Source organism: Aeromicrobium phoceense (assembly GCF_013868155.1).
Classification (GTDB): domain Bacteria; phylum Actinomycetota; class Actinomycetes; order Propionibacteriales; family Nocardioidaceae; genus Aeromicrobium; species Aeromicrobium phoceense.
The window spans coordinates 165,207-218,098 of record NZ_JACEOG010000002.1; the positions used below are offsets into that span (position 1 = coordinate 165,207).

Below are 52,892 nucleotides of genomic sequence, written 5' to 3' on the forward strand. Positions count from 1 at the left end.
CGGTGATTCGGCGCGGTCGCTGGCGGCTGACTTGGAAGCGAGTGGGGTGCCGACCGCGACACCGGGGCAGTGGCGGTCGACGTCAGCGCGTCACTTCTGTGGGCGCCGCGCATCGCTGGTCTGCGAGGTTTCACCCCAGCCGGGGAGGGGTGGCGCATCTAAGTGCATGCGTTAGGTATGCGGCTGCCGTCGGTCACACCATGGAACACGCGACGGACAAAAACCACGGAACCCACCCAGGGGTCCGGCTTCGGCGAATCCGGCCGCAAGCGGCCGGTTTCTTGTCCTCGAAGGGCTTGGCTTGCGTCCCGAGTTACGTTGCTGATTCAAGTCAAGAACGTGGGTCCTAGCCGGCAATGACCGCAGCGAGTGCACCGGCCACCGCACCCAATGTTGTCGAGGCGGCGATCACGGCGACTTCGAAGTCCCGGGACCTGCCGGACTCAAGGAATTTGACCATTGCGAGCGCACTATCTACGGCGTCCGTTTCGGCGTATGTCGACGCTTGTTTGATCTCTTCCAACGCGATACCCAACGTCCGCGTCTCACGGGGAAGAGCCGTAAGACGTTCCTGGGCGAACTCGTCATCCGAGATGGTCATCAGTTGTGCCTGCATCGCTAGCAATCCGAGGCCCCTCGATCGCGCGGCCGTCTTGAAGACGCGCGTAAACCATCCTTTGAAGCCGCCAGCCGTACTCGCAGCGACGAGCTCTTCTGTCTGCTGGAAGACGAGTGAGTTGTTCTTCATTCGACGGAGGCGTCGCTGCATCACTGCGTAGAACGCAGAGAACTCGTCAGCCAACACCCATTGAAGTTCCTTCCAAACGTCAATCGAGCTCGCGTCCGGCAGATCCGAGTAGTGGATTGCCGCGGAGCGGTAACCCGCGCGGGGTCCTTCTTCCCACGTGAAGCGCGAGATAGTCTCTTCGCCGTCGACCTGGGCAGGAAGCGCGTAGAACGAGGCATGAAACGGGCTTGGACCAAGCACGCTGAGGCGGATATTTCCGTCTGACTTCTCTAGAGCGTCAGCAAGGAACTTCCGCACAAGCACGACTGCTGCCGACCCCGCGCCTCGCGCCGCCTTTGGCTCGAGGCATGCGATGAATGCGACCGGCCCGTAGTACGCGTAGTGAACGTCAACGCGGAACCTCTCAGCACGCAGTTTCCGCGCTCCGATGAACTGCTCGTGGAGACGGGAGGTGATGCTGATTTCGAAGCTGATCCGCTGGCCGACGACTTGTGGAATGAACCGCTGGGTAAGGAACGCACCGGCGCTACTCGTCGCGACCTCGCCTTCGGCAAGCGACGCCTTCTGCTTGTATCGCGCCTGAGAGTTCTCGACCGCTATATCGATCTCGTCAATTGTGGAAATCTTTTCAAGCGACGCTCGAACTTCTGCGGCCCATTCTCCGAGTGTGAACTCGATAGGCCGTTCCTTGTACTCGAACGCGAGGCATCCGACACCGAAACACCAAGACTTTGGGAACGTCGTCACCGCTCGATGATATGCGTCCAGGAGCTAGTTCCCGTCCCGTTCTGAATGATGTATTTCGAACTTGTCAGGTTCGATCCGGTGGTCGCGCCACCGCCGTCGTAGGCCTTGGCGTGGTCGAGGTCGGTCTCGTGGACCGGGGCGCGGCAGCCGACCACCCTGCAGGTTCCGTCCCGCCAGCGGAGTGCCTGGCGGAGTGATTCGGGCGGCCGGTACTTCAGGACGGTGGTGTCGAGGACCTCGCCGACCGGGTCGAGGACCAGCCTGCGGAACACGGCGTGCTCGGACTGGGCCAGCTCGCGGACCCACTCGGCCCCGACCGGTTCGCCGTCGAGGGTGAGGCCCGGACCGTTCGTGAGGCCGATGAGGTCGGTCGCGTGGATGCTCACGGCGATCTCGGCCCGGATGTCGCCGGGGCCGGTGCAGGAGGTCAGCCAGTCGGCGACGAGGTCCGCCTGCTTCTGGTCGCGGGTGCGACGGTCTCGCTCGCCCGACTCCGGATCGACCGTCGGGAGGGCCTTCGCGGCCCGACGGAGCCGCTCGCCGACCGCGATGGCCAGGCCCGTGGGCAGCAGCGCGTTCAGCCAGGAGGTGCCGTCGTCGTTGTGGGTGATGGAAACGCGGCGCTGCTCGACGGCCCGTGCCCGCTCCGCCTCGGCCTCGTCGGGCTCGAGGCGCGCGCGGAGCCGGCGCAGCCACGCGCGCAGCTCGGCGATCGTGTGGGTGGCTGCGTACTCGGGCGCCGAGGCCTCCAGCACGGCCCAAGCCTGCGGGGTCTCGAGGCGTTCGGCGGTGTCGGCGATCGCGGTGACCCGCACCGCGTCGAGGTCGCCGTCGCGGAACGACTGCCACACGCCGGGGACCCGTGCGGCGACCGTGGCGGACTCGCTGACCATCGCCCAGACCTGGTGCTCGGTGACATGGAGGGCTCGGGCCAGCTCGAGGATGACCTCGCGGCGCGCGAGGTCCTTCGACAGCGGGATCTCGTCCGTCCGGTCGATCTCGGCGGTGCGCTTGGCGTGGAACGAGGCGACGAACTCCCACTCCTCGAACTCCGCGACCGCCCGCGCGCGACGCACTGCGTCACCCGTGACCACCGCTCGGCTCCAGCTCATGAACCCAACGTAGTGGGCCCCACTGACAGAATCGGATGCGCCGACAGCGCGGTCGCGGGTCGGACTTGACCCTGACGCGACGTCACGGTCTGGACTGGAGCCATGCGGACACCAGCGCTCTACCTCGGCTCCTACGTCGTCTCGGTCCTCGGCAACTCGATCGCGGCCATCGCGCTGCCGCTCATCGTGCTCCAGGCGACGGGCAGCGCGATGTCGGCGGGCTGGGTGGCCGCGGCGACCGCGGTGCCCGCGGTACTGGCCGGGCTGTTCATGGGCGTCGTCATCGACCGGATCAACCGCGTGACGTCCTCGGTGGTCACGGACCTCGTCTCGGCCGCCGCGGTCGCGGCGCTGCCGATCGTCGACGGGCTGGTGGGGCTCGAGGTCGCGTGGTTCGTCCTGTTCGGGATCATCGGCTCGCTCGGCGACGTCCCGGGCATGACGGCCCGCGAGGCGCTGCTGCCGGGGATCGCGCGGGAGTCGCGGCTCTCCCTGGAGCGGCTCATCGGGCTGCGCGAGTCGCTCGGCAGCATCTCGCTGCTGATCGGGCCGGCCGTCGCGGGCCTGCTCATGACCCTGTTCGAGGGGTCGACGGTCCTGTGGATCACCGCCGGCACCTCACTGCTCGCCGCGTTGCTGACCCTCGGCCTTCCCCGGGGCGTCGGGACCATCGAGGACGTGCCCACCACGGCCCCGCGGGGCGCCTGGGAGGAGTTCGTCGAGGGCTGGCGACTCCTGACCCGGACCCGCCTCATCGCGATGGTCACCGGACTGATGCTGTTCTCGGTCATGGTGCTGTCGGCGTTCCAGGCGCTCATCCTGCCGGTGCACTTCACCCTCATCGACCGGCCGGGACTGCTGGGCTTCGTGCTCACCTCGATCGCGGCGGGCCTGCTCGTCGGCAGTGCGGTCTACATCGTGCTGGCCCGGCGGTTCACCCGGCGCGCCTGGCTCGTCAGCGGTCTGGCCGTGTCGTCGCTCGGCTTCGCCGTGATCGGCCTGCTCCCGCCGACCTGGCTGCTCTTCACCGCAGGCTTCGTCCTGGGACTCGGCAGCGGACTGTGCGGGGCACTGCTCGGCCTGCTGACGGTCAGCGGCGTCCCGGAGACTGCGCTCGGCCGGGTGATGGGCACCCAGAATGCACTCGTCACCGCGGCGGCCCCCGCCGCGATCCTGCTCGCCGCGGTCGTGATCGAGCACGTCAGCCTCACCGCGGCCGCGCTCGGCTTCGTGGCACTGTGGGTCGTGACATCGGTCGTCGCGGTCGCGGGCCCCGCGCTGCGCGACCTCGAGCCGACCGAACCGGAGTCCATCGATGCGTAGCGGGGAGCTCGCCGAGCTCGCGGGCGTGACGGTGCGGACGATCAGGCACTACCACCAGATCGGCATCCTCGAGGAGCCCTCGCGCAGCCCCAACGGCTACCGCGAGTACGACGTCGGTCATCTCGTACGCGTCCTGCGCATCAAGCGGCTGGCCGACCTCGGATTCGCGCTGCAGGACCTGCCGCTGGACGACGACGCCGACCACGACGCGAGGCTGGAGTCCCTCGACGAGGAGCTCGCGGCGCAGATCGACCGGCTGACGGCACAGCGGTCGGTGGTCGCCGCGCTGCGCGCTGGAGGCGTCGCGCCCGACCTGCCGCCCGAGCTGGGCGTCCGCATGGCGCTCGCGTCCGCGGTCGGCGTGCCGCCGCGCATGGCGAGGCTGGAGCGGGAGCAGATGCTGCTGCTCGCGCACCTCGGTGGAGAGGAGGCGTCTCGGCTGATCGAGGACCTCTACGACCGGTTCGCCGAGCCCGCGGCGGTGGCGGCGTTCGGCACGCTCTACGAGCAGTTCGACGTGATCGACGCGTCGACGCCGACGGCCGAGCTCGAGCGGCTGGTGAGCGAGTCCATCGAGGCGGTGGTCGCCACGGTGGGCGACCTCGACCTCACGACGCCTCTCGACCTCGGGACGGCCGAGAGCCTGCTCGACGAGCACGGGGCCAGCCACCTCAATCCCACCCAGCTGCGGGTGCTGGACGAGATCGGCGAGCGGCTGTCGCAGCGGCTCGTCTGAGGCGCGTGGCAGGCTCGAGCGAACGACCGGAGGAGGCGCGGATGCATGTCATCGCCCAGGAGTGGACGTCGCTCGACGGCTACGCGGCAGGGCCGTCGGGGGAAGGGCGAGATCTTCGCCGCCGTTCCGCCGGAGGCCGACGCCGCGAGTCAGCGCTGGAACCTCGAGCTGCTCGACCGGGTGGACCACGTCCTGCTCGGACGCCGGACCTACGACCTGTTCGTCCAGTACTGGCCCGGGGCCGACGACCCGATCGCCGAGCGGGTCAACGCGATCCCGAAGGTCGTGTGCTCGCGGTCGCTCGACGCGGCACCGTGGGGAGGGTTCGCACCCGCCCGCGTCGTGCCGGACGCCTCGGCGCACCTGCGCTCGTTCCACGACGGCACGGACGGCGTCGTCCTGGTCTGGGGATCGCTGTCGATCGTGCACGAGCTGGTCGAGGCCGGGCAGCTCGACGAGCTGGACCTCTTCGTCGCGCCGGTCGTCCTCGGTGGTGGCACTCCGCTGCTGCCTGCTCCGGTCGGTCTGCGGCAGCGCGCGGTCGAGGACCTCGGCGGTGCCACGCACCTCCGCCTCGCCCTCGCGCCGCGCTGAGGGCGCTCGGTTGGGCGGTCGAACCTACGCTGAGCACACAGTTGTCCGTGCCGAGGAGGATCCCGATGAAGTGCCCCAATGACTCGACGACCCTGGTGATGAGCGAGCGCTCCGGCGTGGAGATCGACTACTGCCCCGAGTGCCGGGGCGTGTGGCTCGACCGCGGCGAGCTCGACAAGATCATCGATCGCGCGGAGTCCGAGGCGTCGCGCTCGGTCCCGCCCGCTCCCGCGGCCGCTCCGCCGCGCGACGACCGCTACGCGTCGCGCCCGAGCTACGACGACCGCGACCGTCGCTACGACGACCGTCGCTACAGCGGCAAGAAGAAGAGCCACTGGCTGGGCGAGCTGTTCGACTGAGCCCCGCCCCTCAGCCGGCAGGCTTGAGCTCCTGCGCGAGCATCACGATGATTCCGCTGGGCCCCCGGACGTACGTGAGCCGGTAGATGTCCTCGTAGGTCGCCACGCCGCGCAGCGGGTGGCAGCCGTGCCGTGCGGCGATCTCGAGGGCCTCGTCGAGGTCGTCGACCGAGAAGGCCACCCGGTGCATGCCGATCTCGTTCGGGAGGGTCGGCTCGGTCTCGATCGCGTCGGGGTGAATGTATTCGAAGAGCTCCAGCCGGCCGTGGCCGTCGGGCGTCTGCAGCATGGCGATCTTCGCGTGGTTCCCGTCGAGCCCGACCGCGGTGTCGGTCCATTCCCCGCTCACCGTGTCGCGCCCCAGGACGGTGAGCCCCAGGTCGGTGAAGAAGGCGATCGTGGCGTCGAGGTCGCGGACCGCGATGGCGACGTTCTCGAGTTTGATGGGCATGCTCCGCACGCTAGCCGTCCGGGCCGACGGTGGCGACGGTGTTCGCGCCGCCGGTGGCAGGGTGGGAGCGTGAGCGACGAGTACGAGCTGCTGGCCGAGGTGCCGGCGGAGGCCGACTACCTGCACCTGCGTCGGGCCTCGGGCCTGAGCCCCAAGTCGCCGGAGCAGGCGCGTCCTGCCCTGGCGGGCGGCTGGGCGGCCTGCCATGTGAGGCACGTCCCCAGCGGCCGCACCGTGGCGATGGGACGGGTCATCGGCGACGGTGGCTGGTACTTCCACGTCGTCGACATGGCGGTGCTCCCCGAGCACCAGCGACGCGGCCTCGGCGACCGCGTCCTCACCCACCTGCTGGAGGTGATCCGCCGTGACGCCCCACCGGGTGCCTACGTGTCGCTCATGGCCGATCCACCGGGCCGGCGGCTCTACGAGCGCCACGGCTTCGTCGACAGCGCCCCGCACTCCGTGGGCATGGTCCTGCGGGCCGGCGCCTGAGCCCTGTTCCCGGCACCGATCCGTGACTAGGCTGCGGGTGTCCGTGCAGGAGCAGAGGAGGTGGTCCCCGTGAACGAATCGACGTGGGTGCTCTCCTCCGGAGTCACGGTCGGGCGATAGGTCGTCCCGGGAGCGCCGTCAGGTGCACTCCCGAAAGGCACGACCATGCACTTCCACTCCGAACGCCGTCTCGACGGCGACATCCTCGAACGCCACTTCACGCTCGGCGAGATCCCGGGCATCCTCTGGACGCCCGGGTCCACGCCGGCACCACTGATCCTCGCCGGCCATCCGGGCGGCCTGGACGGCATGTATCCCCGGCTGCTGAGCCGGTCCGTCCACGCGGCGCAGCACGGCTTCGCCTCCCTCTCCATCGAGCTGCCCGGAGGCGGTGACCGGGCTCGGGTACCGGCTCTCGAGCGAGCGCGCGCCGACCTGCGTGCGGCCCTCGCAGCCGGGGATCCCGTTGACGGCATCGTCGACGCTCTCGTCCTGCCACTGGTGGAGCTGGCGGTGCCGGAATGGCAGGCGGCGCTGGACGCCGCGCTGTCCCTGCCCGAGATCGACGACGGCCCAGTGGGATTCTCCGGTGGAGTGATCGCCATCGGCATCCGCCTCGCGGTGGTCGAGCCGCGCATCGCGGCCGCCCTGCTGTTCGCCGGCAGCTACGTGCCCCACTCGATGTTCGAGGAGGCCAGGCGGGTCAGCATCCCGTTGCACGTCCTGCTGCAGTGGGACGACGCCGGCAACGACCGCCAGCTGGCCCTGGACCTCTTCGACGCCTTCGGCTCGGCCGAGAAGACGCTGCACGCCAACCTCGGCGGGCACACCGGCGTCCCGGCGTTCGAGGCGGACGCCTCGATCCGGTTCTTCCTGCGGCACCTACGAGGCCGTGGCGACCACTAGGAGGAAGAGGGCCGCGGGGTGACGGTGGTTCCGCCCCACTCCGCAGGGTCGACGTCGCGCAGGGTCTGGTTGAGCACCCACTGGTGACCGAAGGGGTCCTCGATGGCGGCCTGGCGCTCGCCGTACTCCCAGTCGTGCATCTCATCGACCAGGCGGGCGCCGCGCGCCAGGGCTCTCTCGACGACCTCTGCCACGTCGGCGACCTTGAACATCACCTGGTGGGAGGTCTGGGGCAGCGGCGTCCGCCGCCCAGGACGCACCTCGGCGACGACGAGCTCTGCGGCGGGCCCGTCGGGCAGGCCCAGCTGCGCGCGGTGCCCCTCGCCGATGCGGACGTGCTCGACGAAACCGAGCACCTCCCCGTACCAGGCCACGGCCGCGCGGACGTCGGCCACGATCAGGACAGGGGTCACCCGGGCGTGCGGTGCCGACCGGTTCGTGAGCACGTCGTCAGCGTAAGTCGCGGTCGGCTCACGAACGCCGTCACGAGTGGGGGCGGGCGACCGCGACGTCCTCGATGAGCTCCTGCGCTGGGTCCCACCAGCGGAGCCGGTCGGCGATGAGTTCGCGCGGGGTCTCGGTGGACTGGAGCACCTCGAGCGCCTCGGCGAGCAGGCGGCGGGGCACGCGCCGGGCCAGCGTGACGTGCGGGGTCCAGACCGGGTGCCGCACGGCCGGGACCAGCGCGCGGATCCGCGCCGTGGCGGCCGCCAGGGACGCGTCCGGCTCGACGAGGTGGGCGATGGTCACACGAGGTCCCTGGCCGAACAGGACCAGCCCTCGCACCTCGATCCGCGCGGGCAGGAGGGGAGCGATCGCCTCGCGCGCCGTCGACACGGCGGCGGCCTCGACCTCGACCGCCGCCACGAGGGTGAGGTGCGGCGCGTTGGTCATCGAGCGGTGGTCGGCCTGCGAGGGGATCCCCGCGGCCCTGAGCGCCTCCCACTGCGCCACGACGGCGCCCGCGGAGGAGGGCTCGAAGCTGAGCTCGAGGGCTTGGTCCGGCACACGTGGAGGATAGGCCAGCCGGCCTGCGATCGAATCTTGAGCCGGTTTGGCCCCGATATGGGCCGAACCGGTACAACTTTCGGCCGGAAGCGGCTTGCCTGAACCGCTCCCGCTGTGGGTACCTGTCGGCATGAGCGCGTATCCCCGGATCCTGCAGACGGTCATCGATGCCACCGACGTGCGGCGGACGGCCGAGTTCTACCGCGAGCTCTTCGGGCTCGAGTACCGGCCAGGTGACGAGCCGCCGGCCGAGGGAGACGAGGACCACGTGGACTGGCTCGTCCTCCGCGGCACCGACGGTGGGCACGGCCTGGCGTTCCAGCAGGCCGAGGAGCTCAAGCGGACCACGTGGCCGGATCCCGAGGTGCCGATGCAGCTGCACCTCGACACTTCGGTGCCCGACGTGGAGGAGCTCGAGCGTCAGCGCGCCCGCGCCGAGGCGCTGGGCGCCACGATCATCCTCGATCGCACCGACGACACCGAGGAGCCGCTCTACGTCTTCGCCGACCCCGAGGGGCACCCGTTCTGCATCTTCGTCGGCGACTGATCAGAGGCGCACGAGGCGCCGCACCGCTCGCGTCGCCACCCAGGTGCCCACGATCGCCGGCAGTGCGAGGACGACCGGGTCCAGGACCTGGTGCTTGTCCACGCGGCCGCGTCCCCAGCGCGAGGCGAAGCCGTGGTGCGAGCGCTCGGCCCGCACGCCCGTCTCCTCGACGAAGCGGTCGGGGCGCTCGGTGGAGTACGACCGCCAGAGCTCCTGCTTCGACTCGATCCGGTCGGCCGCGAGCAGCAGCAGCCAGTGGGCCGCTCGGGCCTCGCTGAACCGCGCGTAGGCGAGGCGCCGGACCGCACCGGGGAAGCCCTGCAGGGGAGCGACGGTGCCGAACACGGGGGTGAGGCGCGCGTGCTCGATCGACCGCTCGCGCGGGTACGTCTCCGGCTGCTCGGCGGGGAAGTCCCACAGCACTCCCTCGGGAACGCCGTTCACCAGTTCGCGCGGCACGGAGGGCCGGTCGGCCGGGTCGAGGTCGGCGCCCCACCCGGGGATGCGCTCGCGCAGCTCGTCAGAGGACGGGACTCCCTCACGGAGTCCGCGGATGTACGGAACCTTGGCCATCTCGACTCCTCAGGTCGCGGGGACGACGACGGGCTTGATGCAGCCGTCGAGCTTGCTGGAGAACAGGTGGTAGCCCTCGGCGATGTGGTCGAGGGGGATGCGGTGCGTGATGATCTCGCGCGGGCTGATGTGGCCGTTGCGGATGTGCTCGAACAGTCGGGGCCACTGGCGCTTCACCGGGCACTGGTTCATCCGCAGGGTCAGTCCCTTGTTCATGGCGTCGCCGAACTTCACCGCGCTGAACATCGGGCCGTAGGCGCCCACCACGGCCACGGTGCCGCCCTTGCGCACCGAGTCGATCGCCCAGTTCAGTGCGATCGGCGATCCACCCTGCAGCTTGAGCTTGGCGGAGGTGACGTGCTGGAGGAGGTTGCCGTCGGCCTCGGCGCCCACCGCGTCGATCACCACGTCGGCGCCGATGTCGTCGGTGATCTTCTTCAGGTGCACGACGACGTCGTTCACGTGGCCGAAGTGCACGGTCTCGGCGCGGGCGAACCGCTGGGCGAACTCCAGCCGGTCGGACAGGTGGTCGACCACGATCACGCGGCCCGCACCCATCAGCCAGGCCGACTTCGCGGCGAACAGCCCCACCGGGCCGGCGCCGAAGACGACCACCACGTCGCCCTCGTGGATCCCGCCGAGCTGCGCCCCGAAGTAGCCGGTCGGGAGCGCGTCGGTGCACATCAGCGCGTCCTCCTCGTGCATCCACCCGGGGATCACCGTGGGACCGACGTCGGCGAACGGCACGCGGACGTACTCCGCCTGGCCGCCGTCGTAGCCGCCGCTGGTGTGCGAGTAGCCGTAGATGCCGCCGACCGCCGTGGCGTTCGGGTTCACGTTGTGGCAGTTCGAGTACAGGCCCTTGGCGCAGAAGTAGCAGGTCCCGCAGAAGACGTTGAACGGCACCATGACGCGGTCGCCGGGCTTGACGTTCCGCACCGAGGGACCGACCTCGTCCACGACGCCGATGAACTCGTGCCCGAACGTGGTGCCGACGCGCGTGTCCGGCATCATCCCGTGGAACAGGTGCAGGTCCGAGCCGCAGATGGCGGCGCGGGTGACGCGCACGATCGCGTCGTTCGGGTGCTCGATCCTCGGACGGTCCTTCTCCTCGACCCGGACCCGGTAGGGGCCTCGGTACACCATCGCCTTCATGCGGTTCCTCCCATCGGCTCGACTGGCGGCAGCGAGCCGGCGCCCGGTGCCCTGCTGGTGGTGCTGCTCTCGCCCATCCGCAGCGGCGGCAGCATCTCGATGCGTCCGGCGAGGCGCGCGAGCGCGGCGCTCGCCCGGGTGGCCGGATCGCGCAGGCGCTCGGACCGGCGGGCGACGCGGTCGAGGTTGTCGCGTGCGCGATCCGTGAGGGTCAGGGGCAGCGCGGCGATCGCGTTGCCCGGGGGCCGGCGGGCCACGACGGGATGCGGGCGCGTCGGCGCGATCCTGCGGACCACCTCCCAGGCCACCCCGAGGAGCCGGAGCCGTCCGACGGACACGCGCTCCTGCAGCCGCGGGAACAGCTCGTCCTCCTCGTCGCGGACGTCGTCCTGCAGCACCCGCGTGAGGCGGTCGAGCAGCGGCTCACGACGCGGGTCGTCCTGTCCCAGCTCCTCGAGCGACGTCCAGATCTCGTTCACCTCCTGGTGCTCCTCCTCGACCTGGAGCGTCAGCGCCTCACCGTCGGGCAGGACGCGACGCATCACGGGCCAGAGCACGGACTCCTCGGCGAAGGCGTGGGGAAAGACCAGCCGGGCGATCCGCCGCAGCACGCGCTCCTCCTGGTCACCGGGCGGGGTGACGGCGAGCTCCTGCAGCAGCCGGTCGAGCCGGACGTGGTCCTTCTTCTGGCGCGCCAGGACGCTGAGCGGGCCACCCAGCTGCGCGCGACTCTGGTGGGCGAGTGAGGTCATGGCCGGGGTGTACCCACGGTCGCGCGAGCGACACCCCCTTGCCGAGGGTGATCTCGGCGCCGGCCCAGCCACGTCGCGAACAGCGCGACGGCGAGCAGGATCTCGGCGACGTCACCGCCGTAGTACATCCACTGCGCGGCCCGCTGCATGTCAGCGACGGTGAAGTCGCTCCCGGGCGGGAGCTCGCCCGCGCGGGCGTAGAGCAGCTTCGCGAGGAACGCGTGGGCCGCCCCGGCGAGGACCAGCACCACGACCCGCAGGGTCATCGAGGGCCGTCGGGGCGCGGGGTCGGGCCCGGCGATCGACCACGCGAACAGGTAGCCGGCCACGAGGAAGTGCGCGTGCACCAGGTGGTGGACGGCAGGGCTCTGCGCCGACAGCGCGAACAGGGGCGTCAGGTAGAGCACGAACATTCCGCCGACGTTCAGCAAGGCCGTGGTCACCGGATGGGAGAGCACGTGGAAGGCCCGGGTCCGCAGCAGCGCGGTGACCCGGCGCGCGGCCGGCGGCGCCAGCACCGTCAGCAGGAGGGTCACGGGCGCCCCGAGCACGAGGCCGATCGGCGCCAGCATGCCGAGCAGCAGGTGCTGCACCATGTGGGCCTGCGCGGTGTGCGCGTCGGCGAGCGGCGGCGCGAGCGCGAGGGCGATCCCCACGGCGCCGGCGGTCCACGAGGCCGCCCGCCACGCGCTCCACGCCCGGCCCCGACGCTTCCGGTGCAGGAGGGCGGCGCCCAGGTAGGCGCCCACCAGCACGAGCAGCACCAGGAGCGGCGGGAGCCACGAGGACGAGCGCTCCGCCGCGTGCGCCGCGGGGGGCCTCACCGACGCGGCCTCGACCGCCGGCGCCACAGCAGCAGGCCACCGGCGGCCAGCAGCAGCACGGCGATCGCCCGCCAGGGGGGGGCGTACGGGAGGATCTCGACGCCGTAGCGGATCTGGTGCAGCCCGAGCAGCTTGTGGTTGACCAACCCGTCCCACAGCTGGAAGGCGCCCATCCCGAGCAGCAGCCCGGCCCACGCCGCTCCCGGCCGCAGGGTGCGGCCGCGCCGCTGGTCCACCAGCACGAAGAAGCCGGCCACCATCGCCACGACCGAGCCGGCATGCAGCAGGCCGTCGGACACGAGCCCCGCGGCCGTCGTCGACTTGTCGTAGAAGTGGTGCCAGCGCAGCAGCTGGTGCAGGACGATCTCGTCGATCGCCGCCACCAGACCCAGCCCGATGAGCACACCGCCCCAGACGGAGCGCCCGGGTGCGGCGGGCCGGGACGTGCGGATGTCGTCGTTCACGGTTCCTCCTCTGCGGGGCGGGTACCCGCTCGCCCGGCGACCTACGCGGCGAGCGTGAATGCGACGTCGCCGAACGGGTACCGAACAGGTGTCCGCAACACCGAAAGGAACTCATCATGGCCACGCGATCGTCCATGACAGCGACCCCGATGCAGACCGCCGCCGCGGTGGTCGGTGGGGTCTTCCTGCTGGTCGGCATCCTCGGTTTCATCCCGGGCATCACGACCGACTACGACACGATGCAGTTCGCCGGGCACGAGTCCGAGGCGATGCTGCTCGGCATCTTCCAGGTGTCGATCCTGCACAACATCGTGCACCTGCTCTTCGGCGTCGCCGGCCTCGCGCTGGCCCGCGCGTGGAACACCGCACGGCTCTACCTGATCGGTGGCGGCGTCATCTACGGCGTCCTGTGGTTGTACGGCCTGCTCATCGACAAGCAGCACCAGGCGAACTTCGTGCCGCTCAACACGGCCGACGACTGGCTGCACCTCGTGCTCGCGGTCGGCATGATCGCGCTCGGCCTGCTGCTCGGCCGCAACGTCGGTCGTCCCGACACCGACGGCCGTGGCGTGGGTCGCGGGGACGCGGGCCGCAACCGCGGTCGGGGCCCGAAGCTCTGATGGTCGGCTCGAAGCAGTCCGCACCGCTCGCGGTCCGGGTGACCCAGCGGATCGAGGGTGCCCGTGTGCTCGACCCCGCCGTCCGGGCGCTCGGCCCGGCGGCGGGGCGGCTCATCGGCACCGAGGGGCGCCGTCGCCTGCTCCAGGGCGACTGGCTCGGTCACGCGATCCATCCGCTGCTGACTGACCTGCCGCTGGGCTTCTGGACGTCGGCGTCGGTCCTGGACCTCGTCGGCGGAGACGAGGCGCGTCCGGCCGCGCGACGGCTGGTGGGCCTCGGCGTCCTGTCCGCGATCCCCACGGCGATCACCGGGTGGGCCGAGTGGGGCGGGATTTCGCGCCGGCCCGAGCGGCGGGTGGGCGTGGTCCATGCGGTGGCGAACGTCGCCGCCGTGGTGGCCTACACGGCGTCCTGGCGTGCCCGACGCCGCGGGCAGCACGCGAAGGGCCGGAACCTCGCGCTCGCCGGAGCGGCGGTCGCGGCCGGGGGCGGGTACCTCGGCGCCCACCTGAACGAGGTGCGCGAGGTCGCCACCAAGCACCCGGCGTTCGAGTGACCGGGGCGGCCGCGCCGCGGCTGCTGACGATCGGCCACGGCACGTCGGACCGGGCCGACCTCACGCGACGGCTCCACGACGCCGGCATCGAGGTGCTGGTGGACGTGCGGCGCTTCCCCGGCAGTCGGCGCAACCCCGACGTCTCCCGTGTCGCGCTCGCGGACTGGCTGCCCGGGGAGGGAGTCGCGTACGTCTGGGAGGAGCGGCTCGGCGGCCGCCGCCGCGTGCCTGCGGAGGCTGGTGACGCCGATGCGTGGTGGCGCGTCGAGGCGTTCCGCGCCTACGCCGCGCACACGCGTACGCCGGAGTTCGACGCGGGCCTGCGCGACGCGCTCGCCCGTGCCGAGAGCGCCGTCACGGCCGTCATGTGCTCGGAGTTCGTGTGGTGGCGGTGCCACCGCCGGCTGGTCTCCGACGCCGCGATGCTCGTCCACGGCGTGCCCGTCCACCACGTCATGCCGGACGGCCGGGTCCAGGCCCACGAGCCGAGCGAGGGCGCGCGGCGCAGCGGCACGGGTCTCGCATACCCGAGGGCTCCGGAGGCGGTGGAACCCCTTCGGGGCTAGCGTGACGGGCGAATCGACCCGGGAGGTGGATCGTGGCCGACGCGCCCGAGATGCAGGTTCCGACGCTGGAGGGGGTGGCCGGACCGCGTGAGGCACGCGGGGCCCGGCGGTGGCGGCGACTCGGCCTCGTCCTGCTGACGCTCGTCGTCGCGATGAGCTGCCTGGGCTGGCTCGGCCCGCGCGAGTCCACCGTCACCGACGGGACCGGCCGGCTGACCGTCACCTACCCCCAGCTCGCTAGGTCCGGGACGGAGTCGGGGCTGATGGTGGAGGTCGAGGACGTGGAGCCCGGGACCGCGGTGGTGATCGAGGTCCCGGTGGCGGTCATCGACCGGCTGGGCCTCGAAGGCATGACGCCCGAGCCGCTCGTCCAGACCTCGGCCGGCGACGCGGTGCGCCTGCGGTTCGCGGCGCCGCCGGGCGGAGACTTCTCGGTCCAGTTCGCCGGCCGCCTGCCCACCCGGGCCGACCTCGGCCCGCTCTCGTTCGACGTGCGCGTCACCAGTGGCGCCGACGAGCTGACGGTCGACACACGGACGTGGGTGCTGCCGTGAACATCGTCCTGAGTGCCGCGGTCGTCTTCCTACTGATCTGGATCGTGATGCGGGTCGTCGGCAAGCGCGAGCTGAGCGAGCTGTCCGCGTTCGACTTCGTGATCCTCGTCGTGATGGGCGATCTCGTCGCGGAGGCCGTGATCGCCGAGGACACCTCGATCACGGGTGCCGTCGTGGCGGTCTCGACCTTCGCGCTGCTGACCGTCGTCGTCTCGTGGATCTCGTGGCGGCTGCCGTCGAGACGGAAGGTCTTCGAGGGTGTGCCCGTGCTGCTGATCCGCGACGGCGAGCTCATCGAGGAGACCCTGCGGATCGAGCGGCTCAACACCGCCGACGTGCTGGCGGCCGCCCGCCAGGAGGGCATCGAGCGCCTCGACGACGTGAAGTGGGCCGTGCTGGAGCAGGACGGCAAGTTCTCGTTCTTCGTCGAGACCTCCGACCGCTGAGCGGCGCGGGACGTGTAGCACCGCAGGAGGCGGGTACGTCTCCCACGGACCACGACATCGACAGTGAGGTGGGGACATGAAGGCTGTGACCTGGCAGGGCAAGCGCGACGTGCGAGTCGAGACGGTGCCGGATCCGACGATCCAGGACGACACCGACGCGATCATCGAGGTGACCACCACCGGCCTGTGCGGCTCCGACCTGCACCTGTACGAGGTGCTCGGACCGTTCATGACGCCCGGCGACATCCTCGGTCACGAGCCGATGGGCCGGGTCGTCGCCGTCGGCAGCGGCATCACGAACCTCGAGGTGGGCGACCGCGTCGTCGTGCCGTTCCAGATCGCGTGCGGATCGTGCTGGATGTGCACCCGCGACCTGCAGACCCAGTGCGAGGTCACGCAGAACCGCGACACCGGGATGGGCGCGTCGCTGTTCGGCTACTCCAGCCTCTACGGCGCGGTGCCCGGCGGTCAGGCCGAGCTGCTGCGCGTCCCGCACGCCGACTACGGGCCGATCAAGATCGAGTCCGACCTCGACGACGAGCACTTCGTGTACCTCTCGGACGTGCTGCCGACGGCGTTCCAGGCGCTCGAGTACTCGGCCGTGGGGGAGGGCGACACGCTGCTCGTGATCGGCCTCGGTCCCATCGGCGACATGGCCGCGCGTCTCGCGCTGCACCGCGGCGCACGCGTCATCGGCGCCGACCTCGTGCCCGAGCGGCTCGCCCGCACGGCCGCCCGGGGTGCCGAGACGTACGACGTGACGAAGGTCGACGTGGCCGAGGTCGTGCGTGAGGCCACCGGAGGACGTGGCGCCGACGGCGTGATCGACGCCGTGGGCATGGAGGCGCACGGCTCGCCCGTGGCGCAGGCCGGCCAGACCGCCGTCGGCTTCCTGCCCGACTTCCTCGCGCGCAAGGCGATGACCACCGTGGCCGTCGACCGGCTCGGTGCGCTGCACCTCGCGATCGACGCCGTGCGCCGGGGCGGAATCATCTCGCTGAGCGGCGTCTACGCCGGCACGATCGACCCGATCCCGATGCAGACGCTGTTCGACAAGCAGGTCCAGCTGCACATGGGCCAGGCGAACGTGCGGCGCTGGGTGAACCAGGTGAAGCCGCTGGCCGAGGACTCCTCGGATCCGCTCGGCCTGGCCGACTTCGCCACCCATCGCGTCCCGCTCGACGAGGCGCCGGCGGCCTACAAGAACTTCCAGGACAAGACCGACTCGACGATCAAGGTGCTCTTCAAGCCCTGATCCGCGCCTGCGGGGTCACCGCAGGACGCAGAACTCGTTGCCCTCGGGGTCGCGCAGCACGACGAAGGGGTCGTCGGGGGACTGGCCCACGTCGGCGTGGCTGGCCCCGAGGGAGACGAGGCGGTCGACCTCGGCGTCCACCTCGCCGTGGTTGACGCGCAGGTCGGGGTGGGCGCGGTTCTTCGTGGTCTTCGGGTCACCGGCGTGCTGGATCCACACGGTCGGGGCTCCGCGCGGGGCCGCGGCCGGGGGCAGCAGGTGGCACGTCCCCTCGCCGTTGTCGTCGGTCTCGATGTGGTAGCCCAGCGCCTCGGACCAGAAGTCGGCCATCAGCTCGATGTCGTGGGCGTCGATCGTCCACTGGGTGACGGAGCACGTCATGACGCTTCCTCCTCGTGGTGGGGGTCGGTGCGGCGGATCAGGTCGGCCATCACGGCCGCGAGGTCGAGGGAGTCACCGGCCACGGCGCGCTGGCGGTCGGCGCCGGTGCCCCGGGTGAGGAGCCGGTGGATCCCGTCGGTGACCCGGTCGCGGGTGCCGGCCTCGTCGAGGGAGGCCCCGATGGTCTTCACGAGGGAGTCGAGGGCCTGCTCGGCCGGGACGAACGCGCGCGTGACGGGGTCGAAGAGAGTGCCGCCGAGGCCGTCGTGGCGTGCGCGCCAGCGGGCCGCCTTCAGCGTCTCGAGGCGCCACGGCGCCGGCTCCGTCGGCTCCTTGGCCAGGGTCGTGACGAGGCCGCGTGTCACCTCCGCGACGAGCAGCGCGTCCTCCACGTCGGTGCACGCGTCGGCCACGCGCACCTCCACGGTCGGGAACCGCTCGGCGATGCGCGCGTCGAGGTAGAGCATGTGCTCGTCGAGGGCGGCCCCCGACTCGATCAGCTGCGCCACGACCGCACGGTAGGTCTCGAGGTCGCCGAAGGTCTCGACCGGTCCGGCGGTGGGCCACGTGTCCCACAGGTGCCCGCGCCAGCTGGCGTGGTGCGTGTCGCGGCCGTGGAAGAACGGGGCGTTCGCCGAGAGCGCGGTCAGCAGGGGCGTCCAGGGCCGGAGCGCGTCGACGACGTGGATCGCGTCCTCGTCCGCGACCTCCACGTGGACGTGCATGCCGCACGTCATGCCGTTGCGGCCGATCTCCCCGTAGCGGGCCATCATCCGGGCGTAGCGCGACTCGGGCGTGGGGCGCGGCTCGCTGCCGCCGAGCACGTCCACCGGCACCGCGACGGCGTTCAGTCCCACGGCCCTGGCGGCCGCGACCGCCGACGAGCGCTGGGCGACGAGGTCCTCCCGGAGCCCGTCGGGGTCCTCGTGCGGGCCCGTCTGCAGCTCGATCTGCTGGAGGAACAGCTCATGGTCGAGCTGCTCGTCCGGACCGAGTCGGCGGTGTGCCCGGACCACCGCCTCGGACTCGGGAACGACGTGCCCCCGGTCGTCGACGACGAACAGCTCCTCCTCGATGCCCACGCGATTCACGCCGGGCACGTACCCCGTGGGGACCGGCGCGAAACCGCGAGGGAGGTCACACGGCGCCGTCCTGCGCCTCGACCGCGTCCGCGAACTCGCAGAACGCCTCGTAGGCGCGGGCCCCGTGGACGGTCCCCGGACCTCCGCGCATGGCGATCGCCACGCCGATGGCCTCGGCGGCCTGCTGGCGGGTGGCGCCAGCCCCGGCCGCGGCCTGGCTGTGCGTGGCGATGCACCCGTCGCAGCCCTCGGCCACGCCGATCGCCAGGGCGATGAGCTCCTTGGCCGCACGATCGAGCTCGCCGTCGGCGAAGGCCGCCTTCGAGAGCTCGCCGTACCCGCGGTAGACGTCGGGGATGGCGCGGTACAGCCGACGGTGCTGGGGAGCGAGCTCGTGCAGGACGGCCTCCCCGTGAGCGGATTCCGTGGGGTGGTCGTGGCTCATGGTGTCCTCTCGACGGGCCGCACGTCCTCGCCCTCGGGAACGTGGTCGTGACGGTAGCCCAGTCCGGGGACGGGCACGAGAGGAGAGCCGCGGTAACCCACGTCACCTCAGTCGGGAGCGCCGTCCTGCTCGGCCACGTCGGGCCGCGTGGGGCTCTGGGGCATGTCGTGGACGTCCTCGGAGGTCGTCGTGTCGGTGTCAGGAGGCGTCGGGTTGGCCGCCGTCTCGCTCACCGTCCCGCCGTCGTCCTGGCCCTCGTCCGGGCGTTCGGAGTCCTGGTGCGATTCGCGCGGATCAGTCGTCATGGCGCTGAGGTACCCGGCGTCGAGGTCTTCACTCGCGCGCGCGGGGGATTGGTCCGGGCGCAGGCGGGTACCTCACGGGCACCCGCCGACTTCTAGGAGACTGCATGGACCCCAGCAAGGCTGCGAAGAACATCAAGGATGCCGTCGAGACCACGGCCGAGAAGGCGCTGGACAAGGCCGCCGAGCTCGCGACGCCCGACATCCCCGGTCGCCCCGGCCCCCACCCCACCAGCTTCGACGAGCCCACCGAGCCGCGCGAGCCGCTGCCGCCCAAGGGCGACCAGAGCGCCCCGGACACCCGGTCGGCCACCGGCGCCCACTCCGGTGCTCCCGAGGACGTGCGCACCCAGCAGGGTGCCTTCCTGACCACGTCGCAGGGCGCGCGACTGCGCGACAGCGACCACTCGCTCAAGGCCGGCCCGCGTGGCCCGATCCTCATGCAGGACCACCACTTCCGCGAGAAGATCACGCACTTTGACCACGAGCGCATCCCCGAGCGAGTCGTCCATGCCCGCGGCGCGGGCGCCCACGGCATCTTCGAGGGCTACGGCACCGCGGCCGACGTCACCCACGCGGCCTTCCTCCAGGAGGGCGTCACGACGCCGGTGTTCACACGCTTCTCGACGGTGCTGGGCTCGCGAGGCTCGGCCGACACCGTCCGCGACACCCGAGGGTTCGCCACGAAGTTCTACATCGAGGAGGGCACGTTCGACCTCGTCGCGAACAACATCCCGGTCTTCTTCATCCAGGACGGCATCAAGTTCCCCGACGTCATCCACGCCGGCAAGCCGCACCCGGATCGTGAGATCCCGCAGGCCCAGAGCGCGCACGACACCTTCTGGGACTTCGTCTCGCTGCACACCGAGGCGCAGCACCACACGATCTGGAACATGTCCGATCGCGGCATCCCGCGCTCCTACCGGATGATGGAGGGCTTCGGCGTCCACACGTTCCGGATGGTCAACGCCGAGGGCGGCACCTCGCTGGTGAAGTTCCACTGGAAGCCGAAGCTGGGCGTGCACTCCCTCACGTGGGAGGAGGCCCAGTTCATCAACGGCATCGACCCGGACTTCCACCGCCGCGACCTCGCCGACGCGATCGAGGCCGGCGCCTTCCCCGAGTGGGAGCTGGGGATCCAAGTGTTCGAGGACAACCCCGAGCAGGAGTTCGCCGGCATCGACCTGCTCGACCCGACGAAGATCGTCCCCGAGGAGCTCGCGCCCGTGCAGCCGATCGGCCGGCTGACGTTGAACGCGAACCCGACGAACTTCTTCGCCGAGACCGAGCAGGTCGCGTTCCACCCCGGCCACCTGCCGCCGGGCATCGACGTGACCGACGACCCGCTGCTGCAGGCGCGCCTGTTCTCGTACATCGACACGCAGATCACGCGCCTCGGCGGACCGAACTTCTCGCAGATCCCGGTCAACCGGCCGCACGCGCCGGTGAACGACATGTTCCGCGACGGCTTCCACCAGCACGCGGTCCACGCCGGCGTCGCCCCGTACAAGCCGAACTCGCTCGACGGCGGCTGCCCGTTCTTCGCCGGGGCCGACGACCGCGCGTTCGAGGACACGCCCGTGAAGGTCACCGAGTCGACGAAGGTGCGCGCCAACCCGGCCACGTTCGACGACCACTTCAGCCAGGTGCGGCTGTTCTGGGCGAGCATGAGCCCGGTCGAGAAGGAGCACATCATCCGTGCCTACTCGTTCGAGCTGGGCAAGTGCTACGAGGACGCGATCAAGGCCCGCCAGCTGCAGCACCTGGCCAACATCGACCCGGTGCTGTGCCAGGAGGTCGCCACGGCGCTCGGCATGCCGGCCCCCGAGCCGACGGTCGAGCTGACGCCGGAGACGCCCAGTCCCGCCCTCTCGCAGGTGGGCGGCACGTGGCCGGCCGACGGCCGGATGATCGGCATCGTGGTCGATCCCGACGGTGAGCTCGGTGGTGTCGAGGCGCTGCGCGCGGCGATCTTCTCCGCCGGTGCCGTCCCGCTCGTGGTCGGTCCGCACGGTGGCAAGGTCGGCCCGCTCACGGTGCAGCGCACCTTCGCGACCGGCCGCTCGGTCGAGTTCGACGCGCTGCTGCTCGCGGGTCACCCGAAGCCGGCACCCGATGCCGTGCCGTCGCGCGACGCCAAGTCGGGCGCGCCCGCCGGTCCCACGCTGGATCCGCGGGTGCAGCTGATGCTCGACGAGATGTGGCGTCACGCGAAGGTGATCGGCGCCTGGGGCGACGGCGTGGCCGCGCTCGAGGCGGCGGGCTACACGGGCGGACTCCCCGGCGTGGTGACCGGCGACGAGGCCGGTCCCGTGTTCGCCGAGGTGCAGGACCTCATGGCCTCCCACCGCGTGTGGGAGCGCTTCCCCGTGACCGTCGCGTGAACGGGGGACTGGCTTGAGTACCCGGTTCACCGCGCCCACCCGGCCCTCGGACGACCGTCCGGGGGCCGGGCGGGCGCGCACCGCAGCCGAGCCGCTGCGGATCGCGTCCGTCCCCTCGACCCACGTCTACGTGCGGCACCTGCGCCCGCCGGAGGGGCCGAGCCCGTTCGTGCACCTGCCCGATCCCGATCCCGACCACCCGTCGCGGTCGACCACGAGCAAGTGGTGGCCGCCGGTCATGCTGCGTCCCGAGTGGGCCGCGACCGCCGAGTTCGACGTGTTCCACGTCCAGTTCGGCTTCGACGCCTGCTCGCCGCAGGACCTGGAGCGGCTCGTGGAGGTGCTGCGGGAGCGAGGCAAGCCGCTCGTGTTGACCGCCCACGACCTGCGCAACCCCCATCACCCGACGCGGGAGCTGCACGACCAGCAGCTGGGCGTCCTCCTCACGGCGGCCGACGCGGTCGTGACCCTCACCAAGGGTGCGGCCGCCGAGATCCGGCGGCGGTGGGGCCGTGAGGCGCTCGTGATCCCACACCCGCACGTCGTCGAGCTGGACACGATGGCGCGGCTGCGGCGCGAGCGCGAGCAGCGGCGGACGGACGAGTTCCGCGTGGGCGTCCACATCAAGAGCCTGCGCGAGAGCATGGATCCGTTCCCGGTGCTGCGGGTGCTCGACGAGACGCTCGCCGAGCTGCCCGGCGCGGTGCTGCAGGTCAACGGACACCACGACGTGCTCGATGCCGACGGAGCCCGGCGCGAGCCGGTGCTGGCGGCGTGGCTGGAGGAGAAAGCCGCCGCCGGTCGCATCGACCTGCGCGTGCACGACTTCCTGCCCGACGCCCAGCTGTGGGAGTACCTCGCGAGCCTCGACGTGGCGGTGCTGCCCTACCGGTTCGGCACGCACTCCGGCTGGCTCGAGGCGTGCCGCGACCTCGGGACCACCGTGGTGGCCCCGAGCTGCGGGTACTACGCCGACCAGGGCCCGGTGCTCAGCTACGGCTTCGACGAGTCGCACTTCGACGCGGACTCGCTGCGGGAGGCGATCCGCTTCGCGCACGCCGCCCGGCCCGACCACGGTGCGGACGTCGAGGAGCGCCGCGCCCAGCGGCGCGAGGTCACGCTCGCGCACGCCCGCCTGTACCGGGAGCTGCTGACGTGAGGGGGCTGCGGATCTGCCTCATCGCGTCGAGTCGTTTCCCCATCAGGGAGCCGTTCGCCGGCGGGCTCGAGGCCCACACGCACGCGCTCGCGCGTCAGCTCACTGAGCGGGGCCACGAGGTCTCGCTCTTCGCGGCGCCTGGGTCGGACCCCGCCCTGCGGACGCGCGAACTGCCCGTGGCGTCGCTCAGTCACGACGACGTGAACCGCCCGGACCTGGACGTCACACCGGGGGCCTGGATGGACGAGCACCATGCCTACCTCGGGCTGATGCTCGACCTGGCCCGGAACCCGCACCACTTCGACGTGGTGCACAACAACAGCCTGCACCACCTGCCCGTGGCGATGTCCTCGATGCTGGCCGTCCCCATGGTCACGACCTTGCACACCCCGCCGGTGCCCTGGCTGGAGTCCGCGCTGCAGTACGCCGCCTCCGACAGCACGTTCGTGGCGGTCAGCCGGTTCACCGCACGGGCGTGGGAGCACGTCGCCCCGACCACGACGATCGCGAACGGCGTCGACGTGGACCGGTGGCGGCCCGGCCCGGGTGGAGGCGCGCCGATCTGGTTCGGCCGGCTGGTGCCCGAGAAGGGCCCGCACCTCGCGATCGACGCGGCCCGGGCCGCCGGGATGCCGCTGGACCTCGCCGGTCCGGCGATGGACGCCGACTACTACCGCGCCGAGATCGCCCCGCGGCTGGGCGGCGACGTCCGGTACCTCGGGCACCTCACCCACGAGCAGCTCCGCGCGAGCGTGGGGGCGGCCAGCGTGACGGTCGTGACGCCGACCTGGGACGAGCCCTACGGACTCGTCGTCGCCGAGGCGATGGCGTGCGGCACCCCGGTGGCCGCGTTCGCGCGCGGCGCACTGCCCGAGTTCGTCGACGACTCCGTCGGTGCCCTGGCCGCCCCGGGCGACGTGGCATCGCTGGCCGACGCGATCCGCGAGGCGGTCGGGCGTGACCGCCAGGTCGTGCGCCGGGTCGCGGTGGAGCGCTGCTCGATCTCGGCGATGGTCGACCGGTACGAGGACCTCTACCGCCGGCTCGCGGGTCCGATGGCCGCATGATCGGCTACTACGTCCACCACCAGGGCAGCGGCCACCTGCACCGGGCGACCGCGCTGGCCGCGGCGCTCGACGTGCCGGTGACGGGGCTCTCCTCGCTGCCGCGACCGGCGGCGTGGGCGGGGGAGTGGATCGAGCTCGACCGTGACGACCGGTGGGCCGACGAGCCGGGCGACACCGCCGGCGGCCACCTGCACTGGGCGCCGCTGGGCGAGCCGGGGCTCCGCTCGCGCATGGCGGCGATCTCGGCGTGGATCGCCGACGCGCAGCCGGCGGCCCTCGTGAGCGACGTCTCCGTGGAGGTGGCGCTGCTGGCGCGCCTGCACGGCGTGCCCGTGATCTCCGTGGTCCTCCCGGGAGACCGCGGCGACCGGGCGCACCGGCTCGGCCAGGCCGCGTCGAGCGCCCTCGTCGCCTTCTGGCCCGAGGAGGTCGAGGGCATGGTGCGGGGCGGCGTCGACCAGCGGCTGCACCGAATCGGGGCCGTCTCGCGATTCCCCGTCCGCGCGTCAGGGGTGGCGCGCAGCGGTGGGGTGCGACGCGTCGTGGTGCTCGGCGGACGCGGTGGCGGGGGCGTCACGGACGCGGACCTCGCCGCGGCGCGGGCGCAGACGCCCGGCTGGGAGTGGGAGGTGCTGGGCGGGGACGGCCCGTGGCTCGCCGACCCCTTCACGTCGATCTGCGACGCCGACGTCGTGGTGACGCACGCGGGTCAGAACGCGATCGCCGAGGTGGCCGCCGCGCGCCGGCCCGCCGTCGTGATCCCGGCCGACCGACCCCACGACGAGCAGCGCACCACCGCGCGCGCCCTGGCCGCCGGACCGTGGCCCGTGGTGGTGGAGCCCGAGTTCCCGGCGACCGGATGGGCCGACCGGCTGGAGCGAGCCTCGGCCCTCGACGGCTCCCGCTGGTCGCGGTGGTGCGACGGACGCGCGCCCGAGCGCTTCGCGGCGCTCGTCGGCGAGGTCGTCGGCGCGCAGGCGGCGCGATGACGTCGGTCGCGGTCATCACGGTCGTGCACGGCCGGCACGACCACCTGCGCCTGCAGGACGACTCCCTCGCGCTCAGCACCCGCCGGCCCGACGACCGGGTGCTCGTCGCGATGGACGACCCCGAGGTGCTGGCGTGGACGACCACCACCCCGCCGGAGCCGCTCACCGTCTCGGTGCCGCGGCACCCGGACGGGCTGCCGCTCGCCGCAGCCCGGAACGCCGGTGCCACCGCGGCGATCGACGCGGGCGCCGAGGTGCTCGTCTTCCTGGACGTCGACTGCCTCGTGTCGCCGGGGCTCGTCGAGGACTACGCCGACGCGGTGACGAGTGAGCCGGACACCCTGTGGTGCGGCCCGGTCACGTACCTGCCCCCGCCCCCGCAGGGCGGGTACCGCGTCACCGATCTCGGGGCGTGGGACAGTCCTCACCCCGCGCGACCCGCGCCGGCACCCGGTGAGCGCCTCGCCGGCGGCGACCCCGACCTCTTCTGGTCGCTCTCCTTCGCGCTGCACCGCGACGCCTGGCGATGGATCGGCGGCTTCCACGAGGGGTACGCCGGGTACGGAGGGGAGGACACCGACTTCGCCCAGTGCGCCGCCGCGGCCGGCGTCGGCATCGGGTGGACCGGGGGAGCGCGTGCCTTCCACCAGCACCACCCCGTCCAGCGGCCCCCGGTGGGCCACCTCGACGACATCCTGCGCAACGGCCGGCTCTTCCGCCGCCGCTGGGGACGCTGGCCGATGACCGGCTGGCTCGAGCAGTTCGAGGAGCGCGGCCTGGTCGAGCGCGTCGGCGACGACTGGGTCCGGGTGTGAGACGGGACCGCCGGGGTACCTGCAGCACATGAGGATCGTCATCACCGGCGCCAGCGGGAACATCGGATCCGCGGCCCTGCGAGAACTGTCCGCCGGAGGCGACCACGAGCTCACCGCCGTGGCCCGACGCCTCCCCGACCTCGACGATGCCGGTGCGGCGTCCGTGCGCTGGCACGCCGCGGACGTGTCGCACGACGACCTCACGACGGTCTTCACGGGTGCCGACGCCGTGGTGCACCTCGCGTGGAAGTTCCAGCCCACCCACCGCCAGGACGTCACGTGGGCGACCAACGCGGTGGGCACGCGGCGGGTGCTCGACGCCGTGGCCGAGGTGGGCGTGCCGAAGGTGATCTGCGCGTCCTCGGTCGCGTCGTACTCCCCGGTCGAGCACGACACGCCGGTGGACGAGACGTGGTCGACCGACGGCGCCTCCGAGGCGACCTACTGCCGTGAGAAGGCCTACGTCGAGCGCACCCTCGACGGCTTCGAGGGTCGTCATCCCGAAGTGAGCGTCGTCCGGTTGCGGCCCGCGTTCGTCTTCCAGCGCTCGGCCGCCAGCGAGCAGCGCCGCATCTTCGGCGGCGCGCTCGCCCGGCCGTCACTGCTGGACCGCAGGCGCATCCCGATCCTCCCGCTGCCCGCCGGACTGCGGCTCCAGGCGATCCACGCCGGTGACGTCGGCCGGGCGATCCGGGCGGCCGTGGAGCGGCCGGTCAGCGGGGCCTTCAACCTCGCCGGCGAGGGGGTGCTCCGCCGGGACGAGCTGGGCGAGCTCTTCGGGGCGCGCACCGTCGAGGTGCCCGCCCGGCTCGCGCAGGCGGCACTCGGGGCGGCCTGGCGGATCCACGCCCTTCCCGTGCCGGGCAGCCTGCTGGGCGCCCTCATGCACGTGCCGCTGATGTCCACCGAGCGGGCCCGCACCGAGCTCGGCTGGACGCCCGAGCACTCGGCCTACGACGCCGTCGACGCCCTCCTCTCGGGCCTGCCCGAGCGCGCCGGCAGCACGATGCCGCCGCTGCATCCCTGATCGAGGACCACGCATGAGCCGACTGCTGAGCGCCGTCCCCGGCCTCGCCGCCCGGGCCGGTGGTGCCGTGCTGGAAGGGGCCACCCACGCACTCGCCCTGGTCCGGAGGGCACCCAAGCCGCTGCACCCGCGCGGCACGGTCTGGGAGGCGGAGCTGATCCGCACCGGCAGCCTGCTGCCCACGGGCGTGCCCTGGCTGGACGAGCCCGGCACCGAGCGGGCGATCGTCCGGGTGTCCGCCGCGATCGGGCTGCCGCACGGCTGGCCCGACCTCCAGGGACTCGCGATCCGGCTGCCCGAGCAGGACGACGCCGACGTGCTGCTGGCCAGCACGGGGATGGGTCCGCTCACCCGCTTCCTGCTCCGGCCGGTGAAGTCGTCGGGCTGGCACCTGTCCACGACGCTGCTGCCGTACAAGGGCCCGGAGGGACCGCTCCTGCTGGCCGCCGCTCCCACGGGCGAGGGTCAGTGGGTGCTGCTGCGCGCCGAGGGGCAGGGTGCCTGGGTGGCCTTCGCGGTGCTGCGGCTGCTGAGCGAGACGGACGTGGAGCCGTCCTTCGACCCGGTGCTCCGGCCGCTGCCCGGCCTGACGAACTACGACTGGGTCGCCCGGCTCCGCGCCCCCGCCTACCGGGAGGCCCGCGAGGAGCGGGGCGAGGGGCCGGCGTCCGCCGAGGCGTGACAATGTGACGTAGGTCACAGTAGGGTGCTCGAATCGGATCTCGGGCAGTCCTTTGGGAGCCAGGCATGCGTCACCACCAGCGTCGTCCCCAGCAGCGTCGTCCTCTTCGTCTCCTCCTCGTCGGCACCGCCGGGCTGGCGCTCGTCGCCGGCGCCACGGTGGCCGCCGAGGCCGGATCGCCGCGCCACGGCACCTCCCTGCGGATCGAGGTGCTGTCCAGTGCGCCGAACCAGGTGTCCGCCGGCGACGCCCTGGTCGAGGTGACCGTGCCGCGGCAGGTGAGGCCTGCCGACGTGGTGATCCGCGCCGGGGCGACGAACGTCACCGACGCCTTCGCCGTCACCACCGACCGCACCTTGGTCGGGCTGGTCGGCGACCTGCGCACCGGCAGGACCACCCTGCGCGCCGAGGTGCGCCGGGGCGCCCGGCCGGGGGCCCGCGCGGCCTCGCTCACGGTCACCAATCATCCGGCCTCCGGCCCCATGTTCTCCGGCCCGCAGCAGCAGCCGTTCGTCTGCACCACGGCCCGCGGGCGCTTCGACGGACGCAAGATCCTCGGCCAGCCGATCGTGGACAACCAGGACCGCCAGGGCATCGCCGTGGCCCGCGAGGACGCGAACGGCGACTACCCGCAGGACGGGCGCGGCTACCCGACCGCCGCCGCCGAGACGGTGGGCTGGAGCGCGAACTGCGCCGCCGAGCGCCGCATCGGCTACGTCTACCGGTCCACCACCGACGATCGCTTCCACTGGCTCGACGATCCCGCGAACCCGCCGTCGGACACCGCCACGACCACCACGAAGGCCGGCAAGAAGGTTCCCTACGTCGTGCGCTGGGAGCGCGGCACCGTGAACCGGTTCGTCTACAGCATCGCCGCGCTGGCTCCTGTGGGCGACGCCGACCCGGAGCGCCCCGACACCTCGCTGTGGAACCGCCGCCTGGTGTTCAGCTTCCAGGGCGGCGTGGCGATCGGCCACACGCAGGGCACCACGAGCGACAGCGCGATGCTGCCCACGGACCTGCTCGGCCAGGGCTACGGCGTGATGTGGTCCAGCGGCACCCGCACGAGCACCCACTACAACCTTCAGCTCGGCGGAGAGACCGCGCTGATGCTGAAGGAGCGCGCGGTCGAGACGTACGGCGTGCCCGACTACACCGTGGCCGTCGGCGGCTCGGGCGGGGCGATCCAGCAGTACGTGTACGCGCAGAACCACCCGGGGATCATCGACGCGGCGATCCCGCAGTACTCCTACCCCGACATGGTCACGCAGGTCATCCACGTGGGCGACTGCGAGCTGCTGGAGTACTACTTCGACGCCACCGACCGCACCAACCCGAAGTGGAAGGACCCCGAGGTCCGCCAGGCGATCATTGGCCTGAACGGCACCAAGGAGCCGAAGAACCTCTCGGCGGGCGAGATCGCACAGTGGAACCAGCTGTACGGGGCGATGCAGGCGCTGGGCTACCAGGTCATGGACCGGGCGCCCGGCTCGGCGGCACCGCCGCTGATGGAGTGCAAGCCCGGCTGGTTCGGCCTCACGCCGCTGGCCCTGAACCCCACGTTCACCGACGTGGACGACCTCGACAAGCTGGCGCAGGGCACCGAGGGCGTCCAGTGGACCCACTTCGCCGACCTCGTGAACATCTACGGCACCGGGCCCGACGGCTACGCGCGGGTGCCGTGGGACAACGTGGGCGTCCAGTACGGGCTGAAGGCGATGAAGGACGGCGTCATCACCCCGGCGGAGTTCCTCGACCTGAACGCCAAGGTCGGCAGCTGGAAGGAGTCGCGCGACATGGTGCCCGAGGGTGCCCCGTTCGACGGCCCCACGACGCCGCAGAACTTCGACCCGTGGAGCTCGCGGAACATGAACCTCAGTCCCGACGGCACGACCCCCGCGCCTCGGCGCGAGGGCGACCTGAAGGCGATCCGCGCCGCCTACACGTCGGGCATGCAGTTCCAGGGCGACATCGACATCCCGATCATCGACCTGCGCCCGTATCTGGAGGACGAGCTGGACATGCACAACACCCAGCAGTCCTTCGCGGTCCGTCAGCGCATGCTCAACGTCGACGGCGACGCCTCGAACCAGGTGATCTGGTTCGCCGACGCCCGTCCGGCCCAGGACTACGACCCGACGCTGCGCGCGTTCGAGGTGATCGACGAGTGGATGGCGAACATCGCGAAGAACCCGCGCCGCGGCGTCTCGGGCAACAAGCCGGCCCGTGCGGTGGACACCTGCTTCACGACCTCGGGTGACGTGATCGCCGCCGGTTCGAAGGTCTGGAGCGGGATCATCGACTCCAGGGCGGCGGGGGAGTGCACCGAGCGGTTCCCGGTCTACTCGAGCTCGCGCCGGGTCGCCGGCGCGCCGTACGAGGGCGGGATCTGGAAGTGCGCCCTCCAGCCGGTCTCGAAGGCGGCGAGGGCCGGCCTCTACGGATCGTGGCGTCCCAGCCGTGAGGAGTTGACGCGCCTCGAGCAGGTGTTCCCCGACGGCGTGTGCGACTACCGCAAGGGCGACGTCGGCAAGCCGAAGCACCGCTGGGGCTGGGGCAAGGCGCGAGGCTGACGGCGCGCAGACCCGCGAGGCGGGCTACGTTGGAACCAACCTGAGGAGGCCGCAGTGACCGATCCAGAAGAGATGAAGGCCAAGTTCCGCGAGGCGCTCGACAAGAAGAAGGAGCGTCATCACGCCACGGCCGAGGGTGCCGAGCACGACGGCAGCGAGAAGTCGCACGGTGCCTCCAAGCCGATCGAGCAGCCGGAGTTCCGCCGCAAGGCGACCTGACCCCGACAGCTCTGTCGGGCCGGTCGAGTCAGAGCCGGACCCGCGTGCCGCTCGCCGGTCGCGTCGGCATCCGGCGGGCCGAGAAGGTGCGGTCCTGCGCCGGCAGCTCGAGCGAGTCGTGCCGCGCGAGCGCCTGCACGGTCAGCTCGAGCAGCCGGTTCGACACGCCCTCGCCGGGGCACCGGTGACCCGTCTCGCGCGGGCCGCCGCCCTGGGGCACGAAGGCGGTGACGTCGCACGGGTCCACGTCGAGGAACCGCTCGGGCCGGAACGCCCACGGGTCCTCCCAGTCCGCGCCGTGGTTGGTGCCGTGCACATCCAGCAGCACGCGCTGGCCTGCGCTGATCCGGTGACCGGCGTACACGGTGTCCCGGCGGGCGCGCGCCGCCAGCACCGGCACGAACGGGTAGTACCGGCGCACCTCGTGGCAGAAGGCCTCCGCCACGGCGGACTCTCCTGACGCGTCCTCGGCGCGGATGCGCTCGCACCACTGGGGATGCTCGACGAGGGCCAGCGCCGCGAACGACGCCAGCCACGACACCGCCACGGTCGGGCGCAGGATGTTCAGCAGCTCCACCGCGGCCGTGCGCTCGGGCAGTGGCCGGCCGTCGGCGTCGACGAATCGCGCCACCGCCGACAGCCACGACCCGGCGGGAGCGGCGGGGGCCTCACGCTCGCGGCGGACCAGGTCCGCCGCCCACCGGTCGCACCGGCGGCGGGCCACCGTGGCCCGCAGGTAGGGCGTCCCCATCGTGCCGAAGCCGTCCACGATCGTGGCCAGCCAACGCGCGTGGCGGCTCTTCTCGGCGTCGGACTCGTCGATCCCCGCCCACTCGATGATGCTCGAGCCGAAGATGTCGACGGCGTCGGAGTAGACCTCGCCGCCACCGGTGGCCTCCCACTGCTTCACCCGCCGCTCGAGGCGGGTGCCCGCGATGTCGGTGAGGCGCTCGAGTGCCGGCTCCGTCAGCGCGGGGAGGAACAGCTCCTTGCGATGGCGGGGGGGGGCGTCGTCGAGGCCGTGCACCGCGCCCGGGCCGAACAGCGACAGTGCGATGGGCGCCGGGACGGCGAGGTGGCGCATCAGACGGCTCTCGTCGTAGAAGAAGCGCACGCCCTCCGAGCCGGTCACGAGCAGCGCGGGCCGGCCGAGCAGGCGGATCGGGACGGCGCCCTCGTCGTACAGGCGGTGCCGCTCGGTCTCGGTGAGGGCGGCCGTGAAGAGGTAGCCCTGGCGGGCGAGCAGGACGGACCGTTCGCGCAGGAGACTCATGCATGGGGGTTACCCGGTTGCCGCCGACGTGAAACGAGGCGTCGCGCACGCTCCCGAGGGAGCGCACGCGACGCCTCGCGTCGCTTCTCGTGTCAGATGACGCCGAGGGCCAGCATCGCGTCGGCCACCTGGGTGAACCCGGCGATGTTGGCGCCCGCGGCGTAGTTGCCGGGGGTGTCGTACTCGTCGGCGGTCTCGAGGCAGCGGTCGTGGATGCCGCGCATCGTCTCGGCGAGGCGCTCCTCGGTGTACTCGAACGACCACCGGTCGCGCGAGGCGTTCTGCTGCATCTCCAGCGCGCTGGTAGCGACGCCGCCGGCGTTGGCGGCCTTGCCGGGGGCGAACGTGATGCCGGCCTCGGAGAACAGGCGCACGGCGTCGGGCGTGCACGGCATGTTCGCGCCCTCGGCCACGATCGTGCAGCCGTTCTGCGCGAGGACGGCGGCGTCCTTGTCGTCGAGCTCGTTCTGCGTGGCGCACGGCAGGGCGATGTCGCACGGGACGCTCCAGATGGAGCCCTGGCCGAGCTCCGCGGACTCGCGCTGGTCGACGTAGTCGCAGATGCGGCCGCGCTGGACCTCCTTGACCTCCTTGAGCAGCTCGAGGTCGATGCCCTGCTCGTCCACGACGAAGCCGCTGGAGTCGGAGCACGCCACCACGATCGCGCCGAGCTGCTGGAGCTTCTCGATGGCGTACGTGGCCACGTTGCCCGAACCGGAGACGACGACGCGCTTGCCGTCGAACGACTCGCCGCGCGAGCGCAGGATCTCCTGGGCGAAGAACACGGTGCCGTAGCCCGTGGCCTCGGTGCGCACGAGCGAGCCGCCCCACGTGATGCCCTTGCCCGTCAGGACACCGGACTCGTAGCGGTTGGTGATGCGCTTGTACTGGCCGAAGAGGTAGCCGATCTCGCGGCCGCCCACGCCGATGTCGCCGGCCGGAACGTCGGTGTACTCGCCGATGTGGCGGTACAGCTCGGTCATGAAGGCCTGGCAGAAGCGCATGATCTCGCCCTCGGAGCGACCCTTGGGATCGAAGTCCGAGCCGCCCTTGCCGCCGCCGATCGGCATGCCGGTGAGGGAGTTCTTGAAGATCTGCTCGAAGCCGAGGAACTTGACGATGCCGAGATAGACGCTGGGGTGGAACCGCAGGCCGCCCTTGAACGGGCCGAGCGCCGAGTTGAACTCCACCCGGAAGCCGCGGTTGATCTGCACGTTGTTCTGGTCGTCGACCCACGGGACGCGGAAGATGATCTGGCGCTCCGGCTCACACAGGCGACGGATGACCGCCGCGTCGGTGTAGGCCGGGTGCTTCGTGACGACGGGTCCGAGACTGTCCAGCACCTCGCGCACGGCTTGGTGGAACTCGGTCTCCCCGGGGTTCCGGTGGAGCACTTCGTCGTAGATCGTTCCGAGGCTCTCGTGCAAGGTCACCAGGCTTCATTCCCGTCTGCTTTGTTACGTTCACATTTCGTGGCGTGCGGGAACCAGCCTGCCTCATGCGACGAACGCACCGCGCCGCGCCCCCGGTGACGGGAGCGCGGCGCGGGTCGTGCGATTCAGGCCGGGACGGCGGCCAGCAGCTCGCGCTTGGCGGCGTCGTACTCGCGCGTGAGGCGGGCGACGAGCTCGGCGGCGGGGACGGTCGCGTCGACGGCGCCCAGGCCCTGGCCGGCGCCCCAGATGTCCTTCCACGCCTTGGCGTCCGAGGTGCTGCCGGAGCCGAAGTCCATGGTGGAGGGATCGCCCGCGGGGAGGTTGCGCGGGTCGAGGCCGGCGGCCTCGATGCTGCCCCGGAGGTAGTTCCCGTGCACGCCGGTGAACAGGTCGGAGTAGACGATGTCGTCGGCCGAGCTCTCCACGATCATCTGCTTGTAGCCCTCCACCACGTTGGCCTCGTCGGTGGCCAGGAAGGCCGAGCCGACGTAGGCCAGGTCGGCACCGGCGGCCTGCGCGGCCAGCACGGAGCGGCCGTGCGCGATCGAGCCCGAGAGCAGCAGCGGGCCGTCGAACCACTGGCGGATCTCCTGCACCAGGGCGAAGGGGGAGAGGGTGCCGGCGTGGCCGCCGGCTCCGGCGGCCACGGCGATGAGGCCGTCGGCGCCCTTCTCGATCGCCTTGTGCGCGAAGCGGTTGTTGATGATGTCGTGCAGGACGATGCCGCCGTAGGAGTGGACGGCCTCGTTGATCTCGGGGCGCGCGCCGAGCGAGGTGATCACGATGGGCACCTGGTGCTCCACGATCGTGGCCATGTCCTCCTCGAGGCGGTTGTTGGACCGGTGCACGATCTGGTTCACCGCGAACGGTGCGGCGTCGGTGCCCTCGAGCTCGGACTCGATGCGGTCGAGCCAGTCACCGAGCAGCGACGCGGGGCGCGCGTTCAGCGCGGGGAACGAGCCCACCACGCCGGCCTTGCACTGGGCGATGACGAGCTCGGGGCCCGAGGCGATGAACATCGGGGACGCCACGACGGGCAGCGAGAGCCGGTTCTGCAGGACGGTGGGCAGGGACATGGAGACCTCCGGGCCGGGACTATTGCAACAAGTTGCATAATACCCGCGGCGGGGCGGCACCACAACAGCTCGCCGGGCGGTCAGGCGGACTCCGCCGGGACCGAGTACTCCTGCACCACCTGCTCGGCGACGGTCCGCAACTTCGTGTCGGTGCTCTGGGAGTGCCGCAGCAGCACCGCGAACGCCTCGTCGTTCGAGAGGTCGAAGCGCTCCATCACGATGCCCTGCGCCTGGCCGACCAGGATCCGTGAGTCCAGCGCGGCGGGCAGGTCGCGGGCCGTGATCGAGGCGGACACCGTCACCGCGGCACGCCGTGCGAGGTCCTCGGCGACCTCGCGGTCGTCGTCGCCGAAGGCATCGGGTCGGCTCGAGTAGAGGTTCACGCTGCCCAGCACGTGGTCGCGCGTGGCGAGCTTGACGCTGACGAGGCTCCTCAGCCCCAGCTCGGCCACGGCCTCGGCCCACCGTGGCCACCGGGTCTCGCTGTGCGTGTCGGACACCAGGAGCGACTTCCCGCCCTCCAGGAGCGTGAGGTCCGGGCCCTCGCCGAGGTGGGCCTGGAGCGCGTCGGCATGGGCCACGACCGCATCCGAGCCTTCGGCCGACTCGATCCTGTTCCCCGGGCCGAGCATGAGTGCCCCACCGTGCTCGGCGCCCACGGCCGCCTGGAGCTGGCACAGGACGGACGTGATCGTGGCCTGCGCGGCAGCGTCCCGCGACAGGGCGGAGACCTTCGCCGTGAGGTCGGGGATCCCGGGGTCGGGTTGGGGGTCCTGCGATCGACTGGTCACGCGTGTCCCTCCTCTGGCAGGTGGTGCTGCTGGTGGGTTCCTCGGGTCATGCAGCGGCGACGTCCGGGTGCTGACGCAACGACGACAGCACCTTCGCGAGACGGCGCGACACCTGCATCTGGCTGATGCCCAGGCGATCGGCGATCGCCTGCTGCGTCAGTCCTTCCACAAACCGCCAGTGCAACAGCTCGCGCTCGTCGCGCTCGAGCTCGCGCAGGGAGCGCGCCACGCTGAGCCACTCGTCGACGAACTCGAGGTCGTCGTCGGTGTGCGCGAACTCGCGGCGCCCGTGGGTGACGTCGTCCATCGACTCGGGCTGGAAGCACCCGCGGGCGACGGTGGCGTCGCGCAGGTCGTCGGGAGCGACGCCGATACGGGCCGCCATCTCCTCGAGGTTGGCGCTCGTGAGCTCGGGCAGCTGCTCGGTCACGATGAGGGCCTGGATCTCCTGGATGCGCCGGGGCGGGCGCACCATCCAGGCCCGGTCGCGGAAGTGGCGCTTCAGCTCGCCTTGGATCGTCGCCGTGGCGTACGGAGGGAACGGACCCTGGTCGGGGTCGTAGCGACGGGCGGCCTTCACCAGGGCGAGGCGAGCGACCTGCTCGAGATCCTCGGTGTCCACGCCGCGGCCGGTGAAGCGGTGGGCCAGGGCACTGGCGAGGGAGAGGTGGGCGAGGACGAGGTCCTCGGCGTTCGGGACGGCAGGGTGATCAGACAGCACAGTCATGGATCCTCCGAAAACGGGAGCAGTCCTAGAGGCTGGGCGTTCAACCGTCTTCAGCGTCACACGGGCGCTGGGAGTCGGCAACCGGAGAAGTCGTCGATCGCTCGAAGCCGACCGAGAAGACGCTCTGCGTCGTGCGGCGCGTGGCCCTCGGAGTCGTTGTCGAAGTACACGTGCACGTCCCGCCCCTCCTCACGCCAGCGGCGGCACCGCTGCGCCCACGTGTCGAGCGAGGCGTCGCTGTAGCGGCTGGCGTAGAGCCGCGTGTGCCCGTGAAGCCGGGCGTAGGCCACCGTGGAGGACGGGAGGTCGAGGACGGGCCACGGCTTCGGGGCGTCGGTCCACACGGCCGCGACGTCGTGCCGGCGCAGCTGCTCGGCGTACCGGGGATCGGCGAAGGAGGGGTGGCGCACCTCGAGGACGTGCTGGACCGGTCCGTCGGCGACGGGCTCCGTCAGTGCGCGCTCCGGCGGGAGCCGGTCGTCGTGCTGCGCCGCGAGGCGGCCGGCCTCCTCCATCGTGCGGGGGAGCGCGCCCAGGAACCCCTCGATCCGCTCGGGGTCGTACGCGAAGGTCGCAGGCAGCTGCCACACGATCGGGCCGAGCTTGTCGCCGAGCGCGAGCACCCCGGAGGCGAAGAAGTTCGCGAGCGCGGTCTGCGCCCCGGCGAGCTTCAGCAGGTGCGTCACGTACCGGCTGCCCTTGAGCGCGAAGACGAAGTCCTCCGGCGTCTGGGCGGCCCACCGCTCGAACGAGGTTCGTCGTTGCAGCGAGTAGAAGGTGCCGTTCACCTCCACCGCCGTCAGGCGCGACCCGACGTGGGCCAGCTCCTTCGTGCGGGCGAGCCCCTGCGGGTAGAAGTCACCGCGCCACGAGGTGTAGCTCCAGCCGCTGACGCCGATCAGGTAGCGGGACACGGCGGCTCACCCGCGCAGGCGGTCGCGGACGCGGGGCAGGACGTGCTCGCCGAAGTGGCGGATGAAGCCGTCCTGGTCGGGACCGACCTGGTGGACGTAGACCCGTTCGACGCCGAGCTCGCTGCACTGCGCCAGCCACTCGACGTGGTCGGCGTCGTCCGCGGAGATCACGATCGCGTCGGCGACGTCGTCGACCCGTACGCTGCGCGTGGCCGCATCGAAGTCGGAGGGCAGCTCGAGGTCCTGCGAGCGAGCGGCCTCGAGCGCGCAGAACGCCCAGTGCTCCACGGCCTGGCGCCGCGCCGTCTCCTCGTCCGGCGCCCACGACACGTGCACCTGGACGTGGACGGGGCGGCCCGCGCCGCCGGCGTCCCGGTACGCGCCGATCACCTCGCGCATCGTGTCCCACGGAGCGTTGACCGTGATCAGGCCGTCCGACCAGGCGGCGACGTCGGCCGCCGACTCGGGGGTCAGCGCTGCGGCGAGGATCGGCGGGCGGGACGCCGGCGCGCTGTAGAGGTGGGCGCGGTCGACCCGCACGGTCCCGCGGTGGTCCACCGTCTCGCCGTCCAGCAGCCGGGTGATGACGTCGGCGCACTCCGCCAGCCGGACGTTGCGCTCGTCCTTGGGCGGCCACGGGTCACCCGTGACGTGCTCGTTGAGCGCCTGCCCGGAGCCCAGCGCCGGGGTCAGGCGCCCCGGAGCGAGGGCCTCCACGGTCGCGATCGCCTGCGCGAGGACCGCGGGGTGGTACCGCTGCCCCGGCGCCGAGACCACGCCCAGCGGAAGGCTCGTGCTCACCGCGGCGGCGCCGAGCCACGACCAGGCGAAGCCGGACTCGCCGTCGCGCGTCCACGGCGCGAAGTGGTCGGACGACAGGAGCGCCTCGAAGCCGTGGCGCTCCGCCGCCTGCGCGAGCCCGAGGAGCTCCGCGGGGCCGAACTGCTCGTGGGAGACGTGGTAGCCGATCTGCATCGTCACCCCTCAGACACCGATCCGGTCGTCGTCCTTCCCCTCGTCGTCGTCCTGGGTGTCCAGGCGCTTGAGGGGCTTGGTCGCGGGGCCGTTGAGGACGTCGCCCTCCGGGGAGAACCGCGAGCCGTGCAGCGGGCAGTCCCACGAGCGCTCCTGGTCGTTCCACCGGAGCACGCCGCCGAGGTGCGTGCAGAGGCCCTGAACGCGGCACGTTCCCCTCTCGGAGCGCGACTCCGCGACGACGCGGACGCCGTCGCGGTGGACGTCGCCTTCACCGGGCTGCAGGGACCGCGGCGACGTGGCGATCACGCGGGCGGCACCCGTCGCGACCTCCTTGGCGACCTTCGCGTTGATCGCCGCCCGGCCCCGGGTCGAGAGCAGGGGCGAGGAGTGGTCGACGACGGAGTCCGCCCACGGCAGCCGGTCGCCCAGGATGTCGCTGGCGATCGCCAGGGCCGCGGCGGTGCCGTTCGTGAATCCCCACTTCGCGAAGCCGGTCGCGAAGCGGATGCGGTCGCCGCCGCGGGGCATCCTGCCGAAGCGGGGGAGGCCGTCGCCGGTGGTGTAGTCCTGCGCCGACCAGGCCGCGACCTCGCGGGCCTCCGGGAAGTGCTCGGCGGTCCAGGTGCGGATCATCTCGACGTGATCGCGCTCGGACTCGGTCCGTCCGACGCCGTGCCCGAAGCCGCCGACCAGCAGCGCCGGTCGTCCGTCCTCGGTCAGGGCGTCGCGCAGCGAGACCGACGGCGAGCCCGCCGACAGCGCCATGACCTGCGGCGGGTCGGCTAGCTCGTAGCCGACCGCGTACGAGCGCTGGGGCTCGAGGTCGCTGAAGGCCAGGCTGCGGTCCAGGATCGGCGAGCCGGTCGCGACGACCAAGGACTCCGCGCGGACCTTGCGACCGTCGTCGAGGTGCGCGGTCGGAGCGCCGATCCAGTCGACGTTCATCACGCGGGCGTGCTCCACGAGCGAGCCGCCGTGCGCCCGGAGCTCGGCGGCGAGGGCCGCGAGGTGGGAGCCGGGGTCGATCTGCGCCTGGTCCGCGAGGGTGACGGCGCCGTGGGTGGGCACGGGCAGGCCCGGGTCGTCGGTCCACTCGACCGGCAGCCCGACCGACATGGCGGCGACGTACTCGGCTCGCGCGCGCGAGGTTTCGGTGGGCTTGGCGGCGAAGGTCGCCGCGGTCCGCCGGTCCATCCGGACGTCGTGCTGCCCGGCGAAGCCGACCAGCCAGTCGAAGCCGGCGCGGTTCATGTCGACGTAGGCCTGGACGACCTCGCGCGAGTGGTCCTCGAGCAGGGTGGACAGGCGGGGGCCCTGCAGCACCCACACCTTGGCGGGGCTGTGCCCGGGGGACCCGGCTCCGACGTAGCGGGCCTCGACCACGCACACCTTCCGGCCGGCGCGGGCCAGCAGGACGGCGGTGGTCAGCCCGACGACGCCTGCGCCGACCACGAGGTCGTCACAGGCGTCGGGGAGTGGGTCGTGGCCCGCGACGTCGGCGGGCACCAGCCACAGGGGGCGGTTGTCGTCGTTCATCGGCGGCTCAGACCCGCGACGACGGCGCGGTGGGGTCGGTGACGACCAGGTTCTCGGCGCCGCCGTCCCCGTCATCGCTCGTCGCGGGCGAGTCGGGATCGTCGGGCTCGATCGGGTTGTCGGGCGTCGTGGCGGGATCGGCGGGGTCGGGGCCCTCGGCGGGTTCCTCGGGGTGCGGCGTGGTCATGTGATCCTCCTCATTCGGTCGGACAGGGTTCACGTACCCGACTCGCGAGGAACCATGCGCCGGGGCACGATGGCTGCGCGGGTGACGCATGAGGCGCCCGCGCCGGGGTACGTGCCCCGTGACCTCCGTTTCGATCGAAAGGACCGCGGATGCCATCAGCCGTCCTCACCGGCAGCCGGGCGACCACCTCGACCCTGCCCCAGCCCCGTGGCGACCTGAGTGCCGCCACCATCGCCGCCCTGACCGGGGGAATGCCGTGGGATCGCGTGCCGAAGGTCAGCCCCTCGAGCGCCGAGGACGGTCTGCTGACGGTCTGGATCGCCCACGAGCTGCACCACCGCGGCTTCGCCGACGTGGAGGATGCGGAGTGGACGCCCGAGCTGATCACGGTCCGCAACCGAGTGGAGCGCGAGCTCGAGGCCCGGCTGCGCGAGCGCGCCGAGGGCCGGCTGCCCGAGTCCGCCGAGCCGGACGTGCTGCTCGACTACGTGCGCGCCGACGAGGGACGCTCCCTCGCGGAGTTCGTCCAGCGTGCCGCGACGGCCGACCAGGTCCGTGAGCTGCTGTGGTTCCGCTCGGTCTACCACCTCAAGGAGGCCGACCCGACCGCGTGGACGATCCCGCGGCTGCCGGGTCCCTCGCGCGCCGCGCTGGCCGAGCTGCAGTACGACGAGTACGGCGGAGGCCGCCCCGAGCGCCTCCACGCGCAGCTGTTCGCCGACGGCATGCGGGCGATGGGTCTCGACGCCCGTGAGAACGCCGCGATCGACGACGTGCCGGTCGAGGTGCTCGAGATGAACGTGACGCTCACGATGTTCGGCCTCCAGCGGCGCCTCCGGGGCGCGGCGGTCGGCCACCTCGTGGCGTTCGAGGCCTCCAGCTCGGGTCCGTCGCGGCGGATGTCGCGCGGCCTGCGCCGCCTCGGCCTCCCCGAGGAGATGGCTGCCTACTACGACGAGCACGTCGAGGCCGACGCCGTGCACGAGCAGACCGCCGCGCGCTTCATCGCCGGCGCCCTCGTCGAGGCGGAGCCGCACCTGGCCGAGGACGTCGCCTTCGGCGTGTTCACGTGCCTGGACCAGGAGAGTCGCTTCGCCGAGGCGATGTTCGAGAGGTGGGGTGCCTGATGGCGCGCAAGGTCGACGTCAGCGTGGTCCCGAACGGGCCGCTGCTGATCCGCGGGGACATCGGGGTCCACTCCCCGGACGGCGAGGTGCACCGCACCGAACGGCCCGTCAGCGCCGTGTGCCGGTGCGGCAAGTCCGCGTCACTGCCGTGGTGCGACGCGACCCACCAGATGATCAGGACCAGGTTCGACGAGGAAGGAGCTCGCGATGAGTGAGGAACAGGACGGATTCCCGGCGCAGCAGCAGGAGCCCCCGGGACTGACCGAGCCGATGGAGCCCCGGCCGGACCACGGCGAGGAGAGCTACGTCGGTTCGGGCCGGCTGGAGGGGCGCAAGGCGCTCATCACCGGCGGTGACTCCGGCATCGGCCGGGCGGCCGCGATTGCCTACGCCCGCGAGGGGGCCGACGTGGCGTTCACCTACATGCCCGAGGAGGCCGAGGACGCGCGCGAGACGTCGCGGCTGATCGAGGAGGCCGGACGCACGAGCCTGCCGATCGAGGCGGACCTGCGCGACAGCGCGACGTGCGACCGCGTCGTGGGGCAGGCCCACGACGGCCTCGGCGGACTGGACATCCTCGTCAACAACGCGGGCTTCCAGATGGCCCGGGACGAGGGACTCGAGCAGATGGACGACGAGCGCATCGAGCGCACGTACACGACGAACGTGTTCGCGCTGCTGTGGCTCGTCCGCGCCGCGCTGCCGCACCTCGGTCGCGGGTCAAGCATCATCAACAACTCGTCGATCCAGGCCTACGAGCCGTCGACGAGCCTGCTGGACTACGCGTCGACCAAGGCCGCGATCAACAACCTGACGGTGAACCTGGCGGCCGAGCTCGGTCCGCGTGGCATCCGCGTCAACGCGGTGGCGCCGGGTCCGATCTGGACTCCGCTGCAGCCGGCCACCCAGCCCGAGGAGAAGATCGAGCAGTTCGGCTCCGACACGCCGCTGGGTCGGGCCGGTCAGCCGGCCGAGCTCGCCGGTGCGTTTGTGTTCCTGGCGAGCGAGAAGGAGGCCAGCTACGTCTCGGCCACCGTCCTGGGCGTCACCGGCGGAAAGCCGGTCTTCTGATGCTCCAGGCCTCGGAGCCGCAGGCGAGGACGACCACGTTCGGCGGCCGGCCGATCGGCCACGACGAGCGCGTCCTGACGCCCCGCCCGTGGACCGAGGCCCAGTCGCTGTGGGCGCGCGAGCTGCTCGACGCCGTGCCCCTGGGACCGGTGCTCGAGGTCTGCGCGGGCGCCGGCCACATCGGCCTGCTCGCCGTGGCCGACACGGGTCGCCACCTCGTGCAGGTGGACGCCGACCTGCACGCGTGCGTGTGGGCCTCGCGCAACGCCCGCGTCTGGGGCGTCGACTCCGACATCCGCCACGGCGCGATGGCCGAGGCCCTCATGCCGGACGAGCGGTTCGCGCTCATCATCGCCGACCCGCCGTACCTGCCGTCGGACGGCGTGGGCGAGTTCCCCGAGGACCCGCTCACCGCGATCGACGGGGGGTCCGACGGACTGGACCTCGCTCGCGAGTGCCTGACGGTGATCGGGCGGCACCTCATCCGTGGCGGGGCGGCGCTGCTCCAGCTGCGCGACGAGGCGCAGGGTCGCGACCTCGCGGCCGACGCCGCGGCGTGCGGCCTGACGATCGACGAGAGCCGACAGTTCGACGGCGGAGCGGTCCTGCTGCTGCGTCGCACGACGGAAGGAAGAGCACATGAACAGCACTCCGACGAACGGTGACCAGACCGAGGGCAAGGCCGACAAGCTGGCCGACGACCTCACGGTGGATCCGCAGCACGAGGGCGTGAGCGAGCCGGGCGGCAACGAGCAGGAGGCCGGCACCGAGACGGTGCCCGGCGTCGAGGGTCCCGAGGGCGTCCCCGACCTGCCCGTCACCGACGACCCCGGCACCGGCGGGCCCGACGACGACTGAGCCTCGCCGCTTGGAATGACGGGAAGGATCGGCCCTCGTCCGCGAGGTCGAGTCGCTGTCGGAGGGTGCCCCTAGCGTTCTCGACATGGACAGCGCCGAGGTCACGATCGCCGTGATGCGAGCGACCGCAGACGTGCTGCGGTCGGTCACGTCCTCGGTGTGTGCGACGAGGCGCGAGCGCTGCGGACGCTGCGCGATGCCGCGGACGCGGCCCTGACCGAGCGACTCGTCGAGATCGAGCGCACCGGAGCCCACCTCGGCGAGGACGCCACGAGCGTGGTCACGTGGGCCCGCCGAGACCTCCGCCTGGAGGCCGGCGACACGCGAGCCCGCCTCCGCGCGGGCGAGGCGCTGGCCCAGCTGCCGCGCGCCGCCGAGGCCTTCCGCGCGGGCGAGATCGCCCTCGAGCACGTCAAGGTGCTCGACTTCGGGATGCGCCACGTCGGCGTCGACGAGACCGTGCAGCTGGACGAGCACCTGACGAAGGTCGCGAGGGCGTTCCCGCCCGGTCGGCTCAAGAAGCTCGTCCGCAGGGCGAAGGCGATCCAGCACCCCGAGTCGCTCGACGAGGCGTGGATCAGCGGCATGGACCGTCGCGACATCCGGCTGTCGAAGACCCTCGACGGCTGGCACGTCACCGGCTTCCTTCCGATCCACGTCGGCGCCCAGCTCCACGCGGTGCTCGAGTCGCTGTCGGTGCCGCGCGCCGCCGGTGACGACCGCACGGCGTCCGAGCGGCGCTGCGACGGGCTCGAGGAACTGCTGACCCGAGTGCTGGAGCAGGGTCTGCCGACCGACGGCACCGTACGGCCACAGATCCACGTCGTGGTCGAAGCCGGCACCCTCAAGGCCGCACTCGCTCCTGATCCCGAGTCCGCCTTCGTGGCCGGCGAGCCGGCCGAGCTGGTCGGCTTCGGGCCCATCGGACGGGAGCTGCTCAGGCACCTGACCGAAGGCGCCGACCTGCGACCGCTCCTCGTGGAGCGGATCGGACGGAACGAGCGCATCCTCGACGTGGGCGACCGACACCGGCACGCCACGGCGAAGCAGCGCGAGGCGATCTGGTTCCGCCAGGACGGTGTGTGCGCGCGGGCCGGCTGCGAGAACCCCATCGACCACAGCCACCACGTGATCGCATGGTCCGAGGGCGGGCCCACAGACCTCGACCTGCTCGAGGGCCTGTGCGCGGCCTGTCACCACTTCGAGCACGCGATCCACCCGCGGGCGGGGTGAGCAGGGGCCTCGTCAGTCGGCGAGGTCCTCGGGGGAGACCACGTCCTGGCGGTACTGCTCACGCAGCCACTTCAACGCGGCCACGTGCGCCTTCTCATCGGCCGAGGTGACCGCGCCGTCGGCGATCTGCACCCGGAAGTCGTGCGCGTAGGCGGTCGCGGCCGTCATCGCGATGCACGCCTCGGTGACCACACCGGCGAGGACGAGCTCGTCCACGCCGAGCTCGCGCAACCGCTCCAGCAGGTCGGTGCCGTGGAAGGCGTCGTCCCGCCGCTTCGTGAGCTCGAGGTCCGGACGCAGGTCCAGCTCGGTGAGCGTCTCGGCGCCCTTCGTACCCTCCAGCACCACCGGCTGGTCGTCGTCGCGCATGTTGAGCGCCCACGTGGACTTGTCCTCGGGCAGCACGGTGCGGACCTCCACGATGGGCACGTCGTGGTCGCGCGCCCAGTCCGTCCAGCGCTGCACGGCGCGGACGATGTCGGAACGCTGCTCGCGCAGGTCCGGGGGATTGAGGAAGTCCTCCTGCAGGTCGATGATCACGAGAGCACGCATGGGTTCATCGTGCCGTCCGACGTGCGGACGTGCTCGTCGGGTGGCTTACTGGTGCTCGTCATGACGGCTGAGGATCGAAGGACACCCGCGCGGCTGGACCCGTGTGGACGCCTCGTCGCCAGGTGCCTGGTCGTGCTCGTCGTGCTGATGACCGCTGCTTGCGCGTCGCCCACCCAGGACGCCAGCCTCGCGGCGCACGACGGGCTCGCCGCCACGGCCACCGCGCGCGAGGCGCTGGACCAGCACGAGCGCGGCCGCTCGACCACCCCGGTGCTCGAGGTGACGCTGGAGGCGGCCGCCACCGAGCTGTCGGGCGCGATGTCCACCACGGCCACCCTCACCCCCGAGACCGAGGGACAGCGAAGCGATCTCGACCAGGTGCGATCCGCCCTGTCCGAGGCGTCCGACGCGGTCACGGACGCGCGCTCCTCCGTCGCGGCCGGGACGGGCCTGCGGCTGGCCCGCGAGGACGTGGCCGCGGCCGAGCGCTCGTTGCGCGACGTGGTCGACCAGATCGGACCGCCGCGGTGAAGAAGTGCCTCGCCGTCGCGCTCGGCATCCTGACCGCCATCGGCGGCTTCGTCGACATCGGAGACCTCGTCACGAACGCCGTTGTCGGCTCGCGCTTCGGCATGTCCCTGGCGTGGGTGGTCGTGGTCGGCGTCGTCGGGATCTGCCTCTTCGCGAACATGTCCGCGAGGGTGGCCGCACTGAGCGGCGCCGCCACGTTCGAGGTCATCCGCGAGCGACTCGGACCGCGGGCCGGCGTGGCCAACCTCGCGGCCTCGATGTTCATGACCCTGATGACGCTCACGGCCGAGATCGGTGGTGTCGCGTTGGCCCTCCAGCTCGCGAGCGGCGTCTCGGAGTTCGCCTGGATCCCGGTGGCCGCACTGGCGGTGTGGCTGGTGCTGTGGCGGGTGAAGTTCCAGGTGCTGGAGAACGTGGCCGGCCTGTTCGGCCTGTGCCTCATCGTGTTCGCGGTGGCGCTCTTCCTCCTCGGCCCGGACTGGGGCGAGCTCACCGACCAGGCGACGCACATCGGGCCGCGCGGCGAGGAGACCTCGCTGACGTACTGGTACTACGCCGTGGCCCTGTTCGGTGCCGCGATGACGCCCTACGAGGTGTTCTTCTTCTCCTCCGGTGCGGTCGAGGAGCGGTGGACACGACGGGACCTCGGCGTGGCTCGGGCCAACGTGCTGATCGGGTTCCCCCTCGGTGGCCTGCTCTCGCTGGCCATCGCGGCGTGCGCCGCGACCTTCCTGCTGCCGCAGGCGATCGCGGTGACGTCGCTCCCGCAGGTGGTGATGCCGGTGGTCGAGGGCGGCGGGCGGATCGCGCTCGCGGTGGCCATCATCGGCATCGTCGCCGCGACGTTCGGTGCCGCGCTGGAGACCGCCCTCTCGCTGGGCTACAGCCTCGCGCAGTTCTCGGGCTGGTCCTGGGGCAAGTCGCACCGCCCGACCGAGGCGGCGCGCTTCCACCTGACGATGATCATCTGCATCGTCATCGCCGTGCTCGTCCTCGCCACGGGGGTCGACCCGATCCTGGTCACGGAGTTCTCGGTGGTCTTCTCGGCGGTCGCGCTGCCGCTGACGTACCTGCCGATCCTCATCGTCGCGAACGATCCGCTGTACGTCGGCTCGGAGACCAACGGCAGGCTGGTCAACGGCCTGGCGATGGTCTACCTCGTCATCATCTGCGTCGCCGCCGTTGCGGCGATCCCCCTGCTCGTCCTGACGGGAGCCGGCTCATGACCCTGCCCACCCATCCGATCCGCGGCCGCGTGCTCGACGCCAACCTGCACCTGCTCGACCGGTCGATCCAGGACGTCGACGGGAGACCCGCCGCGTTCGTGGCCGACCTCGAGTTGCGCCGCGACGGCGACGACGTCGTGATCGCCGACCTGGTCGCCGGCTCGGGCCTGCTCGAGCGGTTCTTCGGCGGGCACACGCCGTCCCGGCTGCTGCACCGGATCGCGTGGAGCGACGTCGCCGAGGTCGGGACGCGGATCGTGCTGGGCGTCTCGGCCGAGCGGCACGAGGTGCTGTGGGTCGAGCGCTGGGTCAGGGACCACGTCATCGCTCGCATCCCGGGGAGTCGTCATGATCCCGCGTGAGGACGGCCGGCTGCTGCTGAGCGATCTGCTCGGAGCGCCCGTGGTGGAGGGCTCACGCCAGATCGGGCACGTGCTCGACGTGCGCTTCGTGCTCGACGGAGCGCCGGGCCCGCTGCTCGCGACGCCACGGATGCTGGGCGTCATCGTCGGTGCCCGCCGCCGCCTGGGCTTCCTCGGCTACGAGCGCGAGGACATGCACGCGCCCGCGCTGCTCGCACGGGTGCTCCGGCGGCGCGTGCGCGAGGCGCACCTCGTCGACGTGGCGGACGTCGTGGAGTTCGCCGACGGCCGGGTGGTCGTCCGCGAGGGCCATCGCCGGTGGGCGACGACCCTCGCGGAGTGACGGCTGTGGGTCAGCGCGGGGGCATCCGGATGGCGCCGTCGACGCGGACCGTCTCGCCGTTCATGTACGAGTTCGTGACGCACTCGACGACCATGCTGGCCAGCTCGTCGGGCTGTCCCAGGCGCTTGGGGAAGTTGACCGACTCGCCGAGCTTGGCCTTGAACTGCTCGGCCGCCTCGCCCTCGCCGTAGATCGGGGTGTCGATCAGACCGGGCGCCACGGTGTTGACGCGCACGCCGATGGCCGCGAGGTCGCGCGCCACGGGAAGGGTCATGCCGACGACGCCGCCCTTCGACGACGAGTACGCCGCCTGGCCGATCTGGCCGTCGAACGCCGCGACGGAGGCGAGGTTGCAGATCGCGCCGCGCTCGCCGGACTCCAGCGGCTCGGTGCGGCCGATCGCGGTGGCGGCGAGACGGATCGCGTCGAACGTGCCGATCAGGTTGATGGCGATGACCTTCTTGTAGGCGTCGAGGTCGTGCGCCGACTCGAACTGACCGTCGCGGCCGACCGTGCGCTGGGCCCAGCCGATGCCGGCCGAGTTCACCAGGACGCGCAGCGGCGCGAGCTCCTCGGCCGCGGCGACGGCGGTCTTGATCTGGTCGGTGTCGGTCACGTCGACGTGGATGAAGACGCCCCCGACCTCGCTCGCAAGGGCCTGACCGGCCTCGTCGTTGAGGTCGGCGACGACCACCCGGGCGCCCTTCGCGGCGAGCTGGCGGACGACGGCCGCGCCGATGCCCGAGGCTCCGCCGGTGACGATGGCTGATGCTCCACTGATGTCCATGCCCTGCATCCAACCACTCGTCCGTGGTCCATGCTGGAGGGGCCGACACACCCCAGGAGGAGCACCGTGGCCGTGGAGCGTCTGATGCCGAGCGACGAGGCGAACGACCTGATCGCCCTCACGCGCCAGATCGTGGACGACCAGCTGCGGCCGCGCGTCGACGCGGACGAGCGGTCGGGCACGTTCCCGCGCGACATCTTCCGCACCCTGGGCCGCGCCGGCCTGCTGGGCCTGCCGTACGCCGAGGACCTCGGCGGCGGTGGCCAGCCCTACGAGGTCTACCTGCAGGTCGTGGAGGAGATCGCGATCGCGTGGGCCAGCGTCGGCGTCGGCACGAGCGTCCACGCGCTGAGCTGCTTCGGCCTCGACCACGCGGGCACGCGCGAGCAGAAGGAGCGCTGGCTGCCCGACATGCTCGGTGGCGAGCTGCTGGGGGCGTACTGCCTGTCCGAGGCGCACGCGGGCTCCGACCCGGGCGCGATGCGCACCACCGCCCGTCGCGACGGTGACGACTACGTGATCCGCGGCGCGAAGGCCTGGACCACCCACGGCGGTCAGGCCGACTACTACAAGGTGATGGCGCGCGCCGAGGCCGGCATCACGTGCTTCCTGGTCCCGGCCGATGCCGAGGGGCTGACCGCCGACGTGCCCGAGGACAAGATGGGCCTGATGGGCTCGACGACGGCCACGATGCTGTTCGACGACGTCCGGGTGCCGGTGGAGCGACGCCTCGGCGACGAGGGCCAGGGCCTCGCGATCGCGCTCGCCGGGCTGGACTCGGGCCGCCTCGGGATCGCCGCGGTCGCCACCGGCGTCGCGCAGGGCGCCCTCGACTCCGCGGTCGCCTATGCCAAGGAGCGCGAGGCCTTCGGCGTGCCGATCATCGACCACCAGGGCCTGACGTTCCTGCTGGCCGACATGGCGGCGGCCATCGAGTCGGCGCGGGCCACCTACCTGGCGGCCGCGCGGCTGCGCGACCTCGGTCGCCCGTTCTCGCGGCAGGCCTCGATCGCCAAACTCGTCGCCACCGACAACGCGATGAGGGTGACGACCGACGCGGTGCAGGTCCTCGGCGGCGCCGGCTACACGAAGGACTTCCCCGTCGAGCGGTACATGCGCGAGACGAAGGTGATGCAGATCTTCGAGGGCACCAACCAGATCCAGCGCCTCGTCATCGGCCGCGACCTCAAGAGGCGCGGCTGACCCCGGCCCGTGCGACGGTGGGCGGGTGGATGCCGGTGTGCACCTGCCGCAGATCGACTTCACCGCGACGCCGTTGGACGGCTCCCACCTCGCGGAGGTGGTCGACGCCGCCCGCGACCTGGGGTTCGCCGCGCTGTCGGCCAACGACCACCTGACCTTCCCGAGCCCGTGGGCCGACGGGCTCGTCCTGCTGGCCGCGGCGGCCGAGCGCTCGGGTGACCTCGAGCTGGTCACCAGTGCGGCGCTGCCGGTGCTGCGCGGCGCCCGCTCGTACGGCGCGGCGATGCTCACGCTCGAGCGGCTCGCCCCGGGGCGCGTGGTGGCCGGGGTCGGCCCGGGATCCTCGCGGACGGACTACGCCCTGGCCGACGTCCCGTGGGAGGAGCGGTGGTCCCGGTTCGACGCGGCTCTCGGTGTGCTGCGGGCACAGTTCGCGCGCCACGGGTCCCGGGCGCAGGTCCCGCTCTGGGTGGCCAGCTGGGGCTCGCCGGCGGGCATCGACCGCGTGGCCCGGTACGGCGACGGCTGGCTGGCCTCGGCGTTCCACACCACGCCTGCGGAGTTCGGTCGCACCCGCGAGGGCCTGGCGCAGGCCTGCCACCGGCTCGGCCGCGCCGAGCCGCCGCACGCGCTCGTGACGATGTGGACGTGGGTCACCGAGGACACCCCGGTCGCCGAGCGGATGCTGACGAGCCTGCTGGCCCCCGCCCTCGACCGCGACCCCGAGGCCCCGCGCGGGCGCGTGTGCGTCGGCCCGGCGGAGACGTGCGCCGAGCTGCTGTCCGAGTACGCCGCGCAGGGCTGCCGCCGCGTGCACTTCTGGCCCGTGGGCGACGAGGCCCGCCAGCTCCGGCGGCTCGCCGAGGACGTGCTGCCGCACGTGGTGGCGGCGCCCCCGGTCTCAACCGGGTGAGGCGCGGCCGGCGGTGACGCGCTGGAGCAGTGCCACCATCGTGGTGGCCGCGGCCGGACGGAAGGGGTCCACCGGGCACGCGACCATGACCTCGCGGGTCGGGGCCGGGTCGTGCAGCGCCCGCACCTCGACCCCGGCGATCCGGCGGGAGGCCACGAGCCCCGGGACGACGGCGATGCCCAGTCCGGCGGCGACGAACGCCTGCACGGCGAGGTAGTCGTCCGACGCGATGCCCACGCGCGGCTCGAACCCGGCCGCGCGACAGCGACCTCGGACGATCTGGAACCACGTGCTCGACGGGCCGCCGCCGACCCACGTCTCCTCGCCGAGGTCGGCGAGCGACAGCGCTCCCTGCCGCGCGGCCAGCCGGTGCGACCGCGGAACGAGCAGCCGGTACGGGTCGAGGAAGAGCGACGTCAGCTCCACCCCGTGGTCGAGGCCCGGCAATCGGTGCTCCGCGCTGTCGTCGAAGACCAGGGCCACGTCCAGCTCGCGGTTGAGCAGTCGCGGCACGAGCCCCTGGAGGTGGTCGTCGACGACGGTGAACGTGACGTCCGGCGACTGGATGGCGAGCAGCGCCAGCGCCCGGGGGACGAACGTGGCCAGCGCCGTGGGGAAGCCGCCCACGCGCAGGCGACGGTGGTGGTGGCCGGCCAGCTCGTCGAGGTCGAGCCCGGCGGCCTCGAGCCGGGCCATGACGGCGGCGGCGTGGCCCGCGAGGACCCGTCCGGCCACCGTGACGTCGACGGGACGGGTGCCGCGCTGGACGAGCGGGAGGCCGACCTGTTGCTCGAGGGCGGCGACGTGCTGGCTGACCGCCGACTGCGACATGCCGAGCTCGTCCGCGGCGGCGGAGAAGGAGTCGGCGCCGTCGAGGGCTGCGAGCACGCGCAGCGAGGAAACCGATCGCATCAGTTCCACTTATCGGACTGTAGCACCGGAACAGCCTGCGGATCCGGGCCGAACGCATGCTGGGAGGGCCCCCGGACGAGCCCCCTCAGGAGTCATCATGACCACGCAGCAGACCACCACCCCGACGATCGACCAGGACCGCCTGATGGCGTTCGTCTTCCGCGCCGTCGAGGAGGTTGGCGCCACCCTCAACACCGCACTCGTCGTCCTCGGGGACGAGCTCGGCTACTACCGCGCGCTGGCCGAGCACGGTCCGCTCACCGCGGCCGAGCTCGCCGGGCGAACCTCCACCGCCGAGCCCTACGCCCGCGAGTGGTGCCACGCGCAGGCGGCGGGCGGCTTCATCGAGCTCGACGAGGCCTCGGGACGGTTCACCCTGCCCGCCGAGCACGCCGTCGCGCTGACCGACGCCTCGAGTCCGGCCTACCTGCCGGGCCTGTTCCAGATCGCGCTCGGGACCGTGGCCGACGCCGGCCGGCTGGCCGAGGCGGCGCGCAGCGGCACGGGGGTCGGCTGGCACGAGCACGGCAACGACGTGATCGACGGCTGCGAGCGGTTCTTCGCGCCGTCCTACCAGGCATACCTGGTCGATGCGTGGCTGCCGGCCGCCGGACTCGACGAGGACCTGAGGCGCGGGATCCGGGTGGCCGACATCGGCTGCGGGCACGGCGCGTCGACCGTGCTGATGGCGCAGGCGTTCCCGCAGTCGCGGTTCGTCGGGTCGGACTACCACGAGCCGTCGATCGAGGTGGCGCGCCGCCGGGCCGAGGACGCCGGCGTCGGTGCGAACACGAGCTTCGAGACCTCGCTCGCGGTCAAGGTCGGCGGTGAGGGCTTCGACCTGGCCACGACGTTCGACGCGTTGCACGACATGGGCGATCCCGACGGTGCCGCCCGGCACGTGCACCGCCTGCTGGCCGACGGGGGTCGCTGGCTCATCGTCGAGCCGATGGCGGGCGACGCGCCTCAGGACAACTTCAACCCGGTCGGCCGCGCGTACTACGGGTTCTCCACCCTGCTGTGTACGCCGGCCTCGCTCTCCCAAGAGGGCGCGGCCGCGATCGGCACGCAGGCAGGGCCCGCCCGGGTGGAGCAGATCGTCACCGGCGCCGGCTTCGCGTCGTGCGAGACGGTGGCCACGACGCCGTTCCACCGCGTCATGCTCGCGCGGAGGACCGACTGACGGGGCTGTGGATCAGGCCACGGCGCTGTGGGAGGGCGCCGGTGCCAGATCGGCGCGGCAGAGGTCGACCACCGACTCGGCGGCGGTCGACCTCAGTCGCGCGCCGCAGGCGTCGAACGCGACGGACATCCCGTCGGCGTACCACTGCAGGAAGGTGGTGCTCAGGGCGTGCGCCACGGCCGGCGCCCGGCGTGCGGGACCGAGGCTCGCGAGGCGGGTCAGGGCCGTGACGAGTCCCTCGGGATCGGTCGGCGCGAGGCGGAAGACCCACCGAGGCAGCGCCGGGAGCACCCGGGCGGGGGAGTGCGCCGACGCGTGGACCAGCGTCGTGCCGAGCCCGGCGACGGCCAGCGTGGCGGCGGTGACGTTCATGGTGCCCAGGACGCGGGCCCGCACGATGTCCTCGGGCGAGGCGTCGGCCGTGGCGCCGCCGCCGGCGTGCACCACCGACGCGATGGGCCCGGCCTGGCGGGCGGCGCGCATGAGCGCCTCCACCGACCCCCGGTCGGTGACGTCGGCGACGATCGACTCGGCGGAGACGCCGAGGGAGTCCAGCTCGTCGAGCGCGCGGCTGAGCCGCTCCCCGCGGCCGTCGCTGAGGACCACGTGGTGGTCGCGGGCGAGCAGCTTCGCCGAGGCCAGTCCCACGGCCCCCGCTCCACCGGTCACCACCGCCACCGAACTCGTCACCTGAACCACTCCCGTCCCGGACGTCCCCGCGTCCACCCGCCCATCCTGCGCTCAGGAGGCCGCTGGCACGAGGGTTTCGGCGACATTCCTCGGGTATCTGAAAACGGCTGGTATCCGAGCGAGTTTCGGCGGTGGAACGTCACTCTCGGTTACAGTCGCGCCGCGCCGCGCGGACAGGCGGAGTGTGATCCACGCCGCATCTTGGACAACGCGCTCACGCGATCAAGTGACCCGCTGGTAACCTACGTCACACTACCCGCCGGTACACACAGGATCTGGAGAGATGATGGGCGACCTCGGTTACAAGTTGAAGGTGCTGCGCAGGATCGGCCTGCTGAAGGCCCAGAACCCCGTCCGGCTGGTGAAGGCAGGCAAGAAGCTCGCGGCGTGGGGCCCGGGCTTCCCGTCGGCCGTCGGCGCCGCTGCGGCGCGCAAGCCTCAGCAGGTCGCCATCATCGACGACGCCGGTCAGCTGACCTGGCGTGAGACGAGCGACGCGGTCAACCGCGTCACGCAGGCGCTCAAGGACCGCGGCTTCGTGCCCGGCGACCCGATCGCCGTGCTGTGCCGCAACCACCGCCACATGGTGATCGCCATGGTCGCGATCAGCCAGATGGGCGGCCGCATGCTGCTGCTCAACACGATGGCCAGCGCCGGCCAGCTCAGCGAGCTCACGAAGCGCGAGAGCGCCAAGATGGTCATCCTCGACCAGGAGTTCCTCCACGTCGCGGGCGAGATCGACCGCGACCTGCTCGTCGTGGCGTGGGAGGACGACGACACCCACGGCCTGCCCACGCTGAGCGGCCTGGCCGCCGGCAAGTCGGCCGCGGACCACCCCAAGCCCGAGAAGCCCGGCGGCATCGTGATCTTCACCTCGGGCACCACCGGCCTGCCCAAGGGCGCCAAGCGCAAGGAGCCCGAGAACCTCGAGCCGCTGCTGACCTTCTTCGGCTCCATCCCCTACGAGGGCAACTCCACCGTCGTCATCGCGGCGCCGCTCTTCCACTCGTGGGGCCTGCTGAACTTCGGGTTCGGCCTGTCCACGGTCCCCACCTACGTCCTGCGCCGC

The 52,892-nt window shown here is 72.1% G+C and carries 64 protein-coding genes (2 of these 64 cut by a window edge); 37 read left to right on the forward strand and 27 right to left on the reverse strand.

Annotated elements, in window-relative coordinates; all coding sequences use genetic code 11:
- Positions 1 to 175: the 3' portion of a recombinase family protein gene (locus H1W00_RS17190; RefSeq protein ID WP_420826885.1), read on the forward strand. It extends 20 nt beyond the left edge of the window; 175 of the gene's 195 nt are visible here — the last part of the coding sequence; its start codon lies off the left edge, out of view; it ends in the stop codon at positions 173 to 175.
- Between the two features lie 171 nt (positions 176 to 346).
- On the opposite strand, the gene H1W00_RS14030 is transcribed toward H1W00_RS17190, so the two are convergent.
- Positions 347 to 1,495 carry a hypothetical protein gene (locus tag H1W00_RS14030; RefSeq protein WP_181756453.1) on the reverse strand — a complete coding sequence of 383 codons (1,149 nt, stop codon included), beginning with the start codon at positions 1,493 to 1,495 and terminating at the stop codon, positions 347 to 349.
- Entirely contained in the window at positions 1,492 to 2,607 is a 1,116-nt protein-coding gene (locus H1W00_RS14035) for an HNH endonuclease signature motif containing protein (RefSeq protein ID WP_181756454.1), read from the reverse strand. The genes H1W00_RS14030 and H1W00_RS14035 overlap by 4 nt, the downstream gene beginning before the upstream one ends.
- Before the next feature lie 102 nt (positions 2,608 to 2,709).
- Here H1W00_RS14035 and H1W00_RS14040 point away from each other — a divergent pair, with 102 nt between their 5' ends.
- From H1W00_RS14040 to H1W00_RS14055, 4 genes are all read left to right on the forward strand, one after another.
- Positions 2,710 to 3,930: an MFS transporter gene (locus tag H1W00_RS14040; RefSeq protein WP_181756455.1), complete on the forward strand. Its 1,221-nt coding sequence runs from the start codon at positions 2,710 to 2,712 to the stop codon at positions 3,928 to 3,930.
- On the forward strand, positions 3,923 to 4,666 hold the full coding sequence (locus tag H1W00_RS14045; RefSeq protein WP_181756456.1) for a MerR family transcriptional regulator: 744 nt from the start codon (positions 3,923 to 3,925) through the stop codon (positions 4,664 to 4,666). The genes H1W00_RS14040 and H1W00_RS14045 overlap by 8 nt, the downstream gene beginning before the upstream one ends.
- 45 nt (positions 4,667 to 4,711) lie before the next feature.
- Entirely contained in the window at positions 4,712 to 5,260 is a 549-nt protein-coding gene (locus H1W00_RS14050) for a dihydrofolate reductase family protein (protein WP_181756457.1), read from the forward strand.
- Positions 5,261 to 5,325: 65 nt separating this feature from the next.
- On the forward strand, positions 5,326 to 5,619 hold the full coding sequence (locus tag H1W00_RS14055) for a TFIIB-type zinc ribbon-containing protein (RefSeq protein ID WP_078700413.1): 294 nt from the start codon (positions 5,326 to 5,328) through the stop codon (positions 5,617 to 5,619).
- Between the two features lie 10 nt (positions 5,620 to 5,629).
- Here the strand turns inward: H1W00_RS14055 and H1W00_RS14060 are convergent, their stop codons facing one another.
- The gene (locus H1W00_RS14060; RefSeq protein WP_181756458.1) at positions 5,630 to 6,070 is read right to left on the reverse strand and encodes a VOC family protein; all 441 of its coding nucleotides are present in this window, start codon (positions 6,068 to 6,070) and stop codon (positions 5,630 to 5,632) included.
- 69 nt (positions 6,071 to 6,139) lie between these two features.
- Here H1W00_RS14060 and H1W00_RS16650 point away from each other — a divergent pair, with 69 nt between their 5' ends.
- A complete protein-coding gene (locus H1W00_RS16650; protein WP_181756459.1) occupies positions 6,140 to 6,562 on the forward strand; it encodes a GNAT family N-acetyltransferase in 423 nt (140 codons plus the stop codon).
- A 165-nt stretch (positions 6,563 to 6,727) separates the two neighbouring features.
- On the forward strand, positions 6,728 to 7,468 hold the full coding sequence (locus H1W00_RS14070; protein ID WP_181756460.1) for a dienelactone hydrolase family protein: 741 nt from the start codon (positions 6,728 to 6,730) through the stop codon (positions 7,466 to 7,468).
- On the opposite strand, the gene H1W00_RS14075 is transcribed toward H1W00_RS14070, so the two are convergent.
- Together H1W00_RS14075 and H1W00_RS16875 are read right to left on the reverse strand one after the other, a co-directional pair.
- Positions 7,465 to 7,914 carry a VOC family protein gene (locus H1W00_RS14075; protein WP_181756461.1) on the reverse strand — a complete coding sequence of 150 codons (450 nt, stop codon included), beginning with the start codon at positions 7,912 to 7,914 and terminating at the stop codon, positions 7,465 to 7,467. The genes H1W00_RS14070 and H1W00_RS14075 overlap by 4 nt on opposite strands.
- 37 nt (positions 7,915 to 7,951) lie before the next feature.
- Positions 7,952 to 8,476 carry a 2'-5' RNA ligase family protein gene (locus tag H1W00_RS16875; RefSeq protein WP_181756462.1) on the reverse strand — a complete coding sequence of 175 codons (525 nt, stop codon included), beginning with the start codon at positions 8,474 to 8,476 and terminating at the stop codon, positions 7,952 to 7,954.
- Positions 8,477 to 8,606: 130 nt separating this feature from the next.
- On the opposite strand from H1W00_RS16875, the gene H1W00_RS14085 reads away from it, so the two are divergent.
- On the forward strand, positions 8,607 to 9,023 hold the full coding sequence (locus H1W00_RS14085) for a VOC family protein (protein ID WP_181756463.1): 417 nt from the start codon (positions 8,607 to 8,609) through the stop codon (positions 9,021 to 9,023).
- On the opposite strand, the gene H1W00_RS14090 is transcribed toward H1W00_RS14085, so the two are convergent.
- Genes H1W00_RS14090 through H1W00_RS14110 form a run of 5 tightly spaced genes read right to left on the reverse strand, consistent with a single transcriptional unit; the run spans position 9,024 to position 12,791 of the window.
- A complete protein-coding gene (locus tag H1W00_RS14090; RefSeq protein WP_181756464.1) occupies positions 9,024 to 9,596 on the reverse strand; it encodes a hypothetical protein in 573 nt (190 codons plus the stop codon). It lies immediately after the preceding gene.
- Positions 9,597 to 9,605: 9 nt separating this feature from the next.
- On the reverse strand, positions 9,606 to 10,751 hold the full coding sequence (locus tag H1W00_RS14095; RefSeq protein WP_181756465.1) for a zinc-dependent alcohol dehydrogenase: 1,146 nt from the start codon (positions 10,749 to 10,751) through the stop codon (positions 9,606 to 9,608).
- Positions 10,748 to 11,503 (reverse strand): hemerythrin domain-containing protein, encoded by a 756-nt coding sequence (locus tag H1W00_RS14100; protein WP_181756466.1) that lies wholly within the window; start codon positions 11,501 to 11,503, stop codon positions 10,748 to 10,750. Before H1W00_RS14100 ends, H1W00_RS14095 begins: the two co-directional genes overlap by 4 nt.
- Positions 11,500 to 12,327 carry a cytochrome c oxidase assembly protein gene (locus H1W00_RS14105; RefSeq protein WP_181756467.1) on the reverse strand — a complete coding sequence of 276 codons (828 nt, stop codon included), beginning with the start codon at positions 12,325 to 12,327 and terminating at the stop codon, positions 11,500 to 11,502. Before H1W00_RS14105 ends, H1W00_RS14100 begins: the two co-directional genes overlap by 4 nt.
- Complete coding sequence (locus H1W00_RS14110; RefSeq protein ID WP_181756468.1) at positions 12,324 to 12,791, reverse strand: DUF2243 domain-containing protein; 468 nt, start codon at positions 12,789 to 12,791, stop codon at positions 12,324 to 12,326. The genes H1W00_RS14105 and H1W00_RS14110 overlap by 4 nt, the downstream gene beginning before the upstream one ends.
- Positions 12,792 to 12,907: 116 nt before the next feature.
- Between H1W00_RS14110 and H1W00_RS14115 the strand changes: the two genes are divergently transcribed.
- The 6 genes from H1W00_RS14115 to H1W00_RS14140 all read left to right on the forward strand — a co-directional run bounded on the left by H1W00_RS14115 (position 12,908) and on the right by H1W00_RS14140 (position 16,789).
- Positions 12,908 to 13,411, forward strand: coding sequence for a DUF4383 domain-containing protein (locus H1W00_RS14115; RefSeq protein WP_241733208.1), 504 nt, complete (start codon positions 12,908 to 12,910; stop codon positions 13,409 to 13,411).
- Positions 13,411 to 13,968, forward strand: a complete 558-nt coding sequence (locus tag H1W00_RS14120) for a DUF2231 domain-containing protein (protein ID WP_181756469.1) — start codon at positions 13,411 to 13,413, stop codon at positions 13,966 to 13,968. Before H1W00_RS14115 ends, H1W00_RS14120 begins: the two co-directional genes overlap by 1 nt.
- Positions 13,965 to 14,534 carry a DUF488 family protein gene (locus H1W00_RS14125; RefSeq protein WP_181756470.1) on the forward strand — a complete coding sequence of 190 codons (570 nt, stop codon included), beginning with the start codon at positions 13,965 to 13,967 and terminating at the stop codon, positions 14,532 to 14,534. The genes H1W00_RS14120 and H1W00_RS14125 overlap by 4 nt, the downstream gene beginning before the upstream one ends.
- A 32-nt stretch (positions 14,535 to 14,566) precedes the next feature.
- Positions 14,567 to 15,088 (forward strand): hypothetical protein, encoded by a 522-nt coding sequence (locus tag H1W00_RS14130; protein ID WP_181756471.1) that lies wholly within the window; start codon positions 14,567 to 14,569, stop codon positions 15,086 to 15,088.
- Positions 15,085 to 15,534: a DUF421 domain-containing protein gene (locus tag H1W00_RS14135; protein ID WP_181756472.1), complete on the forward strand. Its 450-nt coding sequence runs from the start codon at positions 15,085 to 15,087 to the stop codon at positions 15,532 to 15,534. Before H1W00_RS14130 ends, H1W00_RS14135 begins: the two co-directional genes overlap by 4 nt.
- A 76-nt stretch (positions 15,535 to 15,610) precedes the next feature.
- The gene (locus tag H1W00_RS14140) at positions 15,611 to 16,789 is read left to right on the forward strand and encodes an alcohol dehydrogenase catalytic domain-containing protein (protein ID WP_181756473.1); all 1,179 of its coding nucleotides are present in this window, start codon (positions 15,611 to 15,613) and stop codon (positions 16,787 to 16,789) included.
- Positions 16,790 to 16,804: 15 nt separating this feature from the next.
- On the opposite strand, the gene H1W00_RS14145 is transcribed toward H1W00_RS14140, so the two are convergent.
- The 4 genes from H1W00_RS14145 to H1W00_RS14160 all read right to left on the reverse strand — a co-directional run bounded on the left by H1W00_RS14145 (position 16,805) and on the right by H1W00_RS14160 (position 19,002).
- Complete coding sequence (locus H1W00_RS14145; protein ID WP_181756474.1) at positions 16,805 to 17,170, reverse strand: VOC family protein; 366 nt, start codon at positions 17,168 to 17,170, stop codon at positions 16,805 to 16,807.
- Positions 17,167 to 18,252 (reverse strand): glutamate--cysteine ligase, encoded by a 1,086-nt coding sequence (locus H1W00_RS14150; RefSeq protein ID WP_181756475.1) that lies wholly within the window; start codon positions 18,250 to 18,252, stop codon positions 17,167 to 17,169. The genes H1W00_RS14145 and H1W00_RS14150 overlap by 4 nt, the downstream gene beginning before the upstream one ends.
- A 55-nt stretch (positions 18,253 to 18,307) precedes the next feature.
- A complete protein-coding gene (locus H1W00_RS14155) occupies positions 18,308 to 18,697 on the reverse strand; it encodes a carboxymuconolactone decarboxylase family protein (RefSeq protein WP_181756476.1) in 390 nt (129 codons plus the stop codon).
- A gap of 107 nt (positions 18,698 to 18,804) precedes the next feature.
- Entirely contained in the window at positions 18,805 to 19,002 is a 198-nt protein-coding gene (locus H1W00_RS14160; protein WP_181756477.1) for a hypothetical protein, read from the reverse strand.
- A gap of 104 nt (positions 19,003 to 19,106) precedes the next feature.
- Here H1W00_RS14160 and H1W00_RS14165 point away from each other — a divergent pair, with 104 nt between their 5' ends.
- The 9 genes from H1W00_RS14165 to H1W00_RS14205 all read left to right on the forward strand — a co-directional run bounded on the left by H1W00_RS14165 (position 19,107) and on the right by H1W00_RS14205 (position 29,914).
- Positions 19,107 to 21,383, forward strand: coding sequence for a catalase (locus H1W00_RS14165; RefSeq protein WP_181756478.1), 2,277 nt, complete (start codon positions 19,107 to 19,109; stop codon positions 21,381 to 21,383).
- Positions 21,384 to 21,396: 13 nt separating this feature from the next.
- The gene (locus H1W00_RS14170; protein WP_241733209.1) at positions 21,397 to 22,542 is read left to right on the forward strand and encodes a glycosyltransferase family protein; all 1,146 of its coding nucleotides are present in this window, start codon (positions 21,397 to 21,399) and stop codon (positions 22,540 to 22,542) included.
- Positions 22,539 to 23,609: a glycosyltransferase gene (locus H1W00_RS14175; protein ID WP_181756479.1), complete on the forward strand. Its 1,071-nt coding sequence runs from the start codon at positions 22,539 to 22,541 to the stop codon at positions 23,607 to 23,609. Before H1W00_RS14170 ends, H1W00_RS14175 begins: the two co-directional genes overlap by 4 nt.
- The gene (locus tag H1W00_RS14180) at positions 23,606 to 24,598 is read left to right on the forward strand and encodes a glycosyltransferase (RefSeq protein ID WP_181756480.1); all 993 of its coding nucleotides are present in this window, start codon (positions 23,606 to 23,608) and stop codon (positions 24,596 to 24,598) included. Before H1W00_RS14175 ends, H1W00_RS14180 begins: the two co-directional genes overlap by 4 nt.
- Positions 24,595 to 25,413: a glycosyltransferase family 2 protein gene (locus H1W00_RS14185; RefSeq protein ID WP_181756481.1), complete on the forward strand. Its 819-nt coding sequence runs from the start codon at positions 24,595 to 24,597 to the stop codon at positions 25,411 to 25,413. Before H1W00_RS14180 ends, H1W00_RS14185 begins: the two co-directional genes overlap by 4 nt.
- 28 nt (positions 25,414 to 25,441) lie before the next feature.
- Positions 25,442 to 26,440 (forward strand): NAD-dependent epimerase/dehydratase family protein, encoded by a 999-nt coding sequence (locus tag H1W00_RS14190; protein WP_181756482.1) that lies wholly within the window; start codon positions 25,442 to 25,444, stop codon positions 26,438 to 26,440.
- 13 nt (positions 26,441 to 26,453) lie between these two features.
- Entirely contained in the window at positions 26,454 to 27,122 is a 669-nt protein-coding gene (locus H1W00_RS14195; RefSeq protein ID WP_181756483.1) for a hypothetical protein, read from the forward strand.
- A gap of 65 nt (positions 27,123 to 27,187) precedes the next feature.
- Complete coding sequence (locus H1W00_RS14200) at positions 27,188 to 29,695, forward strand: DUF6351 family protein (RefSeq protein WP_181756484.1); 2,508 nt, start codon at positions 27,188 to 27,190, stop codon at positions 29,693 to 29,695.
- A gap of 54 nt (positions 29,696 to 29,749) precedes the next feature.
- A complete protein-coding gene (locus H1W00_RS14205; RefSeq protein WP_206680085.1) occupies positions 29,750 to 29,914 on the forward strand; it encodes a DUF5302 family protein in 165 nt (54 codons plus the stop codon).
- A gap of 28 nt (positions 29,915 to 29,942) precedes the next feature.
- On the opposite strand, the gene H1W00_RS14210 is transcribed toward H1W00_RS14205, so the two are convergent.
- The 9 genes from H1W00_RS14210 to H1W00_RS14250 form a co-directional block, all read right to left on the reverse strand.
- Positions 29,943 to 31,187, reverse strand: coding sequence for a cytochrome P450 (locus H1W00_RS14210; RefSeq protein WP_181756485.1), 1,245 nt, complete (start codon positions 31,185 to 31,187; stop codon positions 29,943 to 29,945).
- A 92-nt stretch (positions 31,188 to 31,279) separates the two neighbouring features.
- Positions 31,280 to 32,614 carry an NADP-specific glutamate dehydrogenase gene (gdhA, locus tag H1W00_RS14215; protein WP_206680106.1) on the reverse strand — a complete coding sequence of 445 codons (1,335 nt, stop codon included), beginning with the start codon at positions 32,612 to 32,614 and terminating at the stop codon, positions 31,280 to 31,282.
- A 131-nt stretch (positions 32,615 to 32,745) separates the two neighbouring features.
- Entirely contained in the window at positions 32,746 to 33,699 is a 954-nt protein-coding gene (locus H1W00_RS14220; protein ID WP_181756486.1) for an NAD(P)H-dependent flavin oxidoreductase, read from the reverse strand.
- Between the two features lie 80 nt (positions 33,700 to 33,779).
- Complete coding sequence (locus H1W00_RS14225; protein ID WP_181756487.1) at positions 33,780 to 34,490, reverse strand: ANTAR domain-containing protein; 711 nt, start codon at positions 34,488 to 34,490, stop codon at positions 33,780 to 33,782.
- A 46-nt stretch (positions 34,491 to 34,536) separates the two neighbouring features.
- A complete protein-coding gene (locus H1W00_RS14230) occupies positions 34,537 to 35,217 on the reverse strand; it encodes a sigma-70 family RNA polymerase sigma factor (protein ID WP_181756488.1) in 681 nt (226 codons plus the stop codon).
- 56 nt (positions 35,218 to 35,273) lie between these two features.
- A complete protein-coding gene (locus H1W00_RS14235) occupies positions 35,274 to 36,131 on the reverse strand; it encodes a DUF72 domain-containing protein (RefSeq protein WP_181756489.1) in 858 nt (285 codons plus the stop codon).
- A gap of 6 nt (positions 36,132 to 36,137) precedes the next feature.
- Complete coding sequence (locus tag H1W00_RS14240; protein WP_181756838.1) at positions 36,138 to 37,106, reverse strand: TIGR03885 family FMN-dependent LLM class oxidoreductase; 969 nt, start codon at positions 37,104 to 37,106, stop codon at positions 36,138 to 36,140.
- 9 nt (positions 37,107 to 37,115) lie between these two features.
- Positions 37,116 to 38,645: an FAD-dependent oxidoreductase gene (locus tag H1W00_RS14245; RefSeq protein WP_181756490.1), complete on the reverse strand. Its 1,530-nt coding sequence runs from the start codon at positions 38,643 to 38,645 to the stop codon at positions 37,116 to 37,118.
- Between the two features lie 7 nt (positions 38,646 to 38,652).
- Complete coding sequence (locus H1W00_RS14250) at positions 38,653 to 38,832, reverse strand: hypothetical protein (RefSeq protein WP_181756491.1); 180 nt, start codon at positions 38,830 to 38,832, stop codon at positions 38,653 to 38,655.
- Between the two features lie 149 nt (positions 38,833 to 38,981).
- On the opposite strand from H1W00_RS14250, the gene H1W00_RS14255 reads away from it, so the two are divergent.
- The 6 genes from H1W00_RS14255 (at position 38,982) to H1W00_RS14280 (ending at position 43,121) form a co-directional block, all read left to right on the forward strand.
- Complete coding sequence (locus H1W00_RS14255; protein ID WP_241733210.1) at positions 38,982 to 39,959, forward strand: iron-containing redox enzyme family protein; 978 nt, start codon at positions 38,982 to 38,984, stop codon at positions 39,957 to 39,959.
- A complete protein-coding gene (locus H1W00_RS14260; RefSeq protein ID WP_181756492.1) occupies positions 39,959 to 40,174 on the forward strand; it encodes a CDGSH iron-sulfur domain-containing protein in 216 nt (71 codons plus the stop codon). The genes H1W00_RS14255 and H1W00_RS14260 overlap by 1 nt, the downstream gene beginning before the upstream one ends.
- Positions 40,167 to 41,030, forward strand: a complete 864-nt coding sequence (locus tag H1W00_RS14265; protein WP_181756493.1) for an SDR family oxidoreductase — start codon at positions 40,167 to 40,169, stop codon at positions 41,028 to 41,030. Before H1W00_RS14260 ends, H1W00_RS14265 begins: the two co-directional genes overlap by 8 nt.
- Positions 41,030 to 41,695: a methyltransferase gene (locus H1W00_RS14270; RefSeq protein WP_181756494.1), complete on the forward strand. Its 666-nt coding sequence runs from the start codon at positions 41,030 to 41,032 to the stop codon at positions 41,693 to 41,695. Before H1W00_RS14265 ends, H1W00_RS14270 begins: the two co-directional genes overlap by 1 nt.
- The gene (locus H1W00_RS14275) at positions 41,670 to 41,888 is read left to right on the forward strand and encodes a hypothetical protein (RefSeq protein ID WP_181756495.1); all 219 of its coding nucleotides are present in this window, start codon (positions 41,670 to 41,672) and stop codon (positions 41,886 to 41,888) included. The genes H1W00_RS14270 and H1W00_RS14275 overlap by 26 nt, the downstream gene beginning before the upstream one ends.
- Before the next feature lie 159 nt (positions 41,889 to 42,047).
- On the forward strand, positions 42,048 to 43,121 hold the full coding sequence (locus H1W00_RS14280; protein ID WP_181756496.1) for a DUF222 domain-containing protein: 1,074 nt from the start codon (positions 42,048 to 42,050) through the stop codon (positions 43,119 to 43,121).
- A gap of 12 nt (positions 43,122 to 43,133) precedes the next feature.
- Here H1W00_RS14280 and H1W00_RS14285 read toward each other — a convergent pair whose 3' ends face one another.
- On the reverse strand, positions 43,134 to 43,673 hold the full coding sequence (locus tag H1W00_RS14285; RefSeq protein ID WP_181756497.1) for a cysteine hydrolase family protein: 540 nt from the start codon (positions 43,671 to 43,673) through the stop codon (positions 43,134 to 43,136).
- Between the two features lie 60 nt (positions 43,674 to 43,733).
- Between H1W00_RS14285 and H1W00_RS14290 the strand changes: the two genes are divergently transcribed.
- The 4 genes from H1W00_RS14290 to H1W00_RS14305 are packed head-to-tail and all read left to right on the forward strand — an operon-like array spanning position 43,734 to position 46,135.
- Complete coding sequence (locus H1W00_RS14290; RefSeq protein ID WP_181756498.1) at positions 43,734 to 44,204, forward strand: hypothetical protein; 471 nt, start codon at positions 43,734 to 43,736, stop codon at positions 44,202 to 44,204.
- A complete protein-coding gene (locus H1W00_RS14295) occupies positions 44,201 to 45,430 on the forward strand; it encodes a divalent metal cation transporter (protein ID WP_181756499.1) in 1,230 nt (409 codons plus the stop codon). The genes H1W00_RS14290 and H1W00_RS14295 overlap by 4 nt, the downstream gene beginning before the upstream one ends.
- A complete protein-coding gene (locus H1W00_RS14300) occupies positions 45,427 to 45,792 on the forward strand; it encodes a hypothetical protein (RefSeq protein ID WP_181756500.1) in 366 nt (121 codons plus the stop codon). Before H1W00_RS14295 ends, H1W00_RS14300 begins: the two co-directional genes overlap by 4 nt.
- Positions 45,779 to 46,135: a hypothetical protein gene (locus H1W00_RS14305; RefSeq protein ID WP_206680087.1), complete on the forward strand. Its 357-nt coding sequence runs from the start codon at positions 45,779 to 45,781 to the stop codon at positions 46,133 to 46,135. Before H1W00_RS14300 ends, H1W00_RS14305 begins: the two co-directional genes overlap by 14 nt.
- A 10-nt stretch (positions 46,136 to 46,145) precedes the next feature.
- Here H1W00_RS14305 and H1W00_RS14310 read toward each other — a convergent pair whose 3' ends face one another.
- Positions 46,146 to 46,922, reverse strand: a complete 777-nt coding sequence (locus H1W00_RS14310; RefSeq protein WP_181756501.1) for an SDR family NAD(P)-dependent oxidoreductase — start codon at positions 46,920 to 46,922, stop codon at positions 46,146 to 46,148.
- A gap of 66 nt (positions 46,923 to 46,988) precedes the next feature.
- On the opposite strand from H1W00_RS14310, the gene H1W00_RS14315 reads away from it, so the two are divergent.
- Together H1W00_RS14315 and H1W00_RS14320 are read left to right on the forward strand one after the other, a co-directional pair.
- Positions 46,989 to 48,125: an acyl-CoA dehydrogenase family protein gene (locus H1W00_RS14315; protein ID WP_181756502.1), complete on the forward strand. Its 1,137-nt coding sequence runs from the start codon at positions 46,989 to 46,991 to the stop codon at positions 48,123 to 48,125.
- 25 nt (positions 48,126 to 48,150) lie between these two features.
- Complete coding sequence (locus H1W00_RS14320; RefSeq protein ID WP_181756503.1) at positions 48,151 to 49,038, forward strand: LLM class flavin-dependent oxidoreductase; 888 nt, start codon at positions 48,151 to 48,153, stop codon at positions 49,036 to 49,038.
- On the opposite strand, the gene H1W00_RS14325 is transcribed toward H1W00_RS14320, so the two are convergent.
- The gene (locus tag H1W00_RS14325; RefSeq protein WP_241733252.1) at positions 49,027 to 49,950 is read right to left on the reverse strand and encodes a LysR family transcriptional regulator; all 924 of its coding nucleotides are present in this window, start codon (positions 49,948 to 49,950) and stop codon (positions 49,027 to 49,029) included. The genes H1W00_RS14320 and H1W00_RS14325 overlap by 12 nt on opposite strands.
- Positions 49,951 to 50,047: 97 nt before the next feature.
- Here H1W00_RS14325 and H1W00_RS14330 point away from each other — a divergent pair, with 97 nt between their 5' ends.
- Positions 50,048 to 51,133, forward strand: coding sequence for a methyltransferase domain-containing protein (locus H1W00_RS14330; RefSeq protein WP_181756505.1), 1,086 nt, complete (start codon positions 50,048 to 50,050; stop codon positions 51,131 to 51,133).
- 12 nt (positions 51,134 to 51,145) lie between these two features.
- On the opposite strand, the gene H1W00_RS14335 is transcribed toward H1W00_RS14330, so the two are convergent.
- Complete coding sequence (locus tag H1W00_RS14335; RefSeq protein ID WP_181756506.1) at positions 51,146 to 51,823, reverse strand: SDR family NAD(P)-dependent oxidoreductase; 678 nt, start codon at positions 51,821 to 51,823, stop codon at positions 51,146 to 51,148.
- Positions 51,824 to 52,109: 286 nt separating this feature from the next.
- On the opposite strand from H1W00_RS14335, the gene H1W00_RS14340 reads away from it, so the two are divergent.
- Positions 52,110 to 52,892, forward strand: the 5' portion of a protein-coding gene (locus H1W00_RS14340) for an AMP-binding protein (protein WP_181756507.1). Its footprint extends 819 nt past the window's final position; 783 of the gene's 1,602 nt are visible here — the first part of the coding sequence; its start codon is at positions 52,110 to 52,112; its stop codon lies off the right edge, out of view.

What these genes read in the sequence shown, in the direction of transcription:
- H1W00_RS14035 (WP_181756454.1), bottom strand. Translation starts at nt 2,607, where the DNA reads ATGAGCTGGAGCCGAGCGGTGGTCACGGGTGACGCAGTGCGTCGCGCG.
- H1W00_RS14040 (WP_181756455.1), top strand. Translation starts at nt 2,710, where the DNA reads ATGCGGACACCAGCGCTCTACCTCGGCTCCTACGTCGTCTCGGTCCTC.
- H1W00_RS14045 (WP_181756456.1), top strand. Translation starts at nt 3,923, where the DNA reads ATGCGTAGCGGGGAGCTCGCCGAGCTCGCGGGCGTGACGGTGCGGACG.
- H1W00_RS14050 (WP_181756457.1), top strand. Translation starts at nt 4,712, where the DNA reads ATGTCATCGCCCAGGAGTGGACGTCGCTCGACGGCTACGCGGCAGGGC.
- H1W00_RS14055 (WP_078700413.1), top strand. Translation starts at nt 5,326, where the DNA reads ATGAAGTGCCCCAATGACTCGACGACCCTGGTGATGAGCGAGCGCTCC.
- H1W00_RS14060 (WP_181756458.1), bottom strand. Translation starts at nt 6,070, where the DNA reads ATGCCCATCAAACTCGAGAACGTCGCCATCGCGGTCCGCGACCTCGAC.
- H1W00_RS14070 (WP_181756460.1), top strand. Translation starts at nt 6,728, where the DNA reads ATGCACTTCCACTCCGAACGCCGTCTCGACGGCGACATCCTCGAACGC.
- H1W00_RS14085 (WP_181756463.1), top strand. Translation starts at nt 8,607, where the DNA reads ATGAGCGCGTATCCCCGGATCCTGCAGACGGTCATCGATGCCACCGAC.
- H1W00_RS14090 (WP_181756464.1), bottom strand. Translation starts at nt 9,596, where the DNA reads ATGGCCAAGGTTCCGTACATCCGCGGACTCCGTGAGGGAGTCCCGTCC.
- H1W00_RS14095 (WP_181756465.1), bottom strand. Translation starts at nt 10,751, where the DNA reads ATGAAGGCGATGGTGTACCGAGGCCCCTACCGGGTCCGGGTCGAGGAG.
- H1W00_RS14100 (WP_181756466.1), bottom strand. Translation starts at nt 11,503, where the DNA reads ATGACCTCACTCGCCCACCAGAGTCGCGCGCAGCTGGGTGGCCCGCTC.
- H1W00_RS14115 (WP_241733208.1), top strand. Translation starts at nt 12,908, where the DNA reads ATGGCCACGCGATCGTCCATGACAGCGACCCCGATGCAGACCGCCGCC.
- H1W00_RS14120 (WP_181756469.1), top strand. Translation starts at nt 13,411, where the DNA reads ATGGTCGGCTCGAAGCAGTCCGCACCGCTCGCGGTCCGGGTGACCCAG.
- H1W00_RS14140 (WP_181756473.1), top strand. Translation starts at nt 15,611, where the DNA reads ATGAAGGCTGTGACCTGGCAGGGCAAGCGCGACGTGCGAGTCGAGACG.
- H1W00_RS14145 (WP_181756474.1), bottom strand. Translation starts at nt 17,170, where the DNA reads ATGACGTGCTCCGTCACCCAGTGGACGATCGACGCCCACGACATCGAG.
- H1W00_RS14155 (WP_181756476.1), bottom strand. Translation starts at nt 18,697, where the DNA reads ATGAGCCACGACCACCCCACGGAATCCGCTCACGGGGAGGCCGTCCTG.
- H1W00_RS14160 (WP_181756477.1), bottom strand. Translation starts at nt 19,002, where the DNA reads ATGACGACTGATCCGCGCGAATCGCACCAGGACTCCGAACGCCCGGAC.
- H1W00_RS14165 (WP_181756478.1), top strand. Translation starts at nt 19,107, where the DNA reads ATGGACCCCAGCAAGGCTGCGAAGAACATCAAGGATGCCGTCGAGACC.
- H1W00_RS14180 (WP_181756480.1), top strand. Translation starts at nt 23,606, where the DNA reads ATGATCGGCTACTACGTCCACCACCAGGGCAGCGGCCACCTGCACCGG.
- H1W00_RS14185 (WP_181756481.1), top strand. Translation starts at nt 24,595, where the DNA reads ATGACGTCGGTCGCGGTCATCACGGTCGTGCACGGCCGGCACGACCAC.
- H1W00_RS14190 (WP_181756482.1), top strand. Translation starts at nt 25,442, where the DNA reads ATGAGGATCGTCATCACCGGCGCCAGCGGGAACATCGGATCCGCGGCC.
- H1W00_RS14195 (WP_181756483.1), top strand. Translation starts at nt 26,454, where the DNA reads ATGAGCCGACTGCTGAGCGCCGTCCCCGGCCTCGCCGCCCGGGCCGGT.
- H1W00_RS14200 (WP_181756484.1), top strand. Translation starts at nt 27,188, where the DNA reads ATGCGTCACCACCAGCGTCGTCCCCAGCAGCGTCGTCCTCTTCGTCTC.
- H1W00_RS14210 (WP_181756485.1), bottom strand. Translation starts at nt 31,187, where the DNA reads ATGAGTCTCCTGCGCGAACGGTCCGTCCTGCTCGCCCGCCAGGGCTAC.
- H1W00_RS14220 (WP_181756486.1), bottom strand. Translation starts at nt 33,699, where the DNA reads ATGTCCCTGCCCACCGTCCTGCAGAACCGGCTCTCGCTGCCCGTCGTG.
- H1W00_RS14230 (WP_181756488.1), bottom strand. Translation starts at nt 35,217, where the DNA reads ATGACTGTGCTGTCTGATCACCCTGCCGTCCCGAACGCCGAGGACCTC.
- H1W00_RS14240 (WP_181756838.1), bottom strand. Translation starts at nt 37,106, where the DNA reads ATGCAGATCGGCTACCACGTCTCCCACGAGCAGTTCGGCCCCGCGGAG.
- H1W00_RS14245 (WP_181756490.1), bottom strand. Translation starts at nt 38,645, where the DNA reads ATGAACGACGACAACCGCCCCCTGTGGCTGGTGCCCGCCGACGTCGCG.
- H1W00_RS14250 (WP_181756491.1), bottom strand. Translation starts at nt 38,832, where the DNA reads ATGACCACGCCGCACCCCGAGGAACCCGCCGAGGGCCCCGACCCCGCC.
- H1W00_RS14255 (WP_241733210.1), top strand. Translation starts at nt 38,982, where the DNA reads ATGCCATCAGCCGTCCTCACCGGCAGCCGGGCGACCACCTCGACCCTG.
- H1W00_RS14260 (WP_181756492.1), top strand. Translation starts at nt 39,959, where the DNA reads ATGGCGCGCAAGGTCGACGTCAGCGTGGTCCCGAACGGGCCGCTGCTG.
- H1W00_RS14265 (WP_181756493.1), top strand. Translation starts at nt 40,167, where the DNA reads ATGAGTGAGGAACAGGACGGATTCCCGGCGCAGCAGCAGGAGCCCCCG.
- H1W00_RS14270 (WP_181756494.1), top strand. Translation starts at nt 41,030, where the DNA reads ATGCTCCAGGCCTCGGAGCCGCAGGCGAGGACGACCACGTTCGGCGGC.
- H1W00_RS14275 (WP_181756495.1), top strand. Translation starts at nt 41,670, where the DNA reads ATGAACAGCACTCCGACGAACGGTGACCAGACCGAGGGCAAGGCCGAC.
- H1W00_RS14285 (WP_181756497.1), bottom strand. Translation starts at nt 43,673, where the DNA reads ATGCGTGCTCTCGTGATCATCGACCTGCAGGAGGACTTCCTCAATCCC.
- H1W00_RS14290 (WP_181756498.1), top strand. Translation starts at nt 43,734, where the DNA reads ATGACGGCTGAGGATCGAAGGACACCCGCGCGGCTGGACCCGTGTGGA.
- H1W00_RS14300 (WP_181756500.1), top strand. Translation starts at nt 45,427, where the DNA reads ATGACCCTGCCCACCCATCCGATCCGCGGCCGCGTGCTCGACGCCAAC.
- H1W00_RS14305 (WP_206680087.1), top strand. Translation starts at nt 45,779, where the DNA reads ATGATCCCGCGTGAGGACGGCCGGCTGCTGCTGAGCGATCTGCTCGGA.
- H1W00_RS14310 (WP_181756501.1), bottom strand. Translation starts at nt 46,922, where the DNA reads ATGGACATCAGTGGAGCATCAGCCATCGTCACCGGCGGAGCCTCGGGC.
- H1W00_RS14325 (WP_241733252.1), bottom strand. Translation starts at nt 49,950, where the DNA reads ATGCGATCGGTTTCCTCGCTGCGCGTGCTCGCAGCCCTCGACGGCGCC.
- H1W00_RS14330 (WP_181756505.1), top strand. Translation starts at nt 50,048, where the DNA reads ATGACCACGCAGCAGACCACCACCCCGACGATCGACCAGGACCGCCTG.